Below are 56,940 nucleotides of genomic sequence, written 5' to 3'. Positions count from 1 at the left end.
GCTACCGGATTCACGCCGTGCTCCCGCCCATATCGACAGCCGGCACCCTTCTGTCCGTTCGCATCCGACGCGAGGAAGTCTTCGCTCTGGAGGAACTGCGGGAAGGGGGCATGTTTCCCGAGCACGTGGAGGTAGTCCTTCGCGCCATCATGGCCCGCAAGCTGAGCTTCCTGGTCAGCGGTGCCACAGGCTCGGGAAAGACAACGTTGCTCTCTACTTTGCTCGGGCTCAGCAGTCCGACGGAGCGCCTGGTGTTGATAGAAGACGCGGCGGAGCTCAACCCGGTCCACCCTCACGTGGTGACGCTGGAGTCGCGGCACGGGAACCTGGAGGGTGGAGGTGCGTTGGACCTCGGAGAGCTGGTCCGGCAGGCCCTGCGCATGCGTCCTGACCGATTGATTGTTGGAGAGTGCCGTGGAGCTGAGGTCCGTGAACTACTGACTGCGCTCAACACCGGGCACACAGGCGGTGGGGGAACCATCCACGCCAACACCGCAGAGGCCGTTCCGGCACGTCTGGTCGCCTTGGGCGCGCTCGCAGGGCTGAACGCGGAGGCCGTCCGGTTGCAGGTTTCGAGCGCCTTGGATGTGGTGATCCACGTGGAGCGGACGCAGTGGGGACGCAAGGTGGCATCCATTGGTGTCCTGGCTGACACCCCTGAGGGCCAAAAGGTAGTGGCTGCGCTCCGACGTAGTCCGTCCGGAATGGAACCTGGACCGGCGTGGCCGGGACTCGCCGGCCGGCTCGGGCTGGACCCTGCCGACCCGAAGAGGGCGGCAACGCATCACGCCCTCCAGGTTCCGGCCCCTTCGACGGTGATGGGCCGGAACGGATGATCGCCGTATTCGTCATCGTCACGGGCTTAGCGGCGTGGGTGAATCTCCGAGGCAGCCGTGCTGACAGCCGGAGGGTCAGGCGCAGCTTGGGAAAGCCGGCCGTGCTGGGTGGGGGTTTCCAAGGCTTCAGAGTGGGTTTGCTACGCAGGAAGAAGCGCCCGACGCCCCTGTCCCTGGTGGTTTTGGTCCAGCAACTTGCCGCCTTGCTGCGTGGTGGCCGGGGGAATTCCCGGTTGTGGGAAGAACTCTGGCTGGTTCACGCAGCGCAGCAGGACGAAAACCGCGTCGCATCAACCGAAACGGCCTTGCTTTCTGACAGGTCACAAAGGGTGCTGGCCGGCGCACGTGCAGCGGCCGCCGTCGGAAATTCACCGGCCCATGCCATCCGCAGCTCAGCAGCCAAGTCATACACGGCCCGGGGAAGCAACGAGCGGCGCGTGTGGATGGAGCTCGCCGCGTGCCTGGAAGTAGCAGAAGCCAGCGGCTGCCCGCTGGCGGACCTCCTCTCCCGCTTCGCAGCCCAACTCATCGCCGAAGAGGATGCGGAGGCCGCCCGGCAAACTGCGCTCGCAGGTCCCAAAGCGACAGTGAAGCTGTTGTCGTGGCTCCCGGTTTTCGGACTGCTCCTCGGGATGGCCCTGGGGGTGGACCCGTTGGGAATCCTGCTGGACAACATCCTTGGTGTTGCAACCTTCGGAGCGGGGCTACTGCTGACCGTTGCGGGCCGCGTCTGGTCGTCACGGCTGGTTGCCTCAGCTGCAGGGGGATACTGATGTCCGGAGTCATGCTGATGGTTGCCGTTCTGGCTTTGGCCTCATTCATCTGTTGGGCCAGACCCGGGCATCATAAGGGCCCGTTGGGAACACCGCATGGAATTCCCTGGGCTTTGGCGGGCACGCCCGGCCCGGAGGCCTCCGACGGGCCGGAGCATCCTCGCTCGCCAACCGACGGTCTCCGCGACACAGCGATGATGCTGGAGCTGGTGGCTTCCATGCTCGACGCTGGTGCGGGCATCGGGCGTGCGTTGGAGCTCATCTCTCGCGCGGCTTCCCCGTCGATCCAGCAGTCGCTGAGACCAGTCGTTGCGGCACTGGCAATTGGAGCCGACTGGGAGACCGCCTGGCGGACTCCCACGCAACCCTCACCCGAAGTGGTGCGGTTGAAAAATGCGCTGGCTTTCGCAGCCATCACGGGTGCTCCGTCGGCGTCGATCCTTTATGCCCAAGCGGCCCGGGAACGGCGCGAAGCCTTCCGTGCCGCAGAGAAGCGGGCGGCAGCGTTGGGCGTGAAACTAGTCATTCCATTGGGCCTTTGTTCGTTGCCCGCCTTCATCTGCCTTGGCATCGTGCCCGTGCTGATCGCCATGGTGCCTTCTGGCTGAGCGGGTCACCCCCTACAGCTCCCTGAGCGCCCGCCGCGCCATCGTGACGGGCGCTCAGTTGTGACGCCGTCTGTAGTGCCCACTGTCCGCGGTGCCACTGTCCCTCCACAATCCGTGCGAAGCCGGGGTTATCCACTTGCGGGAATCGTTCCCTACCAGCCCCGATCCAGCCACGGAAGAGTCAGGTTTGTCGGCAGAACCGTCGGCATCTTTGAAAGGAAGCAACCATGAAAACACTTCTTCGTGCTCCGTCCGGACGCCGCTCCCAACTTCGCCGAGCAAGTCAGGCATTCGGTACTGCAGAGGAGGGACATGCAATGGAACCCTTCGGAATCAGGCAGTTCGAACTGGAGCCGTTTATGGATTCCGGATTCGGCGATGTGCCGGCTCCTACCCCTGCAACTGACCTTGATCTCGCTGCGCCCTACGGAGTCGGGACACTCAAACGCCGGAGAGGGCGGAACAGGAGCCTCGGGGCTGATGCCCGGGTTTTCGGGTCGGAAGCGGGCATGGCCACTGCCGAGTACGCCATTGCTACGTTGGCTGCCGTGGGCTTGGCCGGCTTGCTGGTGGTGATTCTTCGCAGCGAAGAGGTACGCGGCTTCCTGCTCAACCTGATCCGCACCGCATTGTCCCTGCCATGACGCCAGTGCTGCCTGCCTGCAGGAGCGAGCTCCGCTGGGGCAAACAACAAGGCGCTGTCACTGCCGAGTTTGCCGTCGCTTTGCCGGCGGTGGTGTTACTCCTTGCCTTCCTGTTGGCAGGTGGCGCCGCAGGCGTTACGCAGGTACGGCTGGAGGAGGCAGTCCGGGCGGGGGCGCGTGCATCAGCAAGGGGTGAGTCGCCCGGGTCGGTGGAAAACATCGTCAAGCGTTTGGCTGGCGAAGCAGCTGTTCCCGGCTTGTCTGAGGAGGGCGGCTGGTGCAGGGTAACGGCCACCTCTCCGGTTGGCGGGGCCTTGGGATACCTGATCCCGTGGAACCTGAAGGCCTCTGCGTCGGCCCGGACCGAGTCGGTTTCCCAATGAAAGCGCTAGTGACGGCTCGCCATCCTGCACCAGGCCGAGTCCAATCCGACCGCGGGGCTGGGACGGTCCTTGCTTTGGCTCTGGGAGCGGTGGTCATGGCCTTGCTGGCAGGGCTGTTGCTTTTGGTCCAGGCAAGCGTTACGGCGTCGCGGGCAGCCACTGCGGCTGACCTCGCGGCGCTGGCAGCTGCTGATGCCGAACGGGGTCTTGCTTCGGGAGAGCCCTGCGCAGTGGCCGGCGATGTTGCTGGGCGTCACGAAGCCCGGCTCACCTCCTGCAAGGTTCTTGGCGGCGACGAGGTAGAGGTCACCACCGAACTGGCGTATGCCTTCGCTTGGGGCGCTGCCACCGGACGGGCCCGTGCCGGGCCGCCGCCCTAGGGCGGTGCTTAGACGGCGTCCTTCAACAAGACGTCCAGAAGTGTAACGGCGGCTGCCTTGTCCAGGGGGCTGTTCTTGTTGCCGCATTTGGGTGACTGAACACAGGACGGGCAGCCAGCCTCACACTCGCACGCCTTGATGGCGTCCCGGGTGGCCGACAACCATATTTTGGCTTTCTCGTAACCGCGTTCCGCGAAACCGGCACCGCCCGGGTGTCCGTCATAGACGAAGATCGTGGGCACTCCGGTGTCGGCATGCAAGGCAGTGGACACGCCGCCGATGTCCCATCGGTCGCTGGACGCCACCAGGGGGAGGAGCCCGATGGCTGCATGTTCAGCAGCATGCAAGGCGCCAGGGAACTGGGCTTCCACCAGCCCTGCGCCATGAAGCGAACGGTTGTCCACCACGAACCAGACGGCCTTCGTGAACAGGTCCCGGGCCCCGAGCTCGAGGGGTTCCTCTCCGAGGATCTCGTTTGAAATCAATGCCTTGCGCTGAAAGGAAACCACTTGCGTCGTAACTTTGACATCGCCGAAGTGCACAGTGATGTCACCCCATTGGACCGTGCGGGATGTTTCGAGCACTTCGATCTGGGTGACGTCACGGGCCGTGGTGTAAAAGTCGGGATTCACCCGACGCACCATCACGCAATGATCTGCCTCGTTGAGGTCTTCCACCAAGTAGCTTTCTCCTTGGTGCACATAGATGGCGCCGGTGTGGGCCTGGTAGTGGGTCTGCGGCGAATCCATTGTTCCCAGCAGGGATCCGGTTCCGGCGTCGACAATACTCACAGGTCCGCCGCCGTCGGCCCGGAGGTTGACCATTCCGGCCGCACTCTCGGGGTGGGTCCAGAACCATCCGGCTGGACGTTTGCGGAGATACCCCTGGGCCACCAAACGATCCAGGAGACCTTCGGCCGTAGCACCAAAGAGCTCCAACTCAGCAGGTCCGATCGGCAACTCGGCAGCGGCCGCACACAGATGCGGACCCAGGACGTACGGGTTTCCCGGATCAAAGACCGTGGCCTCAACGGATACGTCAAAAATGGCTTCCGGGTGGTTGACCAAATACGTATCCAGGGGATCGTCGCTTGCTACGAAAGCCGCGATGGCGTCTTGTCCAGCACGCCCCGCGCGTCCAATCTGCTGGAAAAGGGACGCCCGTGTTCCCGGCCAGCCGGCCACCAGCACGGCGTCCAGACCCGATATGTCGATGCCGAGTTCCAACGCGGATGTGCTGGAGACCCCCAGAAGCTGCCCGGACCTCAATGCTTGTTCCAAGGCCCGCCGTTCTTCTGGCAGGTAGCCGGACCGGTACGCGGCCACCCTTCCCGGGAGGCTGGGGTCGACCTCGTCCAAAAGCCTTTTGGTGATGGAGGAAATGGACTCGGCCCCGCGCCTGGACTTGATGAAGGCAATGGTTCGGACACGGGAGGCGACCAGGTTGGCCAGGATATCCGCGGTTTCGGCCACAGCGGTCCTTCGCTGCTTGGCTCCGTTCTCACCCCTGACGTCGGTCAGTGCGGGTTCCCAGAAAGCCACCGTGGTGGAACCGTGCGGAGAGCAGTCTTCAGATACTTCCCTGACGGGAGCGCCGATCAGCCGGCCGAACGAAACTCCGGGGTCCGACGCGGTGGCAGAAGCCGCGATGAACACGGGCTCCGGAAAAGAGGTACCAGCACCGTAGTAAGCGCAGATCCGCCGGAGACGTCGCATGAGGTTGGCAACGTGAGAGCCAAAGACGCCCCTGTAACTGTGCGCTTCGTCCACAATGACGTACCGGAGCCTTCGGAAGAACCGGGCCCACCAGGTGTGGTTGGGAAGAATTCCGAAATGCAGCATGTCCGGGTTGGCCAGGATGAAGTTGGCGTGGTCCCGGATCCAACGGCGGGCGGACACGTCTGTATCGCCGTCATACGTTTCTGCCCTGACTGTGGGCAGTTTCAGCCCGCGTATGGCCGCGAGTTGGTCTGCCGCCAAGGCTTTGGTGGGGGACAGGTACAAGGTGACGGCGCCGTCATCGTGGATCTTTCCCGGATCGGAGAGGACCCGCAGTTCCGATCGGTGGATGGCGTCGAGGGCGGGCAACTGATATGCGAGAGACTTCCCGGAGGCTGTACCGGTGGCGATGACTACGTGTTGGCCGGAGTGGGCAATGTCGGCAGCCTGGACCTGGTGACGGTACGGCTCCTGGATGCCGAGTGTCCTGTAGGCGTCGACAATGTCTGGATGCACCCACTGGGGCCAGGGCTCGTTGACCGCTTTTCGGGCAGGGATGGTGTGGACATGGCGCAGCTGCTCGGGGTCGGGAGTCCGGCCCAGCAAGGAGATCAGCGAATTTGGTAAAGCCACCGAATCATTCTGTCACTGTTCGTACCGTCGCCCGGCTGAGAGCCGCGAACGGCGGCACGCAGGGGTGCTGCCGTCGTCCATGGCTTCAGGGAGGAGGTGTCAGCTGCCCGAAAGGTCCGATCCTTCGGTTCCGCTGGCCGACATCATCAGCACGTGGCCCACGACGTCCCATCCAAGGTGCGAATACAGTTTCTGTCCGTCCAGGGAAGCCAGGAGAAGCCCGTTCTCCACCTGGTGTGAATAGGCCTGGGCCGCGAGGGCTTTCATGATGAAGGTCCCAAGCCCCCTTCGCTGGAAATCCGGTTCGGTGACGATCTTGTCAAAGACAGCGGTTCCGTCCACCACCAAAACCCGGCCACTGGCTGCGACTTTCTCGCCGCTGTGGACCACCGCGTGGTGGACGCCGTTCGACTCGGACACTGCAAGCTCCAGGTCGTCATCAGGAAGCCAGGGATCCTCGGCGTCCTGTGTTTCCATGTCCACGATCATCATGGTCTGGGAAGCGGACGTCACTGTGAGACCGTGCTGTTCCGCGAGGAACTTATACCTTTGGACGTCATTGGTGAGGACCGTCAGGATGCGGGCCGGTGATTCCGCGGTCTTTGCCGCGAGGCCGGCGAACTCTTCATCGGAGGGATCGTGGGCGAAATACTCCCAGTCACCGGTTTTGTCGGCTCGCAGGGCTGCAGGGAAACGACCCTCCTTGCGTTTCTCATAGCCACGGCAGCCGGACCAGCCGGCTACCCAGACCTCCAAGAGGTGCGCAATGTCTTCAACCAAGGCGTCTGGACTCATGTAGAGAGAGTATGCCAGCACCCGGGGAAGCAACAGAGCGATACCAGCCGGAGGAACGTTGCTTATGCAATTGTGACTTCCCGCTGGTAGACGGGCAGCCGGGCGTCGGGAAGGGCCGATTTTACTGCACCAAGTACCCTTGAATAGTGGCTTTGAACCGAATTGTGCTCTTCTATGGCTTTACCCCGATTGCCGACCCCGACGCCGTGCGTCTGTGGCAGCGTGCCCTGTGCGAAAAGCTCGGGCTGACCGGCCGGATCCTTATCTCCAAGGATGGCATCAATGCCACGGTCGGTGGCGAGCTCAACAACATGAAGCAGTACGTTAAAACGACCCGAGAGTACCGGGGCTTCCACGACATCGACTTCAAATGGTCGGAGGGCAGCGCCGCGGACTTCCCGCGCCTGAGCGTCAAAGTGCGCGACGAAATTGTGTCCTTCGGCGCACCCGGCGAACTCAAGGTGGACGCCGGCGGTGTGGTTGGCGGTGGCAAGCACCTCCAGCCGGAGGAGTTGCACGCTTTGGTCGACGCCAAGAAGGCCAGTGGCGAAGACGTGGTGTTCTTCGATGGGCGGAACGCCTTCGAAGCGCAGATCGGCAAGTTCAAGGATGCGATCGTTCCGGAAGTGGACACCACCCACGACTTCATCAAAGAACTCGATTCGGGTAAGTACGACCACCTCAAGGACAAGCCCGTAGTGACGTATTGCACCGGGGGCATCCGCTGCGAAGTTCTGTCCAGTTTGATGGTTAACCGCGGCTTCGAAGAGGTCTATCAGCTGGATGGCGGAATCGTCCGATACGGCGAGACGTTCAAGGACAAGGGGCTCTGGGAGGGTTCCCTGTATGTGTTCGACAAGCGCATGCACGTTGAGTTCAGCGACGAAGCCAAAACCCTTGGTGAGTGCGTCCGATGCTCAGCACCGACGAACAAGTTCGAGAACTGCTCCAACCCCAGCTGCCGCACCCTGACCCTCTATTGCGCCGACTGTGCTTCCAGCCCCGAAACCCTGCGCTGCCCCGGGGGCTGCGACGCCGCATGACCGGCTGAGCTACAGTTTGCTCACCCGGTAGGCGAAGTTGGCTTCTGACCTGGATCCCACCGTGATGGACAGCACCGCGTCCGTTTCAAGCTGCACCACGTTGACCCGCGCATTTGCGCACCCCAGAGTCAGGTCCACGAGCTCCGCTTCACCCACTTTGACCGCAAACATCACCCGTCGGGTGCCGCGGCATGCCAGCGTCACTGCGTAGGTTCCGCCCGGCAACTGCATCGTCTGCTCCGATTTGGACTCCCCGGCGTTGAGGTAACCACTGCTGGAGAAGAACGACTTCCCTTGGGATTCGGGCAGCGCCGACTTCGCCCATTCTTGAAGCGCATCCCCGGTGACAGTCTCTTCCAGCTCGGGATCGGGCGGCAGAACCACGTTGCCTGCCGTAGCGCTGGGATCTGCCTGCGGGCCGCCGTCGCCGGTGTATTCGCAGCCCGCCAAGCTTCCGCCAAGCGCAATGAGGAGTACGACGGCGGCCCTCGCCGACCGCCGTGCCATCACCGAGCGAGCTGCCTTGCTCCCCATGCACTGACTTTACGCCCGCATGGCTTGCGGCTGAAGGCTTTAGTGCGGGAGGTGGCGGGGCTCGATTAACTGGTTGCGGGAGCCAGGTGATAGGCGAAGATCAGCGGGGCGTCGACACTGCTGGTGGAGATGCTGAGGGGGCCGGTAACGGGCACCTTGATCTTGACGATGTCACGGTTTCCGTTGCATGCGGCGGCCGCGTCGGTGATCTTGTTCCCTCCCGCGGAGACCGCGAAGTAGGCCTTGCCGCTCCCGTCGCACGCCATTGTCAGGGTGTAGGTTCCAGCGGGGACACTTGCCGCTTCCTTCAGCAGCGGGTCCCGGTTCAGTATCTTTCCCGAGTCCTCCAGCACCACACCATTGGCTTCCGGGAGAGCAGTCGCCTTCCACGCTGGGACGTCCGCGTCCGCGATGTTGGCCGGTGCCTGGCAAGCACAGGCTGCCATGAGGACTGCAGCAGTGATGGCAACAAGGCCCGCGCGGCGCCTTGTGGAGGAGAAGTTGAGCATAAACTCAACGCTACCGGCTTCGGACACCGATCTTTGTCCACATAGCGTGGGGCCGGCATCCGCAGCCACCGTTTACCGCACCTACACTTGCAAGGTGACTGAGACAGCTACCTTCTTTACAACCGGCAATATTGACGATGCTCCGCGCAGCGACCGTCCGGAACTGCTCACAGCGCTCGCCGCTGACCTCCGCGCAATGTCCTACACCGTGGACGGGGTGGCTGAGCTGTTGGGTCAATCCGCGTCAGATGCCCTGGGAAGGGATCAACTCATCCCCGCATTGTTGGCCAGCGAACGGCTCGCTGTCTCTGAAGATTCGGCGGTGCGGGCGCTGACCACCGTGGTGCGGCTGTGGCTGCTCGCCGTCCCTCAAACCACCGCCGCAATGGAAGACGCTGTCCCCGGGACCGGCGTGCAAGGACTGGTGGAACTGGGGCTGGTCACGGCGGAATCCGGGATGGTCCACGCCAAAGTCGACTTGCGGCCCTACGGCTGGGATGCCAACCCTGACGGCAGCGGGGGCGCCGACCTCTGGGTGGCAAGCGACCTCGCCGCCCATCAGCAGCCGGGCGTACTGAGGCACGACCATGTGCTGGGAATCGGTCGCGCATCGACGACACTTGTCCAAACCACGGTCAGGCACCACACGGAGCGGGCGCTCGACCTGGGGACCGGGTGCGGCATCCAAACCTTTCACTTGTTGCACCACTGCGACCATGTGACCGCCACGGACATCTCCGAGCGTGCCCTTGCCTTCACCCGGTTCAACCTCCTCCTCAATGCGCGGGAGTTGGACCTGGATCCCTACGATTTGGGGAGCCGGGTAAGCCTGCGGTTGGGATCGCTGCTTGACCCTGTGGAAGGGGAACAGTTCGGCTTGGTGGTGTCCAACCCACCGTTCGTGATCACGCCCCGGACTGGCGGCGAATCGCCGTCGGAGCAGTTCACTTACCGGGACGGTGGCCTGCCCGGCGACGAGATCGTAGCTTCCCTGGTCCAGTCCCTGGCGCGTGTCCTCCAGCCGGGAGGGACCGCCCAAATGCTCGGTAACTGGGAAGTCACCTCAGGGTCTGACTGGAAGGACCGTCCCACAGCATGGCTGAAAGACTCGGGTCTGGATGTCTGGTTCATCCAACGCGAGCAGGTTGGGCCGGAGCAGTACGCGGAAACGTGGCTGCAGGACGCTTCACAAAACCGTGAGGGCGGCCACTATAAGGAGGCATACGCCGCCTATCTGCAGGACTTCGCGTCGCGGAATGTCGAGGGCATTGGCTTTGGCATGATCTGGCTCCGCCGTCCGGTGTCCCCCGAGGGGGTCACCATCAACCGCTTTGAAGAGATCACCTACGCCATCGAGCAGCCGATTGGACCCCACCTCGGCGCCGCCGTGGAACGCGCGGACTGGGTGGCAGCCAATCCGCTGCTGGACGCTCATCTGGTGGTCGCGGAAGACGTCACGGAGGAACGCCACCAGCGTCCGGGAGCTGAGCACCCCGGGGTCATCCTCTTGCGCCAGGGCGCAGGTCTCCGCCGAACCAACTTGCTCAGCACCGAGCTCGCCGGCTTCGTTTCGGCATGCGATGGACAGTTGTCGGTCGGGCAGATCGCCTCGGCGCTGGTAGCCCTCCTGGGCGGCAGCGAAGACTTCGACGAGGATGCTTTCCGGGAAGGCTTGCTCCGGGAGGTCACCAACCTCGTCCTGGATGGCTTCCTGGTCCCCGACTCGTTCCTTCTTTCGCCAGCCGGGCAGGCCACGGCATGAAAAAGGACGATGCGCCGCCCGCCGGCCCGCATGGAAGTGACGCTGACTACACTGATGAAGTGATTGCGAACAACCAGCCATCCCAAGCGTCAGGCGACGTTCCCCGGCGCAAGCGTGCCGAAAAGACGATTGAGATCACCGATCCCAAGGCCATTCGCGCACTTGCACACGCTGCCCGCATCGAGGTCATCTCCGAGCTCTACGCTACCCAGGTCAGCCACACGGCAACCGAACTCGCAGCGAGGACCGGCCTGACCCCCAGCGCAATGAGCTATCACCTCCGTGCGCTCCAAAAGTGGGGGATTGTGGCTCCGGCGGAGAATGCAGGCGACGCCCGTGAACGGCGTTGGAAGGCCGCAGGGACGGACTTCACCATCTCGGGAGGCAGCGTAGCCAGCCCGGAAATCGCAGTGGTTGACCTGGAGCTCGATGCGTTCCGCCGAAGGGCTTCGGCATTTGCCAGGGCCCGTGGCGAACGCCGTCAGCGGGGTGGCTCCGGCGAAGAGCCTGCTGCCGTGGTTTTGGCGAGCAACCTGCTGTACCTCACCAACCCGCAACGCAAGGAGCTTTCGGACCGGATCCGTGAAATTCTGCGTGAGTACGAACTCGAGGACCCTACCCAAATACCCGAAGGTGCCGAACGTATGGCAACCTTGTGGTCAATGATCCCGGATGACCGCGTAGCACCCGGACAGTAGGAGCCCATCCGGGTCCTCGCACCACCGCCCTGGTTTCCCTGCAACAACGCAGGATTCTACAAACTATGGTGAACTAGGCCAGTATGGGCACCAGCCCAATGACACATTTTTTCTGTAGGAGCACCGTGCCCAGCAAGGCAAAACCCGGCAAGAAACTCGTGATTGTGGAGTCTCCAGCCAAAAGCAAGACCATCGCCAAGTACCTTGGCGAGGGCTTCATCGTCGAGGCTTCGATAGGCCATATCCGTGACCTCCCGCAGCCCTCTGACCTGCCTGCAGAACTGAAGAAGACCTCGCTGGGCAAGTTCGCCGTCGACGTCGAAAACGACTTCAAGCCGTACTACGTTGTTTCCCCGGACAAGAAGAAAAAGGTCGCAGAGCTCAAGGCGCAGCTGAAAGACGCTGACGCGCTTTACCTCGCAACCGATGGGGACCGCGAAGGCGAAGCCATCGCGTGGCACCTCCTGGAGGTCCTGAAGCCCAAGGTTCCCGTTTACCGCATGACCTTCGGCGAAATCACCAAGGAAGCCATCCACCGCGCCATGGACAACCTGCGCGACGTCGATACGGCTTTGGTGGATGCCCAGGAGACGCGTCGAATCCTTGACCGCCTCTACGGCTACGAAATCTCCCCGGTCCTGTGGCGCAAGGTGGCCCGCGGGCTTTCGGCCGGACGTGTGCAGTCCGTGGTCACCCGCATGGTGGTTGACCGCGAACGTGAACGCATGGCCTTCCGTGCGGCGTCGTACTGGGACCTCACTGGTCAGTTCGGTGCGGATTCCGGCTCTTTCAAGGCCAAGCTCGCCGCAGTGGATGGCTCAAAGGTAGCCAGTGGCCGTGACTTCAATGACAACGGCCAACTCACCTCCTCCAATGTGGTGCACCTCAACGAGGAACTCGCCACGACACTGGCATCCGGCCTGGAAAACGCGGACTTCCGTGTTCGTTCGGTAGATACCAAGCCGTATACCCGCAGGCCGGCCGCGCCGTTCACCACGTCCACCTTGCAGCAGGAAGCCGGCCGTAAACTGCGCTTCTCGTCCAAGAGCACCATGCAGGTTGCCCAGCGCCTGTATGAAAACGGCTACATCACTTATATGCGTACGGATTCGTCGGCTTTGAGCGACGAAGCCCTGACAGCGTCCCGGCGCCAGGCAGCTGAGCTTTACGGCCCCGAGTACGTGCCGCAGAGCCCCCGCGTCTATGCCAACAAGGCCGCCAACGCCCAGGAAGCGCACGAAGCCATCCGACCTGCCGGTGACTCCTTCCGGACTCCGGCCCAGGTTGCCAAGCAACTCAGTGGTGACGAGTTCCGCCTGTACGAGCTCATCTGGAAGCGCACTGTTGCCTCCCAGATGGCCGATGCGAAGGGCTCCACGGCCACGATCCGCCTCGGTGCGGTTGCAGCTGACGGCAGGGACGCAGAATTCTCCGCCTCCGGCACGGTCATCACCTTCCCCGGCTTCCTGGCCGCCTACGAAGAGGGCAAGGACGAAAGCCGCGGAGACGACGACTCCGATGAGGCCCGGCGCCTGCCGAACGTCGCCAAGGGTGACGCCCTGACCGCCTCGGACATCCTGGCCGTGGGCCACGAAACCTCACCGCCGCCGCGCTACACCGAAGCGTCACTGACTGCGGAGCTGGAAAAGCGGGGCATCGGACGGCCTTCTACCTACGCCTCCACCATCTCCACCATCCAGGACCGCGGCTATGTCCGGAAGCAGGGCTCCGCCTTGGTCCCGAGCTGGATTGCGTTCTCTGTGATCCGCTTGCTGGAGCAGCACTTCACCGATTATGTGGACTATGAGTTCACGGCGGACATGGAAGGCGACCTGGACAAGATCGCCAATGGCCAGGCCGCAGGAACCGCCTGGCTTAAGCACTTCTACTACGGCGAAGACGCTGATCCCGGCCTGTTGAGCATCGTGAACAACCTCGGTGAAATCGATGCCCGCGAGATCAACTCGGTGCCGATCGCAGAGGGCATCACGCTGCGGGTGGGCAAGTTCGGGCCGTACCTGGAAAGCTCCATTCCCACCGTGGATGAGAAGACCGGCGAAGTAGTGGAGTCCGCCAGGGCGAATGTTCCTGAGGAACTGGCTCCGGACGAGCTCACCGCAGCCAAAGCCAAAGAGCTCATGGAAACGGCAGCCCCGGAGGAACGCGTCCTGGGCACGGATCCGCACACCGGCCACACGATTGTGGCAAAGAACGGGCGCTACGGCGCGTACGTCACCGAGATCATCCCCGAGATGACCGAGGAACAACTGGCCAACCAGCCCGTGGAGTACTACAAGAACGGCAAGCCCAAGCCGCCGAAGAAGCCCGTAAAGGCCAAGCCCCGCACAGGTTCGCTGTTCAAGTCCATGACAGTGGACACTGTCACCCTGGACGAGGCCCTGCAGCTCATGAGCCTTCCCCGGGTCCTGGGCGAGGACGCCGACGGCAACCCCATCACCGTTCAGAACGGCCGTTTTGGTCCCTACCTGAAAAAGGGTACCGACTCACGTTCCATTGGATCGGAAGAGGAAATCTTCACGATCACCCTGGAACAGGCACTGGAAATCTACTCGCAGCCCAAACAACGTGGCGCACGGGCAGCCGTGCCGCCTCTTGCCGAGTTCGGTCCTGACCCGGTGTCGGAGAAGAACATCGTGGTGAAGGAAGGCCGTTTCGGGCCCTACATCACCGACGGCGTCACGAACATTACGGTCCCGCGCTCAACGTCCCTTGAGGAACTGACCCGGGAGCGCGCCGTCGAGCTTTTGGCTGAAAAGCGGGCCAAGGGTCCGGTCAAGCGGACCACCACCCGGAAGGCGCCGGCACGTAAGGCCGCAGCCAAGAAGTAACAACTGCGACGGCCGGGACAGTATGAGCGAATTGCGTCCCGGCCGGCATCGTGGTCGAGTAGAACCATGACTGAACAGACCGTTTCCCCGGACAACGAACCCTTGAACGACCTTGAGGCGAAGCTCGCCATGGCCGAACAACCGGACGCTAACCCGGTGGACGTCATCCTCGCCTTCCTGAACAACGAGGTTTACCTCGTCAGCTCGGAAGCCGTGGACGGCCCTGATTCCTCGGTGGAGCCACTGGTGCTGTCCAACGCTGACGGCCAGCCCGTCCTGGCGGTGTTCAGCCACCCCAGCCGCGTCGACGAACGCTTCCTTGAAGCAGCCCCGCACGTCCTGGGCACCATGGGTTCAGCCATTCTCGGCAACATCGGTGATGAGCTGGGCATGGTCATCAACCCTGGCAGCGAGTTTGGCTTCGAAATCGATCCAGAAGGCATCGCGAACATCCGCCGCGACTTCAAGCGCGCTGATGAAGCCGGCGAGCCCACCGAATAGCGGCCAACCAGATCCCCGAATGCGAAACGACGTCCACAAATTGCTTTGCGGCCTTCGAATCGGGGAATAATGGCAGAATGCGTCTTGGCGTTCTCGACATCGGGTCCAACACCGTCCATCTCCTGCTGGTGGATGCTCATCCCGGCGCGCGCCCGGTAGCTTTCGCTTCCCATAAGCGCCCCCTGTCATTGGTGCAATACCTCGACGGCGACGGAAACATCACCGATGCCGGACAGCATGAGCTCATTGAGTTCGTCCTGGAGGCCTGGGAGTTCGCCGCCACGCACAAGGCCGAGGACCTCCTGGCCTTCTGTACCTCCGCCATCCGCGAGGCCACGAACGGTCCGGAGGTCCTGGCAAGGGTCAAACACGAGACCACCGTGACCCTGCAGGAACTCACGGGCAGCGAGGAAGCGTCCATGACGTTCTTCGCTGTTCGCCGCTGGTACGGTTGGGGCGCTGGGCCCATCCTGGACCTGGACATCGGCGGCGGTTCGTTTGAAATGGCATATGGAACAGACGAGCTCCCTGAATTCGCCACGTCCGTCCCGTTGGGCGCCAGCCGCCTGACGCGCGATTGGCTCCATGACGATCCCCCCACTGCCAAGAGCGTCAAGGAGCTGCGGCGCTATATCCGTTCCACGTTGAAACCGGTGGTCCGTCAATTCGACGACCTCGGGCGGGCCAACCTGGTGGCCGGCACGTCCAAGACGTTCCGTTCACTGGCACGGATCGCGGGAGCAGCGCCCAGCGCGGCCGGCCCCTATGTGAAACGCGAACTGCATGCGGCTGATCTGGGGCTGTGGGCGCAACGCATTTCGGCCATGACGGTGGAGGACAGGCTGTACCTTCCCGGAGTATCGGACGCCCGGGCACCCCAGTTGTTGGCCGGCGCCCTGGTTGCAGAGGCGGCCTTGGAGCTCTTTGAGTTCCCCAGCATGGTGATCTGCCCCTGGGCCCTGCGCGAAGGCCTGATCCTTCGCCGCCTGGACCAGCTGGTGTTCGAGGACGCCCTGGATCCTGCGCCGCACGTGGGCAAGCGCAAGAAGGACAAATCCAAGAAGAAGTCCAAAGAAAGTGGCAAGACCACGGACATTGACGAGCCTCACCCGGTCAAGGAATTCCCGGTCCCGGTAAACACACCATCCCCATCACCCATCCCAGCCCCTGTGGCAGGCGGGCTGGCCTCCTGAGATGAGTAACGACGTCGAACCTGAAGTGAATGACCGCCAGATCCCGGTGGCGCTGTCCAGTGCGTCCGTTTATCCGCTGAGCGTCCACGACGCCTTTGCCGTGGCCCAGGACCTGGGGTACGAGGGCGTGGAGGTGATGGTCACCAACAACGCGGTGAGCCAAAACCCCGACGCCCTCATCCAGCTGAGCCACCGTTATCACCAGAAAATCGTTTCCATCCACGCACCCACCCTGTTGTTGACGCAGCAGGTCTGGGGTTCGGCGTGGAGCAAGATCGAGAAATCGTGCCAGATGGCAGCGGAGGTTGATTGCGACACCGTGGTGGTCCACCCGCCTTTCCGCTGGCAGTCCAATTACGCGGAGAACTTCGTGGAGGGCGTCCGGGAAATGGCCGAAACGTACCAGGTGCGGATCGCCGTGGAGAACATGTACCCATGGCGGGTGCGCGGCCGTGAAGCTGTGGCGTACCTGCCGCACTGGGACCCGCTGGGCCAGGATTACGACGACGTCACGTGGGACTTCTCGCATGCTGCCACTGCCGGGGCCAACAGTCTGGAAGCCATCAAGGCACTGGGAAGCAAGCTGCGCCACGTGCACTTGACCGATGGGTCGGGCTCCGGGAAGGACGAACACCTGGTGCCGGGCATGGGCACGCAGCAGTGCGCGGATTCGCTGCAGTATTTGGCGGCTTCCGGATTCGACGGCGTGGTGGTGGCCGAGATTTCCACCCGTAAAGCAAAGGTAGCGGGGGAGCGCGAGGAGATGTTGGCGGAAACCCTGCGCTTCGCCCGGCAGCACCTCAGCGTTCCTCTGGTGCGCAGCTCCGACCAGTAACGGCGTCGGGCTTTCCCGTTCTTGTTCGCCAGCCCCGCCGTACTACGGCCCGGCAGACGGACGAGGGCGGGATTCTGCTGCTTAAAAGCGAAAGCACCGGCGGCCGAATCGGGAAATGGGGGAAAACCCGCCCGGCCACCGGTGCTTGTGGCGGACATCCCCATGCCCGCCTCATCACTCGCACCCTCAATGAGGTAATAACTACGTTAGGCACCGAGCATGAGTGCTGCCTGCAATAACCTTGGGAGCAAGCTGGGAATGTTCAACCCGTTAGACCCCGTCGGATGCCAACTGCAATGATGGAGCAATGAGCAACCGAATCGCATTCCTTGGCTGTGGATCCATGAACGAGGCAATCCTGGGCGGTCTCCTGGCCGCGGGGGCGGACCCGTCCGACATTGTTGCCACTGTCCGCCGGGCGGAGCGCGCGGACGAGTTGGCCCAGCGCCATGGCGTCATGGCCATCGCCGGCGAAGAAGACCCGGATAACAACAAAGTGGCCACCAAAGGCGCCGGAATGGTCATTCTGGGCGTCAAACCGGTTGGCATCCTGGACCTTGCCCGCGAGATCAGCCCGGCACTGGCGAAGGACACCTTGGTGGTCAGCGTCGCTGCGGCTGTCTCCATTGCACAACTCGAAGCCGCTCTGCCTGAGGGGCAGCCGGTCATCCGCACGATGCCCAACACGCCTGCCAGGCTGGGCCGTGGCGTTGTCTCCGTATCGCCCGGGACGCATTGCACCCCGGAGCAACTGGAGCAGGCCAAGAAGGCCCTGGCCGGGGCCGGCACGGTGGTGGAAATCCCCGAAGAGCAGGTTGACGCGCTCTCGGCCATCAGCGGTTCCGGACCCGCCTACGCGTTCTACCTGGCGGAGGCCATGGCTGCAGCCGGCGTCGAGCTGGGCCTGGACCGGGAGCTGTCCGTCATGCTGGCCCGCGAAACAGTGGCCGGCGCCGGCTTCATGTTGGCTGAGCCAGGCGCGGACCCCACGCAGCTGAGGGTTGCTGTGACCAGCCCCAACGGCACCACCGAGCGGGCCATCATGGCTTTTGACGACGGCGGCATCCCCAAGATCATCGCCGACGGTGCCCGCGCCGCAGCAGCCCGGGCGGCAGAGATCACCAAGCAGCTCGGCTGATTCCTAGGGACGCGCGGCGAAGCGCTCCAGCAAGTCCACGTGTCCGGACACGATCAACATGTCGTGGCCGGACACTTTGGTTTCCGGCCGGGCATAGGTAAAGTCTTCGCCCGGGGTTTTGACGCCCACAATGGTCACGCCGTACTTGGAGCGGACCTTGGATTCTTCCAGGGTGAAGCCCACTGTTTCCTTGGGCGGGTACATCTTGACGATCGCGTAGTCGTCGTCGAACTCGATGAAGTCCAGCATGCGGCCGGACACCAGGTGGGCGGCGCGTACTCCGGCGTCGGCTTCGGGGTAGATCACGTGGTTGGCGCCGATCCGGGTCAGGATCTTGCCGTGTGAAGGTGTAATGGCCTTGACCCACAGGTGCTGAATGCCCAGGTCCACCAGGTTCACGGTGATCAACACCGAGGATTCAATGGACGTGCCCACACCCACTACGGCAGAGCTGAACTCCTGTGCGCCGAGTTGGCGCAGGGCATCGATGTTGGTGGCGTCGGCTTCGACCACATGCGTGAGCACGGGTGCCCATTTCTGGACGAGGGTCCTGTCGCGCTCGATCGCCAGGACTTCGCGGCCTTGCTTGACCAGTTGTTCGGCCGTAGCGGAACCGAACCGGCCCAAACCGATGACCAGCACTGGGGCGTTGTGGGCGGGGCGGTTGGCGGCCCCCGTTGTACTAGCCAATGATTGGCCTCTCTTCCGGGTAGTGGAACAACTGGCTGCGCTGGCGCAAGGCCAGCCCGGCGGCAAGGGTAACGGTGCCGACGCGTCCGGCGAACATCAGCGCAGTGAGGACGTAAACGCCCGACGGCGGCAGCTCGGCACTGAGGTTGGTGCTCAGTCCCACGGTGGCAAAGGCTGAGATGGATTCAAAAAGCACCCTGTCCAGCGAGGCACCGCTGATGGAGAGCAGCAGGAAGGCTGCCACGGATACCAGGGTGGCACCTGCGACGATCACGGAGATGGCCACCCGCATGGTTCCTTGGGGAATGGTCCGGCCGTAGACCTTCACGTCGGCGTCGCCGCGGGCTTCGGCCATGATGGCGAGGAACATGACCGCAATCGTGGTCACCTTGATGCCGCCCGCGGTGGAAGCTGAGCCGCCGCCTGCGAACATGAGGGCATCGGTGAGGAGCATGGTGGTGGATTCCATGTGGTTCTGGTCCACCAGGTTGAAGCCACCGGAGCGGGTCATGACGGAGGCAAACAGCGAATGGGTGATCTTGTCGCCGAGGTTCATGTTGGCGATGGTCCGCACGTTGTCCCATTCCATGAGGCCCCAGAGAACTGTCCCGGCCGCCAGCAGGATGAAGGAGACCTGGATGGTCAGCTTGGTGTGGAGGTTCCACTTCTTCCAGTTGAGCCCGTTCTGCTGCAAAACCATCACCACGGGGAAGCCCAGGCTGCCAAGGAACACGCCCAGCATGAGGGGAATGAGGATCCAGAGGTCGGTCTCGTAGGGAACGATGCCGTCGGAGTGTGGCGTGAAACCGGCGTTGTTGAAGGAAGAAATCGAATAGAAGACGCCATGCCAGACGGCCTGCCAGAAATCTTCGCCGAGCATAATGAAGCGCGGGATCAAGGCCAACGCCAGGGCTCCCTCAATGACCACGGACGTCACAATGACGATCCGGAGGAGGGTACCCACTTCACCGAGGCGGCCCGCGTTGTTCATGGCTTCCTGCGCGATGAGTTTGCCGCGTACGCCCAGCCGCTTGCTGACCATCAGGGCCAGGAGCGAGGCGAGGGTCAGGGTGCCCAAGCCACCAACGAAGATTCCAACCAGGATGACCAGCTGCCCAAAGAACGTCCAGTGGGCTGCGGTGGAAACCACGGTCAGCCCGGTGACGCAAACGCTGGACACCGCGGTGAACATGGCTTGGTGCAAGGGTGTGACAGTTCCGCTGGTCGAAGCGGCGGGCAGGGACAGCAAACCCGTGAAGACCAGGATCACCACCGCGAACACGGTCAGCGCCAGTCGGGCCGGTGAGGTGTTGGCAATGTTGTCGATGAAGTCGCGCACTCGGGTGAAGATCCACAGACCTTCCCGCTCCGGCTGGTTGGGTTGCCAGTTGGTCGGGCTGGTGGACCGCGACTGGCTTTGAGACATGGCGCTCTTCCTCGGTTGAAACAAGCTTTCCTGAGTAGTAAACCACTATTCCTGCGGCGTAACCGGGCGTTGGGCCCCGCCAGCCTCAGGTAGCCTGTTCTGGATGAACTCCGGGCTTGGAACAACTGTTTCCAGCATTACGCGCTCCGCACTGCCAACGACGGTGGTGTGGGACCCAGCCATGACCGCCTACAACTTCGGCCCCGGCCATCCCATGGCGCCGCAACGGCTCGAGCTGACGGCGCGGCTGGCGGGTTCCCTGGGGCTCTTCGACCACCAGCACGTGGCCGTCGAGGCACCCGCGGTGGCCACCGACGTCGAGCTTTACAGTGTTCACAGCCGCGAGTATGTGGACGCTGTACGCCGCGTCTCCGCGGACCCCACCCGCCCCGAGGAGAGCCGCGGCCTTGGCACCGAGGATGATCCCGCGTTTGCCGGTATGCATGAAGCCAGCGCGCGCCTTGCCGGCGGTTCCCTGCTGGCGGCGGACACCATCCTGTCCGGTCGCGCCGTTCGGGCCGTGAACTTCAGCGGCGGCATGCACCATGCGGCCCGGGAGCGGGCCAGCGGATTCTGTGTCTATAACGATGTCGCCATGGCTATCCAACGATTGCTCGACGGCGGGGTGCAGCGGATCGTCAGCATCGACGTGGATGCGCATCACGGCGACGGGACGCAGAGCATCTTCTGGAACGACCCCCGGGTCATGACCATCTCGCTCCACGAAACCGGCCTGACACTTTTCCCCGGGACAGGATTCGCCAACGAGACCGGCGGCCCGGAGGCACCCGGAACGGCGGTCAATGTTGCCCTTCCCACATTCACCGGTGACGCTGCCTGGTTGCGGGCCTTCCACGCGGTGGTGCCCCAATTGGTGGGGGCGTTCAAACCCGAAGTGATCGTGAGCCAGCACGGCTGCGATTCGCACCGGGACGACCCCCTGACGCACCTTACCCTCAGCGTCGACGGACAGCGCGAGGCCGCATCCGCCGTCGGGAGCCTCGCTGCCCGCTACTGCGACAACCGCTGGATCGCCACCGGTGGAGGCGGTTACGACGTTACGGGTGTGGTGCCCAGGGCGTGGAGCCACCTGATCGGCATGGTGACCCAACGGCCGGTCCCGCTGAGCGCGCCCGTCCCCGACGCATGGCGCACATACGTGAAGGAAACGTATGGAGTTTGGGCGCCGGAGAAGATGGGCGACGACGTCGACGTGTGGTGGCGCTCGTGGGAGGTCGGCTACGACCCGGCCGATGATGTTGATCGGACGGTCATCGCCACCCGCAAGGAGATTTTCCCGTTGTACGGACTGGACCCCTGGTTCGATTGATCCCCGGCGGGGCAGCGCGCAGCGCCCGCGCGGCAACGCGTTTTGCAGGCCGCATCACAACGACATAGGGATGCCTTTTGGCGTATATGTCGCTAGTGTGGGAGGCATGGTGACTGACGACGTATTTGCCGTCATAGCTGAGGCAACCAGGCGCGACATCCTGGTCTCCCTCCGCTCTGGGGATAAAGCTGTAGGCGAACTGGTGGAAGAACTGGCTGCAAGCCAGCCCACTATCTCCAAGCATTTGAAAGTGCTCCGCGAGGCGGACCTCGTCAGCATGCGCGCCCAGGGCCAGAAGCGGTTTTACGCCCTGAATCCCAAGCCGCTCGCCGGTGTGGTGAGTTGGCTGGAAACGTTCGACGTCGGACCCGCGGCTCCGGCCGCCGTCGCGCCTTCCACCGAGGTGGCCGCCGCTGCGCCGGACGCCGCCCCTGAAGAGGCCCCTACCCGCACGGACGCAGTCGGCCAGGCCGTGAAAGTCCACGCCAGTGCGGCTCCGGTTTCCCTGGACCCGACGTCCGACGACACCGTTCCTCAACAGATTGGCCGTACTGTCGGGCGGGCTGCGACGAAAGCCGCCGACCTCCTCGCCAATCTCCCGAACCTCCCCAACCTGCCCAAATTCGGTCGCAAGCGGTAATAGGACTCACGCCAAAGTGATTCCGCTCACATTGTGAGCCTATGTTCACTTCCGGTTTCCTTGTGTTTTCAACGATTTTCTACAGTTGTGTTAACTCCTCCCTGAGGGTCATATACGCCCCGGATGGAGATCCCGCCTCCTCGGGTGCAACCATGAGCGGGACTGATCGTCCCGCCGCTGGCCGGCGTACTGAGGATAGGAAGACGCATGGATTCAAGGCTCGAGGCTGTCCGGGACACCGTGTTGGCGCGGAACCCGGGGGAGAAGGAATTCCACCAGGCCGTCATTGAGGTCTTTGAAAGCCTCGGTCCTGTGCACGACCGTCACCCTGAGTTCCTTGAGGGCGCTGTCCTGGAGCGGCTGTGCGAGCCTGAACGCCAGATCATCTTCCGCGTTCCGTGGACCGACGATGCCGGCCGCGTGCACGTGAACCGTGGCTTCCGGGTCGAGTTCAACTCCGCGCTGGGTCCCTACAAGGGCGGCCTCCGCTTCCACCCGTCCGTGTACTTGGGAATCGTCAAGTTCCTCGGCTTCGAGCAGATCTTCAAGAACGCACTCACTGGCATGCCGATCGGGGGAGGCAAGGGCGGCTCGGATTTCGATCCCCGTGGGCGTTCCGATGCTGAAATCATGCGCTTCTGCCAGTCCTTCATGACCGAGTTGTACCGCCACATCGGCGAATACACCGACGTTCCCGCCGGCGATATTGGTGTGGGCGGCAGAGAAATCGGCTACCTCTTTGGGCAGTACAAGCGCATCACCAACCGGTACGAATCCGGCGTACTTACGGGCAAGGGCATCTCCTGGGGCGGCTCCCTGGTCCGGCCCGAAGCCACGGGCTACGGCACGGTGATCTTCGCCCAGGAGATGCTCAAGACCCGCGGACTATCCTTCGATGGCCAGCGCGTTGTGGTCTCCGGTTCGGGCAACGTCGCGATCCACGCGATCGCCAAGGCACAATCCCTCGGTGCCACTGTGGTGGCCTGTTCCGACTCCGCCGGTTACATCGTGGACGAAGCCGGGATCGACGTCGCGCTGTTGAGCCAGGTCAAGGAAGTCGAGCGGGGCCGCCTGACCGATTACGCCGCCCGCCGCCCCGGCTCCAACCACGTGGCCGGCGATTCCGTGTGGGATGTTACCGGCACCGTTGCTTTGCCGTGCGCCACGCAGAACGAGCTCGACGGCGATGCTGCCGCCAAGCTGGTCAGCAACGGACTCATCGCGGTGGCTGAAGGCGCCAACATGCCCTCCACCCGCTCGGCCGTGTCGGTCTTCCAGGAGGCCGGGATCCTCTTCGGCCCGGGTAAGGCTGCCAACGCCGGTGGCGTGGCCACCTCTGCACTGGAAATGCAGCAGAACGCCAGCCGCGACTCGTGGTCCTTTGAGCACACTGAACAGCGCCTGACCGAGATTATGGTGGGCATCTACGACCGTTGCGCGGCAACGGCCGACGAATATGGTGCGCCCGGAAACTACGTGGTGGGCGCCAACATCGGCGGCTTCGTCAAGGTAGCCGACGCGATGCTGGCGCAGGGCCTGATCTAGCGCCCCTGGTTGGGTGCGGCTAACGCTGGAGCAGCCGCACGTGGTCCGGGTTCAGGTCGGCCACCTTGCTGACGCCCAGTAGTGCCATGGTGCGGGTCATGTCCTTTTCGAGGATCTGGATGGTCCGGTCCACGCCTTCGCGGCCTCCGGCCATGAGGCCGTAGAGGTAGGCGCGGCCAATCAGGGCGAAGTCCGCGCCCAAGGCCAGGGCTGCCACGATGTCTGCGCCACTCATGATGCCCGTGTCCAGGATGACCGCGGCCTGGCTGTTGTCGGCCTTCAGCGCCGACGTGACCTCCGGCAGCAGGTGGAAGGGGATTGGGGCGCGGTCCAGTTGGCGGCCGCCATGGTTGGACAGGATGATGCCATCGGCGCCATGGTCAACCACGCGGCGGGCGTCTTCGAGCGTCTGGATGCCCTTGACCACCAGCTTGCCCTTCCAGGTTTCCCGCAGCCAGTCGAGGTCCTCATAGGTCAGGGTGGGATCGAACATGGAGTTGATGAGGTCCGCCACCGTGCCCGTGTAGCGGGAGAGCGAGGCAAACGTCAGGGGCTCGTGCGTGAGGAAGTTGAACCACCAGGCCGGACGGTAGGACGCGTCAAGCACGGTCTTCAGGGTCAATGCCGGCGGGATGGTCATGCCGTTGCGGACATCGCGCAGGCGGGCTCCGGCAACTGCCGTGTCCACGGTGACCATGAGGGTATCGTTTCCGGCCTTCGCAGCCCGCTCAATGAGTTCCAGCGAGCGGTCGCGGTCCGTCCACAGGTACAACTGGAACCAGTTTCGGCCGTTCGGCGCGGCAGTGGCGACGTCTTCGATGGACGCGGTACCCATGGTGGACAGGGTGTAGGGAATGCCTGCGGCCTCGGCTGCCTGCGAGCCGGCGTATTCGCCTTCTGACTGCATCATGCGGGTAAAACCGGTGGGCGCGATGCCGAACGGGAGGCGCGATTCCTGGCCCAGGATGTCGGTGCGGAGATCGATCCTCGATACATCGCGCAGGATGCCCGGCCGGAACTCGATGTCCTGGAAGGCTTGGCGGGCCCTGCGCAGGGTGATTTCTTCTTCAGCCGCTCCGTCCGTGTAGTCGAAGGGTGCCTGCGGAGTGCGGCGCTTGGCGATTTCTCGCAGTTCCCAGATGGTGCTGGCGCGCTTGAGGCGTGCGGCTTTGCTGAACTCCGGCTTCTTGAACTGCATCAGCGGCGCCAGGTCGGAGACCTTGGGGATGCGCCGCTTGAGGGCAGGCGGCTGCACGACGGCGGGCCGCGGCTGGGGTGGTCGGGTCACGTTTTCGTCGCTGCCGGCGTTGGCGGGGGCGGCCGTGAGCTTGGGATCCAGTGTCTCGGTCATGAGGTTCTCCCTTGAAAGTCTGTGGTCTAACCACACTGTAATCCATGTGGTTGGACCACATCAACTAGTATTTCGGATATGCGTACCCACGAGTTGGTCCTGCAGTGGATCGAGAAGCAGCTGTCTGACGGAGACCTCACCCTCGGAGGCCGGCTCCCGGGCGAGCGTGCCATGGCCGAGCAGCTCCAGGTTTCGCGGACATCCGTGCGGGAGGCCGTGAGGATCCTAGAGGCAATGGGGGTGGTCCGCGCTGGCGTGGGTTCGGGCAAGGATGCCGGGACGGTGGTGATCGCGGAGCCGGGGTCCGCCCTGGGCTCAACCCTCCGGCTGCATGTGGCTACCCGCCACCTTCCGGTGGCCGACATCGTGGAGACCCGCGTGCTGCTGGAATCCTGGGCGGCCGAACGGGCCCAGGTCGGCGTTCCCGCTTTGGAGGAAGCTGCCGCGCTGCTGGACCAAATGGATGAGGCCTCGGACATCGACACGTTCCTTGCACTCGACGCCCGGTTCCACGTGGCGCTAGCCCAGGCTGCGGGCAACTCGGTGGTCAGCGCCATGATGGCCTCGCTGAGGGGCGCAATCGAGAACTACGCAAGCACTTTGACGGAAAACCTGCCCGACTGGAACGCGACTTCCACCAGGCTTCGCGCCGAACATCGCGCCATCCTGAACGCCGTGAACAACAACGACGGCGGCACGGCAGCCCGGCTTGTGGCGGCCCACATCCAGGGCTTCTACAAAGAGGCCGGAGTGGGCAACAACCCCTCGCCGAAGTGACACTCAATGACAATGTTCGCGTCGAACATTGTCATTTAGTGTCAGCTCGCGGGCTTGAGGGCGGGAGCCGCGGTACTCTTGCGGATCTCCATCCTGGGCGAGAACTCATCCTGCGCCTGGGTGGCAGCCTCCCCGGCTTGTTGGATCTGTTCGCGCATGCGCCGCCAAGCCAGGCTTCCGAGCTCGTTGATGGGCACCGCTGCCGTGGTCAGTGGGGGAGTGGTGTATTTCGCGAACGGGATGTCATCGAAGCCGGTCACGGAGATGTCTTCGGGCACGCGCACTCCGCGTTCGTGGAGGCCGCTGAGCAGCCCCATGGCAACGAGGTCGTTAAAGGCCAAAATTCCCGTGGCACCGCTGGCGATGATGGCTTCGGTGGATTCGTGGCCGGAATCGAAGTTGGAGCCGCCGTCGAGCATTTGCAGTTCTATGTCCGGGTGCCCGGTGCGGAACTGGTCAAGCCCTGCCAGGCGTTGGCGGTTTGAGGCGCTGTGCTCGGGGCCGGAGAGGAACGCCAGGCGTTGGTGGCCCAGGGAGACCAAATGCTGGGCCAATTCCTGGATCCCTTGGCCGTAGTCCACGCTCAAACTGGGCGTATTGGTGGCCACGGTGGTTCGGTTGATGAGTACCAGCGGATGCAGGGTGGGAGCGAGTTCCTCAAGTTCGGCATCCGACATTCGGGGTGCGCAGAGGACCACGCCGTCGCAGCGCCGCCGGGCCTCGCCGGCAAGGATCGCTTCCTCGCTGGTGACTTCGGAGGAGTCGGCGATGAGGACGCGATACCCGTCCTGCGCGGCTGCGATGCTGAGCCCGCGAAGGATGGCCTGGAATGTGGGGTTGGCCAGGTCCGGAACCACAATGCCGATGGTGTCTGTCTTGCCCAGCGCAAGGCTGCGGCCTACCGGGTTTGGTTGGTACTTCAGTTCGGCCGCGGCGGCCCGGACGCGCGCGGCAATTCCAGGGTCCACGGCAGCGTTACCGTTCATGACGCGTGACACGGTGGCGTGCGAGACGCCCGCCTTCTCCGCGACGTCGGCGATCCCGACGCGCCTGTTGGTGTTCCTGCGTGCCATGTGGCCCCTTCCCATTGGCCGCCTCCCGTTTGCTCCGTCGTTGGAGCAATGGTTGACGTGACCACCAGAGTCTTGATACAAAGCTTATAACGCTCTGAGAAAACGCTTTCTCATGATTCTTCCCATACGAAGCCGGGCCGTCAAGCGGTTCACTCCTGCTCTTTGAAAGGGGCATCCACATGGTCAACGTCGACTCAGCCGAGACCCAGACCGCACCTGGCGCAACTACAGTCCAGGACGAAAGCCCCCAGCGAACCCGGATTGCCCTCATCGGCACCGGAGGCCGCTCCGAGATGTACATCCGGGCCATCTACGGGCAGCACGCGGACGTCGCTGAACTTATTGCCCTATCCGACGTCAACCAGGGCCGCGTGCAGTTCTACCAGGACCTCATCAAGGAGCTCGGCGGCACAGAGCCAGTGGCTTCCTTCGAGCCCGGACAGCTCACCAGCTTCATCCAAGCCAACGGCATCGAGCGCGTCATCGTCACTACGCCCGACTACACCCACGCGGACTACATTGTGGAGGCACTCGAGGCGGGCGCCGACGTCGTGGTTGAAAAGCCCCTGACCATCGACGTCGAGGGTTGCCGCCGTATTACTGAGGCCGTGGCCAAGACCGGCCGCAACGTTGTGGTTACCTTCAACTACCGCTACTCGCCGCGCAACAGTGCGCTGAAGGAAGTCATCCAGAACGGCGTGATCGGCAAAGTCACCTCCATTGACTTCAGCTGGGTCCTGGACACGGTGCACGGCGCTGACTACTTCCGCCGCTGGCACCGTGAAAAGAAGAACTCCGGTGGCCTGCTCATCCACAAGGCTTCGCACCACTTTGACCTGGTCAACTGGTGGATCAACGATGTTCCGGAGCGCGTTTTTGCCTCCGGTGGCCTGCGCTTTTACGGCGACAAGAACGCAGCAGAGCGTGGCTTGGGAGCCCGTCCGGAGCGCGGCACCGTTGATGGCCTTGAGCACGATCCCTTCCGGCTGGACATGCGCGAGGACGAGCGCCTGAAGGCTTTGTATTACGACAACGAGAAGTTCGACGGCTACCTCCGCGACCAGGACGTCTTCACCGAAGGAATCACCATTGAGGACAACCTCGCGCTGGTGGTGGACTACCAGGGTGGACCCACGCTGAGCTACTCGCTGAACGCCCACAGCCCGTGGGAAGGCTACCGCGTCACCGTCAACGGCACCGAGGGCCGGGCTGAGCTTGAGGTGGTGGAACGCGCCGCCGTCGAATCCAGCACCGACAAGAAGACCGTGGTGGACCCGAGCGCCACACCGATCGAGGAAGAGGACGCTGTGCGCCGCAACGGCGAACGCCTGGTGGTCCAGCGGCACTGGGAAGCGGCCTACGAAGTCCCGATCATCAACGGCGAAGGGGGCCACGGCGGCGGCGACAACCTCCTGCTCTCCGACCTCTTCAACGGCCCCGGCATTGACCCGCTGGGCCGCCCGTCCGGCTACATCGACGGACTCCGCTCCGTGTCGGTGGGCATCGCCGGCAACCAGTCCCTTGAGACCGACCTTCCCGTCCGCATCAGCGAACTTGGCCTCGGCGCCGACCTCAGCCGTAGCCAGGGCTGACCGGTTCACTACCCACGCAAGGACAAAGAATGAGCAGGATATTCGTCACCGGCGGTTCCGGCCGGCTTGGCCGCAGCGTTGTGGCCGGCCTCGTCGAAGCCGGCCACACGGTGATCTCAGTTGACCGGGACGCCGTCCGGGCGGAGCATCTACCGGCTGGCGCTGAGCAATACACCGCAGACTTGCTGGCGCCGGGGGAGGCGGAACGCCTCATCCGCGAAACAGCGCCCGACGCCGTGATCCACCTCGCTGCTATTGCCGTACCTTTCAGCGCACCAGAGGACGTCATCTTCAGCACCAACACCCGGCTCGCGTACGCGGTCATCAGCGCAGCCACCGACGCAGGTGTTCCGAAGATCGTCACGGCAAGCAGTCCCACCGCCCTGGGCTACGGCTCACCGGCCGGATGGCTGCCGCCGTCGTTCCCTTTGGACGAGCAGACGCCGCCCAAGCCATGGAACGCCTATGCGCTGTCCAAGCTGATCGCCGAACAAACCGTACAGATGTTTGCGGCCGCCCAGGGCGAGAAGGTCAGGTATGCGGCCTTCCGTCCGTGCTATGTGATTTCCCCCGAAGAGTGGGAAGGTGCCCTGACGCAGCAGGGGCACACTGTCCGCGAACGCCTGGACAATCCCGCCCTCTCGGCGCCCGCGCAGTTCAACTACGTGGATGCCCGGGACGTGGCCGACTTCCTGGACGTGCTTCTGGACAAGATGGACTCGATCCCCAACGGCGAGGTGTTCTTTGTTGGCGCGAAGGATGCGTTGGCCACCGCGCCCCTCGCAGAGCTCTTCCCACGCTTCCTCCCCGGCAGCGGCCCGTTGACCGAAGACCTTACCGGGACCAGCCCGGCGTTCTCGATCGACAAGGCCCGCGAACTCCTCGGCTGGGAGCCCAAGCGCACGTGGCGGACCGAACTCACTCCGCCCTACGAGGGGCCGGACACCGCAGCATCCGAACAAGCAGCACTCAATGACGAGATCCACGCCGGCCTGGTCCCGGCGGGAGCAACCAAGGAGACACCATGAACTTCGACGGCGTACTGTTCTTCCCCGTCACTCCCTTCGCTGAAGACGGCACCGTAGACGTGGCCTTGCTGAAAGAGCACATTACCTCCCGTCTTCCCTTCGGCCCGGGCGGCGTTTTCCCGGCCTGCGGCACCGGCGAATTCCATGCGCTCTCCCTTGACGAGATCGGCACGGTGGTCACTGCCGCCGTCGAGGCCGTTGCAGGTGCCGTGCCGGTAGTTTCCGGTGCCGGTGGTCCGCTGGGCCACGCCATCGCCGCCGCGAAGGTGGCCGAGGAAGCCGGTGCGGATGCGCTCCTGGTGCTCCCGCCGTACCTGGTCACCGGGCCCACCGATGGCGTGGTGGCGTACGTCGAAGCCATCGCCGCCGCGAGTAGCCTTCCGGTGATCGTGTACCACCGCGGCACCGCCAAATTCACTGCCGAAGCCATCACCCGCCTGACCGCCAACCCGAAGGTGGTTGGCTTCAAGGACGGAATCGGCGACGTCGGCTTGGCCCAGGAAATCGTCTCGGCCATCAACGCGAGCGGACGCAAGGACTTCGCACTCTTCAACGGCCTGCTGACGGCCGAACTTACCCAGGGCGCCTACCGGGGTCTCGGCATTCCCCTGTACTCCTCGGCCGCTTTCGCCATGGCACCGGAGATCGCCAAGGCCTATTACGACGCCTACGTTTCCGGTGACGAAGAACGACGCCACGCGTTGCTCGAGGGCTTCTATGCGCCGCTGGTCCGTCTCCGTGACCAGACTCCGGGCTTCGGCGTCTCCCTCATCAAGGCCGGACTTCGCCTTGCCGGATTGCCGGTCGGCCCCGTCCGCCCGCCGCTGGTTGACCCCTCCGAGGAACAGCTCCTGGAGCTCAAGTCCATCCTGGCCAAGGGCCACGAGCTGGCCGGCAGCTGATGGCGGCCCGCATCACGGGCCTGGCCACCCGGCTGATCACGGTCCCGCTGCTGCGCAGCTGGGGTGCAGAGGCGCCAGAGAACCACGTGATCGTCACCGAACTGACTACGGACGACGGCGGCACGGGCCATGGTTTCTCGTGGACACCTACCATCGGTCCCCAGGCGGTCAAGGCCCTCCTGGACCACGACATCGCACCGTTCATCGTTGCTTTGGAAGCGAACGCGGACATGGTCTGGGATCAGCTGTGGAAGCGGCTGCACGAAGCCGGCGGTGGCGGCCTGACCACCATCGCCATGGCCGGTGTGGACCTGGCCCTGTGGGACCTGAAAGCGCGGCAGACAGGGACCTCTGTCACCGGTCTCCTGGGCCAACGCCGGGAATCGGTGGAGGTTTATGGCTCCGGAGTGAACCTGCACTACACCGTGGAGCAACTCGTGGAGCAAGCGCACCGCTGGGTTGCCGCCGGGCACAACGCGGTGAAGATCAAGGTGGGCAAACCCGAACTGAGGGAAGACGCTGAGCGCGTCGCCGCCGTTCGGAAGGTCATTGGCCCGGACCGCTTGCTCATGATTGACGCCAACCAGCGTTGGGACCTGGCCCATACCTTCCGTGCCTTGGATGTGTTGGGGGAGTACGGACTGGAATGGCTGGAAGAACCGATCCGCGCCGACGACCTCTGGGCCTACCGCCGCCTGCGCAAGCAGTCACCGGTGCCCATCGCCCTGGGCGAGAACGTCCACACCATCTACCGCTTCCGCGACTTCATCGAAGCCGAAGCGGTAGACATCATCCAGCCCAACATTGTCCGGGTGGGTGGCATTACCCCGTTCCGCAGGATTGTCGAACTGGCCAGGGCCAACAGCATCAGGGTGGCCCCACACCTGCTCCCGGAGCTTTCCGGACAGCTGGCCCTCACCCTGGCCGAAGCCGTGAGCGTGGAGGACGTGGAGGACGCCTCGTTCGGTCAACTCGGGATCCTCGCCGGGCCCTCCCCGGTACGTCTCCACAACAGCAGGCTCAGCAGTGCCGGCCGCATCGGGCTCGGCTTCGACTTCGCCGGGCAGCATTCGCAGCACCTAAAAGTGCCAGCCACTGAAAGCAAAGGAAACCGCATTGAGTACAGCAACTCTTGACCTGACCGCCATCACGGACGCCGCAACCGCAGCGTTCAAGGTGACCTCAACGGCAAGTGACGCCGAACGCGCGGCCTGGCTGACCGCCGTCGCCGACGCTTTGGACGCCAACGTCACCGAGCTGGTGGCCATCGCAGATTCCGAGACGAGCCTGGGCACCGTCCGGCTCACCGGCGAGGTAGCGAGGACCAGTGGACAGCTCAGGTTGTTCGCCACAGTGATCACCGAGGGCTCCTACCTTGAGGCCGTCATCGATCACGCAGACCCGACGGCCACCCCGCCCAAGCCCGACCTTCGCCGCATCCTGCGTCCGATCGGACCGGTGGCGGTGTTCTCGGCGTCGAACTTTCCGTTCGCCTTCTCCGTGGCGGGAGGCGACACCGCGTCCGCACTGGCCGTCGGCTGCCCGGTGATCGTCAAGGCCCACTCAGGTCACTTGCGCCTGAGCGAGCGTACCGCGGAGATCGTCACGGAAGCCCTGGCCAAGGCCGGGGCCCCGGACGGCATCTTCGCACTGGTCAGTGGCCGCGAGGCCGGAACAGCCCTCGTCCAGGATCCGGCCATCAAAGCGGTGGGATTCACCGGCTCCATTCCCGGTGGCCGGGCACTGTTCGACCTCGCCACGTCCCGCCCGGAACCCATCCCGTTCTACGGTGAGCTGGGCAGCCTGAACCCGGTGGTCATCACCGCGGATGCCTTGGCCGAGCGTGGCCAGCAGCTCGCTGCGGGCTTGGCCGGTTCCTTCACCATGGGCGCGGGCCAGTTCTGCACCAAGCCCGGACTGGTCTTTATCCCTGCAGGGACCGATTTTGCGTCACAACTGGCCGAGGCGAGCAAGGACAAGCCCACGGCTGCCATGCTTACCGAGCGCATCGCCGAGGCTTACCCGGATGGGCTGCGCAGCGTCGCAGACCAACCGGGTGTCGCCGTCGTCAGTGGCACGGTCCAGCAGGACAGCCTGGCCGACGGTGCCGCGCCCGTGGTGTTCTCCACCAGTGCCGCCAATGTACTGGAACGACCGGATGAACTGCTGGAAGAGTGCTTCGGCCCCACCACCCTGCTCATCGAATATGCGAACCAAGAGGAGCTGTCGGCAGCCCTCGCGAAGGTGCCGGGGAGCCTCACCGGCACGGTGCATGCCCAGCCCGGCGAGGATGTCTCCGGCTTGGTAGAGCAGCTCAGCACCCTGGCCGGCCGGGTCCTGTTCGATGGCTGGCCTACCGGTGTCACCGTGAACTGGGCACAACAGCACGGTGGCCCGTACCCGGCCACGACGTCGTTGTTCACCTCAGTGGGTGCCACCGCTGTGCGCCGTTTCCAGCGCCCGGTGGCCTACCAGGATGCGCCTGAGAGCGTGCTGCACCCAGCCCTGCACGACGCCAACCCGCTTGGTATCCCGCGTCGCGTGGACGGTGTGCTCACCCTGGTTGGCTAGGCACACGCAGAAGGGGCGGGTCACCGTGATGGTGACCCGCCCCTTTCGTATGGGCCCTGCAGGGCTTACGGACGCAACAGGGCTTAGGGACGCAACGTCAGCGGACGACGACGGCCGTCAACTTCCGCGGTCGGCCAACGGTCGTCAACGGTCAGGACACGCAGGCCGGAATCCGTGAGCAACACAGTGTCCTCGATCTTCACGCCGGGCCCCGTAGGGTTCCACGTGAAAGGTTGGTTGAGCACGATGGTGTCCGTTACGTCTGCGGTGACCCGGGGATCGCGGCCCGCATAACCGGCGGGCCCACCCTGGTGGTGGAGGGTCCATTGATCGCCGCCGAAGCCGTGCCGCGCGTAGGCAGTCTTGATCTCGGCGAAGACCTCGTTGAGCTGTGCCCCGGGGACTGTGGCCCGGAATATGTCGGCCTCAACGGCCGCGATGCGGGCCTCGGCGTCGAGCTCCTCCGCAGTCCCGGCGTCGAACGCTACCCAACGGGTGACGTTGGCAACCAAACCGTTCCGGCGTGCGCACACCACCGCCATGGCGCGCCTGCCGATGGGCGAGTGGGTGGCCAGGGGGTGGCGGAAATCGCTCCGATCGGCACCGTTGCAGAGCAGGACCAAGGGCTCGGCCCCAGCCGCGACGATCCTGGCGGCAAGCGCCGAGACCAGCTGGAATTCGGTGGTTTGGGGGGTTGCTGCGGTGAGGACCTCGGTCATGGCAGCCGCAGCATCCGCCGATAGTGCAGCGTAGCGGGCGGACTCGGCTGGCAAGAGCTGCTGGCGGGCCGCCCGCAGTTCGGTGGTCACGGCCGCTTCCACCAACGGGTTCCCGTCGATGGCCAGTCCCGCGGCCGCGGCATGCAGTTGGCCGTACCACGGAACGGTGGACAGGCTAACCCCTTCCGGCAATTCCTCACAGGCGATCCGCCCGGCCTCATTGTTGAATGTCACCAGGTGGTCGCCGGAGCGGTCCACCAGGAGGGCAGCAATGGGATCGCCGGCGAGGCTGATGTGCATCCGGCTGCCGTCCAGGTACCAGGTGAGCGCGGTGTTGGTGGTGAGCAGGAGCGAGTCCCGGCCCGCGGCGTCCAGGATGTCCAGCACGCGGCGGCGTTTCACTGCGCGGTCGGCTACGTTGCCGGGAGCGGTAAGTGCTGTGGTGGGCGTTGTGGACTGTATTGGCGTGGTCATGCCGATTCCCCCAAGGTAGTGATGAGCTGTTCAATGTCTTGTGTTGCCAGGAAGCCGTCCGTGATGAGCACTGTGACGGTCCTGTGGACAGGGTTCCCGGGTTCGGTGGGCACCGGGGCATCCCAGGCCAACGACAATCCGACTCCGGGATAGCCCGAATGCCGCACGAACCATGGGTCCGGCGCCTGAGGTGAGGCAAGGAAGACGAGTGTTGCCGGGTGGCCCAAACCGGGGTCTCCGGTGACGTGCGCGACGCCGGAGGTTCCGGCGTCGAACGTTCCCGACCACGCCAACCACGGCGCCACGCTGCCGTGCACGGCGTCCTCGCCGCGGACGTCCGGAGTCCAGATGGTCGCGTCGCTGACCTTGGGCAAGCGCCAAAAGAAGCCGCCGTAACCGCCCTGCGGCCGCCCGTTGGAACCGGGGCTGCCCAGGAGGACCGGATGACCGGTGGCTGACTCAAGCGTGAAGTCGAGCGTCAGCTTCCACGTTGAATTCCCGACGGCGGCCCAGCGCCACTCGCGCTGTTCGCGGAGCAGCCGGGTGCCGTCGGGCCCTATCCAGCCCAGCTGTTCGCGCCGCTGCCCGTTACTGTGCTCCGCGGATTCGGTGACGATGCGGCCGTGGTCCTTGCGCCAGACGTACGCGCCGGCGTCGCGGGTGTAGGTCCGGCCGCCCCAGAAGTTGACGCCATCCACGTCCTGGAGGGCAACACCTGCGCCAAGGTGCCACACGTGGTCTTCCGGGATGTGGTCGGTGACTACAGTACCGGCAAGGGTCCGCACCGGGTGCAGGTAGGGGCGGGGGGACGAGGTCGGCCGGATGCGGGTCCCGTCCTGGACGGTAGCGACGGGAGCGCCGTCGATCTCCAACGCCGGACCACCTGCTGCAGTCCACGGCGCTCCGAGCTCGGCGAAGGTGGCATGCCCCAAGGCAGCGCGACGGATCAGGGACTCGATGCCGTGCACCACGGGGTGGGCATCGTCGCCGTTGCCGTCCCACGTGATGAAGTCGGGGTGGATCGCTTGGGGCGAATCCGCTGTCCGGATGGCTTCGAGCACTGACACGTAGGCACCAACCCCACCGAGAGGGCTGAGCAGGTCCTCGTGGGTGCGTGCGGCAAGTAGGTTCTCCAGGAGATCCTTCCGCCCAAACGTCTCAGTCCGGACACCCCCAGGCGTGGTGATCTCCAACCGATCCTCCGTGTAGAAGAGGGTCAGCTGGCCCTCGGTGCCGTACACGGTGACCGACGGTGCGGACTGCTCCGGCGCGCACAACGTCAGTGCACACGTCAGTACCGTGCCGTGGGTGGTGCGTACCCGCACCACGGAGGTGTCGTCACTCTGGGTGTCGTTGGCACGGTAAAGATCGGTGTCCACGGATTCGATATCCGCCACGGTCCTTGCCCCGGCCAGCCACAACCCGGTGGCCACTGCGTGCGCCAAGGCGTTGGTGGCCACTCCGTCCACCACGTCCGTACCGTTCAGGCTGCGCTTGCCGGCCCACCGGGACCGTTTGAAATAAGCCTTGGTCCGGAGCCACAAGCCTGTGGCGCTGATGCCTCGCACCTCTCCGATGGCGCCGGCCCCCACCAGTGCTTCGATCGCGGGGAGGGCGTCCGAACCCAGGCTCTGGAACCCAACCTGGACCAGGCGGCCGGCGCTCGCGGCCGCCGCCATGACTTCCCGGTACTGCACCATGGAGGCCACCGGCGGTTTCTCGAGGTACACGTTGGCTCCGGCGTTGAGTGCAGCAATGGCCAACGGCGCGTGGGTCTGGATGGGTGTGGAGATAATGACGACGTCGGGGGCCACTCCGCCGGCCAGGAGTTCGTGGAGCGAGGCGTAGATATCCACTCCCGGTTCGAGTGTGTCCTTGGCCGGTGGGTTCGGATCGGCGACTGCCACCAGCTCCAAGGCACCTGCAGCACTCAGCCGATCCAGGTTCTCCAGGTGCCGTTCGCCGAAGCCGTGCACACCCACCAGTGCGACGCGGGGAAGTCGTGTTGGGCCCTCCGCTGTTGTGGTGGCCAATTGTTGCGTCATGATGCTGTCCTAGCGGGGTCAAGTTCGTGGGTTGTTTTGGTGGCCGATAACTGCAGGGTCTCGGTGAGGAAAGCTGCTGCCTCGTCTTGCATGGCTCTGCTGAAGACGTGTGGTTCCTGCCAGAAAGTACCGGTGTACAGCTCCGGTAGTGCGCTGGAGAGATGGGCGTGGGCGTCGCCCATTCCTTGTTCCGGGAAGAGCTGGTCATCGAGGGCGTACTGGACCAGCGCGCGTGCACTGGACCGGGCGGCAAGGTGCGGCCAGTCGCCCAGCTGGGCGAGGCCGGGGGAGTGCAGCAACCAGGAGTGCGCATCCAGGTACGATGGCAACAGCGAGGCGAACGTGGTCATCATGCACGTCACCACGTAGCTGCGAATTCTGGAATCGAGGGCCGCGAGCAGCATCGCCCGCCCGCCGCCGCCGGAAAAGCCGAGGCACCCGATCCTGTGTTGGTCCACTCCCGGGAGCGAGGAGAGGATGTCCAGCGCCGCGAGGTCGTCATGGGCCACCGTCCCGGCGACGCTGCTGCCCAGCAGCGTCGCAGCTTTCGCCACGGTTTCCTCGTGGGCTGCGGCCGCGGCGTCGTAGAGCGCCGACGGGGAAGGTTCGACGCCGGCCTCCCGCCAGAGCGACTGCTGGCCGCTTACCGCTGTGGCAGAGCGGAAGGGCAGGGGGTCGAGCCCGAAACGACGACTGCCCCACATGAAGGCGTCGTGGGCAAGGACCGCGAAGCCCTGTAGGGCCAACCAGGTGGCAAGGGCCCGGCCGCCGTAGAGCTTCGCCTGCAACCCTGGCGGCACGGGGCCGAAGCCACCCGGGAAAGGGCTATCGGCGTCGTGGTCTTCGACCCCGGCAGGAAGCTTCACGAGCCGTTCGGCGCCATACGACTTGATGCCGGCGTGGCAGTGCATCGCGAGGAGTCCCGGCAGCGGGCCGGTGCTGTGGGCTGGGCGCACGAGCCACGCGGACGTCCTCGGCCCGAAGCCCAACTGCCAGGAGAGGCGGGTGGTGATGACGTCGTCGTGCGCTGTTTCGGAGTGGATCGTGTATCCAAGGTCCGGGACGACAGCCGGTATGCCAAGCACGTCGCTGAGTTCCTGGGCGGTGGCCGACCCGGCCCGGTGAAAGTGTGGCGCGTAGCCTGGCCAGTCCTCATACCCGGCCAGCGCACTCGGACGAAAAGCAGTTCCGGCCATGTCAGCGGGAGTCATGGCAGGCGCTGGGGTTGGTTGACAATGGTGTCCTGCCTTATCGATGCGGGAGGGTGTGCGGAGGCGCACGCCGGGCTTCTTCAGCGTGGGAAATCGATGCTGGCGGCTTCGTAAGAAAACGCTTTCTCAAAAATTAGCAAAAGGCTGTACATGGGTCAAGAAAACGTTTACTTTGGTACGGAGCCGCTGAACATCGGGAGCCAATCCCGGTAACTCAGGGGAGTGCCGGAAGATCGACGGCATCCCGGAAGGCAAGCATCAACAGACTCGAACTCCGTGGATGGCCACGATGACCAAAGGAGACCACATGGCCGCGGTAGTACACACGGGGACGCCGCAGGGCGTTCGCGGTCCGGAGAGGGGGAATCCATGAGTGCCATTGGGGAACTCTCAACGATGACCCGCCGCAAGGGCCCCATGACCAAGGAAGAGAAGAAGGCCAACGGCCGCGACAACAAAGCGGCCTACATCTTCCTTCTTCCTTGGCTCGTTGGCTTGGTTGCCATCACGGTGGGCCCCATGCTGATGTCGTTGTACCTGTCCTTTACGGACTACAACCTCCTGCAGCCTCCGGAATGGGTGGGCCTGGACAACTTCGTCCGGATGTTCGGCGACGCCCGCCTCCACAACTCATTGCGGGTCACCTTCACCTATGTACTGGTGGGTGTTCCCCTGCAGTTGGCAGTGGCCCTGCTGATCGCGCTGGTCCTGGACAAGGGTCTTCGCGGCCTGCCGTTCTACCGCTCCATCTTCTACTTGCCGTCCCTCCTTGGTGGTTCCGTCGCCGTTGCCATCCTCTGGAAGCAGATCTTCGGCACCACGGGCCTGGTTAACCAGGTCCTGGCCATGGTGGGCATCGAAGGACCCGGCTGGATTTCGGATCCCAGCACAGCTCTTGGCTCGATCATCCTCCTGCATGTGTGGACGTTTGGCGCTCCGATGATCATCTTCCTGGCCGGCCTGCGCCAGATCCCCAACATGTACTACGAAGCCGCGGAAGTTGACGGCGCCACCACCCTCCAGAGGTTCTGGCGGATCACCCTCCCGTTGCTGAGCCCCATCATCTTCTTCAACCTGGTGCTCCAGATCATTGGTTCGTTCCAGTCGTTCACGCAGGCGTTCATCGTCTCCGGCGGCAACGGCGGACCGTCCGACTCCACCATGTTCTTCACGCTGTACCTGTATCAAAAGGGCTTCGGCCAGTTCGACATGGGTTACGCCTCAGCGATGGCCTGGGTCCTGCTGGTCATCATCGGCGTCTTCACCGCCATCAACTTCATCGCTTCAAAGTATTGGGTGTTCTACGATGACTAAACTCCAGAGCCTTCCCGCAGCAAAAACCACCGAGCCGGGCAAGGCTCCGCGCCGCCGCGAATCGCCGGGAAACCTGGCCTTCAGCCGTAGTGCCCGCGTCAAAGGGTTGGTCAAGCACGCCATCCTGATCGTGGTGGGCCTGGTGATGATCTACCCGCTCCTGTGGATGGTGGTTTCTTCCCTGCGGCCCAATGACCTGATCTTCCGCGAACCGGGCCTCTGGCTGAACAGCCTGGACATGACAAATTACACCGACGGCTGGTCGGCCCTGACCCACCCGTTCGGTCACTACATGATCAACTCGGCGATTGTGGTTTTGGGCTCGATCGTGGGCAACCTGGTCTCGTGCTCCATGGCCGCCTATGCGTTCGCCCGTTTGCAGTTCACCGGCAAGAAGCTGTTCTTCGGCATCATGCTGCTGACCATCATGCTGCCCTTCCACGTGGTGATCGTGCCCCAGTACATCCTGTTCTCCCAGATCGGCTGGGTGAACACCTTCTGGCCCCTCATCGTTCCCAAGCTCCTGGCCACCGATGCGTTCTTCGTGTTCCTCATGGTCCAGTTCATCCGCGGCATTCCAAAGGAGCTTGACGAGGCGGCCCGCATCGACGGCGCCGGACACCCGCGGATCTTCCTCCGCGTGATCCTGCCCCTGATGGTCCCGGCCTTGGCCACCACCACCATCTTCACGTTCATCTGGACGTGGAACGACTTCTTCGGAGCCCTGATCTACCTGACGGATCCGGACATGTTCACAGTCCCCGTTGCACTGCGCGCCTTCGTTGATTCGCAGTCCGCAACCAGCTGGGGATCACTCTTCGCCATGTCCATCGTGTCGTTGTTCCCGGTGTTCCTGGTGTTCCTGTTCGGCCAGCGGTTCCTCATCAAGGGCATCGCCACCACCGGTATCAAGTAGGCCGGCGGTCGTAATTTCCAGCAACTAATACAAGTCGCTATCTTGTAATACAAGAATGTGACTCGTATCATAATCACAACCAAGAAAACGCTTTCCCACATCGCATCAGGATCAATGAAGATCGGAGACAACAGTGCCCGCACAACCCAAGGGTGAAGCAGTCGCCCTCGCAACAACAGGAGCCCCCCGCCGAACCAAGCGCAGGCTCCGCGCCTCGGCCCTCGTCGCGGCAACGGCCGCCGCGGTCCTGGCGCTCACCGCCTGCGGTGGCGGCTCGGAAGCCAAGAGCGCCGACGGAAAAGTGGAGCTTCGCTTCGCCTGGTGGGGCGGCGACAAGCGAGCCCAGGTAACCCAGGCAGCCATCGCGGCCTTCGAAGCCGAAAACCCCAACATCAAGATCAAGCCCGAGTATGGAGACTGGAGCGGCTACTGGGACAAGCTGGCCACCCAGGTTGCCGCAAATGACGCCCCGGACATCATCCAGATGGACGAGAAGTACATCACCGAGTACTCCACTCGTGGCGCACTGCTGGACCTCTCCAAGTACAAGATTGATACATCCAAGCTGGACGCGGCGGCCTTGGATGCGGGTAAGAGCGAGAAGGGCCTGACCGGTATCGCGGCAGGCATCAACGCTGCGACCATCCTGGCCAATCCCGCCGTCTTCAAGGCAGCAGGCGTGGCACTGCCCGATGACAAAACCTGGACCTGGGAAGACTTCGAGCGGATCTCGGCCGAGGTCACCGCCAAGTCGCCCAAGGGCACCTATGGAGCCGCGGCGTATGGAACCGATGAGGCTTCCCTTGGAGTATGGCTCCGGCAAAACGGCAAGTCCCTCTACACCGATGACGGCAAACTGGGCTTCGAACCCTCCGATATTGCCCAGTGGTGGAGCTTCCTGAAGGAACTCAGCGAGAAGAAGGCGGTCCCGTCCGCCTCGGAGGTAGTTGAAGCCGAAGCTGCGCCCCTGGACCAGAGTGGCCTCGCAACCGGCAAGAACGGTCTCGCCTTCTGGTGGTCCAACCAGCTTCCGGCCCTCGAAAAGGCTGCCGGCGGTGAGCTGCAGATCCTGCGCTTCCCGTCCAAGACCGGTAAGGCTGCCGACGCCAAGCTTTGGTACAAGGCCTCCCAGTTCTGGTCCGCTTCATCGCGCACCAAGCACCCTGAAGAGACGGCAAAGTTCATCGACTTCCTGACCAACAACGTCAAGGCCGGCGAGGCTCTCCTGGCAGACCGCGGCGTCTACCCGAACTCCGAGGTCCGCGAGGCCATCGCACCCAAGCTCGCCAAGGCGGACGTCAAGGTTGTCGACTTCATCGCCCAGATCAAGGAAGAGCTCGGCGACGCCCCGGCCGCACCGCCGAAGGGTGCAGGTGCCATCCAGGAAATCGTCAAGCGCTACACCTCGGAAGTGCTGTTCGACAGGCTCTCCACCGAGGAAGCAGGCAAGAAAGCAGTGGACGAGATGAAGTCCGCCATCAGCTAGCTCCACTGCAACGGGAACCGCGCCCCTGGCTAATCATTCGTGATCGCCCGGGGCGCGGTTTTTAGTTTGTGGGCCCTCAAGTAGCTGGCAGTAGTGGTTGTTCCCAGCGCTGGGAACAACCACTGCTGGCAGTCAGTTGTGTCAGTCCTCCGCGATGACGGCCACCGCCCCGGCGGGAACCACGCCAGTGAAGCGGGCCCCGCTGAGCTGCTCGTCGCCGTCGGCCTTGACGGCCTGGTCCTCGCGGCTGTGATTGATGGCGAACAGGAAGCTGCGGCCGTTTTCGGCACGCCGCCTCGTCAGTTCGACGCCGGGTGAAGCCTTGGTCACGGCCGTCACCCCAGCTTCCTCGATGAGTCGGGCGGCCAGTGCGTCGATGCCATCGGCGTCCGGAAGCGTTGCGAGGTACCAGGCCGAACCGCTGCCCACGGTGCGTCGGGTCAGCGCGGGCACACCGTCGAGCGGGTAGTCGGTGAACGTTGCCAGGACGTCCGTGGAGGCGCCTGCAGAGACGTGTTCGCTCCAGACCGTGCCAACAGTTCCATCGCTCAGCGTGACCGAAGCGCCCGGGAAAAGTGGATGGAATTCCTCGCTCCGGACGCCCAGCAGTTCCCGAAAAGCACCCGGGTAACCGCCCAGCCGGACATGGTCCCGTTCGTCGACGATGCCACTGAAGTAGCTGATCAGGACCGTAGCGCCACCTTCGGCTGCCGCGGCGATCGAAGCTGCCGCGGTGTCCGTCACGCAGTAGAGCGTGCAGACCAGGATGAGGTCGTATCCGGACAGGTCGGCGGAGGGGTGGACGAAGTCCGCAGTCACTCCACGGAGGTACAAAGAGCGGTGGAAAGCGCGCATCGTGTCGAGGTACTTCAGCGAGTTGTTCGGGTGGGAGTCCAGTTCGGAAGCCCACCAGGCCTCGTAGTCGAAAACGATCGCGACGCGCGACTCCACCCGCGATCCCTTGACCTGTTCGAGCTTGTCCAGGGCATCGCCAAGTTCCACGACGTTCCGCCACACCTGCGTGTCGCGGCCACCGTGGGGAACCATGGCGGAGTGGAACTTCTCCGAGCCGGCCTTGCTTTGCCGCCACTGGAAAAACATCACGGCGTCCGCGCCACGGGCCACATGCGCCAGCGAGTTCCGGAGCATTTCGCCGGGCATTTTGGGCTGGTTGTGGGGCTGCCAGTTGACCGCCGACGTCGAGTGTTCCATGAGTATCCACGGATCTCCGCCCGCCACGCCACGGGTGAGGTCGGCGCTGAAGGCGAGTTCGATGGCGCGCTCAGGATCTGCCGCCACCAGGTAGTGGTCGTTGGCGATGACGTCCATGTCCTTGGACCAGTCGAAGTAGTCCAGGGTTTTCGTGGCGCTGGAGACCATGAAATTGGTGGTTGCCGGCACGTTGGGAGTGACTTCGCGGATCACGGCCAATAGTTCCCTGTAGAAGTCGATGAAGGCCCACGAATTGAATCGGACGAAGTCCAGTTGCTGGCCCGGATTGAGCGTAGTGGGGGCCGCTCCGGGTGGGATGATCTCGTCGAATGAGGCGTAGTGCTGGGACCAGAATGCCGTTCCCCAAGCCTCGTTCAGGTCTTCGATGGTGCCATAACGGCGTTCCAGCCAAGCGCGGAAAGCGGCGGCGTCTTCTTCGCCGTGGAACTCTCCAACGTGGCAGCCGAGTTCGTTGTCCACGTGCCAGAGCGCCAGCGCGGGGTGGTCCTTATAGCGCTCGGCGATCACGCGCGTTATGCCGGTGGCATACCGGCGGTAAACAGCTGACGACGGCGTGTAGTGACGTCGCGATCCGCGCTCCAGTCGGATGCCTTCCGCCGTGACGGGAAGGATTTCCGGGTACTTGCGGACCAGCCAGGCCGGCGGTGAAGCGGTGGCCGTGGCGAGGGCTACCTTGATGCCGGCTCCGTGGAGGTTGTCCATGACCTCGTCCAACCACCCGAAGTCGTAATTGCCTTCGCTGGGTTCCAGGAGGCCCCACGAGAAGATGCCCAGGCTGAGGAAGTTGACGCCGGCTTCCTTCATGAGCTCAATGTCCTCGAGCCTGACGTCCCGGGGCCACTGTTCGGGGTTGTAGTCGCCCCCGTAAGCGAGGCCGCCAATGCTGTTCCAGACCGAGGGGCTGCGGGGAATAGAGGGGGAGGTCAAGGGGACTCCTTCGTCAGGTTGGCCGAACTGGTGCGGGTGCTGCTGAACGTATGAATGCAGAATATCGGGCAAAACGCGTTCTCTGGAAAACGCTTGCCCAGTTTCCGTATTGCGGCTATTGTATCGATTCAGAACGAGTGTAAGCGAGATCACTGCCACGTTGTAGAGAACTCCCCAAGCTTGCACCAACTGAGCAAGGAGGCTCTCATGATCGACAGAAGGAAATTCCTCACCACGGTGGCACTCGGCACCGCATCTGCCGCGTTCCTCTCGGCCTGTGGCCAGTCCTCGTCCTCGGGCCAGACCGGTTCCGCGGACAAACCCGTCACCATCACCTACACCTGGTGGGGCAATGACGACCGTGCAGAACGGACCCGCAAGGCCATTGCGCTCTTCGAGACCAAGAACCCGGACATCAAAGTCAACGGCAACTTCTCCGACTTCGCAGGCTACTGGCAAAAGCGCGCCACCGAAGCCGCCGGCGGTGGCCTGCCGGACGTCATGCAGTGGGACCTGTCCTACCTCCGCGACTACGGTCAGCGGAACCAGCTCCTGGACCTCGGCACCGTCAAGATCAACACCGACGGATTCGACAAGTCCCTCCTTCCGTCCGGCCAGATCAAGGGCAAGACGTTCGGCATCCCCACCAGCACCAACGCCTTCGCTGTCTACTACGATCCCGCGAAGCTCGCTTCGCTGGGTATTGCCGAGCCGGACGGTTCCTGGAACTACAAGGAGTTCAACGCCTTCCTCGCCGAGGTTGGGCAGAAGGGCAATGGCACGCTCTTCGGCGGCACCGACTACACAAGTGTTTGGTGGAACTTCAACATCTGGCTGCGGCAGAACAACATCAAGGCCTTCACCGATGAGGGGAAGCTTGGTTTCTCCAAGGACGACCTGAAGAAGTGGTGGAACCTCAGCGCGGACCTGCGCGGCACCGGCGCAATCGTCGGCGAAGACAAGACCACCCAGTTGCTGCCAAAGTCCCCGTTCGGTTCCAACGTCACCGCAACGGAAGTCACCTGGGACAACTTCATGGCCGGTTACCTCGCGGACAGCGGTGCCAAGGAACTGAAGCTTGTTCCCGTGCCCTCCGACGATCCCGACAACCTGGGCCTCTTCCTGAAGCCCTCCATGCTCATGGTGGCCAGCGCCAAGACCAAGTACAAGGATGCTGCGGCCCGCTTCATCGACTTCATGGTCAACGATCCCGAGGTTGGCCAGATCTTCAAGACCTCCCGCGGCGTCCCGGCGTCGAAGACCCAGCGCGACGGCACCACGTTCGAAGGAACCGACAAGTTGGTGGTGGATTACGAGAAGTCCATTGAGAAGTACCTGAAGGACGCTCCCGAGCCGCCCATCGTGGGATTCGGCACCTTGGAGTCCACGTTCAAGCGGGTCAGTTCGGACCTGAACTACGGCAAGCTGACCATCGACGGCGCAGCTGATGCGTGGTTCAAGGAAGCCGAAGACCTCATCAAGCAGAACGCCTGATCCAGGCTTTCCCAACTGACGGACTGATCTTGTGACTCAAAGCCCAACCCTGAGCAGGCGTGCCTCGTCCGCAGCCCCGCAACCGCGTACGTCGCGGCGGCGGGGAGCGGACGCCCGCGCCGGATACACCTTCCTGTTGCCGTGGCTCCTGGGATTCATCGCCCTGACCGTGGGCCCGATGATTTCCTCGTTGTACCTCTCCTTCACCAACTACAACCTGTTCGATGCCCCCAAATGGATCGGGCTGGACAACTACACCACCCTCTTGCAGGACGAGCGCTTCCTCCAATCAGTGGGAGTCACCCTGCAGTACGTGGTGTTCGGAACGCCATTGAAGCTCGCCGCAGCCTTGGCGATCGCGATGCTCCTCAACAGCAAGCGCAAAGGCCAGGGCTTCTACAGGTCAGCGTTCTACGCGCCGTCCCTTATCGGGGCCAGCGTGTCCATCGCGATCGTGTGGAAAGCAATGTTTGGTGACTCCGGTCCCGTCGACCAAGGGTTGTCGTTCTTCGGCATCAACCTCGGGGGCTGGGTGGGCAACCCCAACATGACCATGGGCATGATGATCCTGCTGACCGTGTGGCAGTTCGGTGCCCCGATGGTGATCTTCCTGGCCGGGCTCAAGCAGATTCCCGCAGACCTTTACGAGGCCGCGTCCATGGACGGTGCCGGGCCTGTCAGGAAGTTCATCAACATCACCTGGCCCATGCTCTCCCCGGTGATCTTTTTCAACCTGCTCATGGAAACCATCCACGCGTTCCAGATCTTCGCCTCGGCCTACATCATCTCCAACGGTGAAGGGGGTCCCGCAGGCTCCACCCTTTTCTATACCCTCTACCTGTACTTGCGCGGGTTCAGCGATTTCCGGATGGGTTACGCCTCGGCAATGGCCTGGCTCCTAGTGATCGTGGTCGGCATCATCACGCTGATCTTCTTCAAGACCTCCAAGTCCTGGGTCCACTACAGCGGTGATTCAAAGTGACAACAATGGCAACCCCCACACAGTCCACTCCGCCGGCCACGCAGGCTCCGGTGTACAACCCGAAGTCCGAGTCCGTCACGGCCAAGCGGATCAAGAGCGCCATCTTCCACATCGTGGCACTGGCCCTTGTGGCCATGGTGCTCTACCCGGCTATCTGGATGATCGCTTCGTCCTTCAAGCCGAACTCCGAGATCGGCGGGGCCAACAACGCCCTCTGGTCAGCCAACTTCAGCTTCGACAACTTCGCCACCGCCATGGACGGCATCGGTGGTGTCTCCACGCTGACGTTCTTCACCAACTCCCTGATCCTGGCTGTTGGCGCTGTAGTGGGCACCGTACTGTCCGCCTCCGTTTCCGCCTACGCCTTCGCCCGGATCAACTTCCCGGGCCGCGGCTTGTTCTTCGGCATGATGATCGCTACCTTGCTTCTGCCGTTCCACGTGGTGATCATCCCGCAGTACATCGTGTTCCAACAGCTCGGCCTTGTGGACACCTACGTGCCGCTGCTGATCGGTAAGTTCCTTGCCGCGGATGCATTCTTTGTGTTCCTCATGGTCCAGTTCATGCGAGGCCTCCCGGCCGAACTGGACGAAGCGGCGCGCATTGATGGTGCCGGGCACGCCCGGATCTTCGGGTCCATCATGCTGCCGCTGATGAAGCCCGCGCTGATCTCCACCTCGATCTTCTCCTTCATCTGGAGCTGGAACGACTTCCTGGGTCCCTTGCTGTACCTGAACACTCCCGAGAAGTACCCATTGCCCCTGGCTCTGCGGCTCTTCGTGGACCAGACCCAGAGCTCCGACTATGGCGCCATGATCGCCATGTCCGTGCTGGCGCTCCTTCCCGTGCTGGTGTTCTTCCTGGTGTTCCAGCGCTACATCGTCGAGGGTGTTTCCACCCAAGGACTCAAGGGCTAGGGGAACGGACAATGAGCACCATTGGCACGTCAACCGGAACACCAGGCATCCCGGTCAACCGTTTTGCGCTGTTCTCCGAAACCATCCTGGCCGGAGTCATTGTTCTCCTCCTCTCCGTTCCTCTGGTGACGGCGCCGGCTGCCTATGCGGCCGGCGTCGCCCATCTGGAAAGGCACCTCAGCGGCAGGGACGATTCCCTGCGCAGCTTATGGGGGAACTTCCGTAAGGCGCTTCCCGGCAGTTGGAAGCTGGGAATCACGACGGCGGCAGCCGCCGTCGTGATTGTCCTGAACCTGCTGCTCGCGCTGGTGGGGCAACTGCCGGGACGGGCTGCGATCCTGCCCGCCACAGTCATTCTGGCGGCCGCCGGTGCGGTGCTCCTGCTGCGCATCACGGCCAATTGGAGTGGCCAGGTGGCATGGAACGAGGACGAGGGCGATGTGCCCGCAGACGTTCCGGGTACCCAGCGCTGGGCGGCGGCGTATGCCGGCGCGAAGAGCGATTCGCTGCGTGACTGGAGTGGTTCGCTGCTCCTTCTCGCCGCCTTGTTGATGGCCGTTGTTTTTGTCTGGATGCTGCAGGCGCTGTTCGTGATCGTGCCCGGAACCCTGGTGCTCGCGGCAGCCGCCATCAAGATCCGATCCCACCGCTAGGCCAACCCGCTGAATCGAGCAGACCTCCCCGTGTCGCCGCGCCCGTTCCCACCCCGCCCGTTCCCACCGCGCCCCCAATCCACCAGGACCCGCACCGCGCGTGCCCGCTCCACGGAGTCCTGGCACTACCCGCTGCGGCACCACAATTACCGGATTTTCGTCACCCTCTCCTTGGTGGGAAGCGGTGGCGTCTGGATGCAGCGGCTCGCTCAGGACTGGTTGGTCCTCCAGCTCACTGGCAGCCCGGCTGCCGTAGGCGTGGCCGTTGCGCTTCAGTTCCTTCCCATGCTGGTGGTGGGCCCCGTCAGCGGGGTGCTGGTGGACATCTTCCCCAAACGTCGAATCCTGCTGCTATGCCAGTCCGTCGCCGTGGTGCTTGCTGCCGGCCTTGCGGTGTGGAATGCAGCGGGCGGCACGGACGTGTGGGTGGTCTACGCTTCCTGCGTCGCTCTGGGAATCACCAGTGCGATCGACGGGCCGGCCAGGCAGGTCTTCGTCAATGAAGTGGTAGGCGACGCCGGACTGCCGGCGGCCATCGGGCTGAACAGTGCCATCGGGCAACTGGGCGCCATGGCAGGTCCGGCGCTGGCGGGTGTGGTGATTGCCCATGCAGGACCGGCCGCTGCCTTCGCTGCCAACGCGGGACTTGGCGCAGTGGTCCTGGTGCTGATCGGATCCATCCGTCCGGGGGAGCTCCACCACTCCCCGGAACCGCACGGCCACAGGAAAGGCCGCGGCCAGGTCCTGGCCGGATTCCGCTTCGTCCGTGCCCGTCCACCACTTCTCCTCACCATGCTCTTGGCCGGTTTGCTGGGTGCCTTCGGCATGAACGGGCCCGTTGTCCTGGCTGCCTTCGCTGACCGGGTGTGGCACAGCGGTCCGGCCGGGTTTGGCCTCTTCAACACCGTCAGCGCGCTCGGAGCGCTGGCTGGTGCCTTGATCGCCACCAGGATCAAACGATTCGGACGCAAGGGGATCGTTGCCAGCGCCGGGCTCTTTGGCCTGAGCCAGTTTGTGGCCGCCCTCATGCCGAGCCAAGAGTCCTTTGTGGTGATGCTGGTGGTGGTGGGCTTCATGACCCTGGTATTCCTCACCAGCGCAGCGACTGCCGTCCAGCTCGAAGCCGGGGCCAGTGTGCGCGGCCGGGTCCTGGCCCTCTACTTCCCCTTGCTCCTGGGTGGTCACGCCTTGGGTGGGTTGTTGGCCGGCTGGCTGACCGAGGATTTCGGTGTCCGTACGGGGCTGGTCATCACCGGTGCGCTGGGCATGGCGTCTGCCACGGTGATCGGGCTGCTGCTGTGGCGCTATTCCCGTCGAGATGGCATTTGATGGCAGTTACAAGGGCCGGGACTGTCATCAAATGCCAGCTCGCGGGGACGTGGTGCGTGTAATCAGCGGTCGGCTACCAGCTCTTCGATCTGGTGCACGTCCAAAGACCCATCGCTGATCCACACCGTGTTGGTGCGCGCCAGGGAGGTGCCCTGGGCCAGTTCCACCGCCGTGTCCCAGGCCAAGGCGGTACCCACTGCCGGGTAACCGTTGCACCGCACGAACCACGGGTCGGGGGACTCCAGGGGCGCGCCGAACACCAAGGTGGCCGGGCCGCCGTCGAACTCTCCCGACCAAGCCAGCCACGGCGAAACGGAACCATGCACGGCCGGCTCACCCTCGGCTGTGGAGGAGAAGACGCGCGGCGAAGCGTTGACAGGCAGCCGCCAAAAGAAGCCACCGTAGCCGCTGCCGGCGGCACCATGCGAACCCGGGCTCCCCAGCGTGACATCGACGACGGCGGTCAGCTGGGTCTGGATGTCCAGCCGCCACGTGGTGGGGCTGATGAGGCTGCGACTGAAGGTGCGATGCTCCTTGAGGAGCGGGCTGCCGTCGGCCCCGAACCACTCAAGCTCCAGTTCCGTGTAGTCGCGTCCGCGGGTGATGCCAGCGATGTCCACCCGGCCGTGATCGTCCAGGTCAACATACTTTCCGGCGGTCCTCCGATAGCTGCGACCACCCCAGAAGTTGCTGCCGTTCACATCCTGCAGCGCGAATCCGGCACCCAGATGCCAGGCGTGGTCCGACGCCAGGTGGTCGGTCACCACAATTCCGGCCCGGGTAGACACCGGGTGCAGGTAAGGCCGGGGGGAGAGGCTTTGCTGGAGTCCGCTTCCGCTGCGCAGGACGGCAGCCGGGATGGCGGGCTGGGCGGTTGGCTCGCCGCTTAGCTGGTCGGCGGGGTCGGCGAACAGGGCCTCGGCCCCTGACGTGACCGGCCGCGCCCAGGACAGGCCCAGCTCGGAGAAGGTGGCGTGCGCACGGGTGGCGCGGTCCAGGATGTCCTCGATGCCAGGGATCACGGCGTGTGCTTGATCGCCCGATCCCACCCAGACCACGTTTTCCGTGGGGATGAGGGCCGGCTGATCGGCCGTGCGGATGGCTTCCAGGACGCGCATGAACGCGCCACTGTGATCGAGCGGACTGAGCAGCGGCGTGCCTTCGGACAGGTGCTGCAAGAGGTTCTCGGTGAGGTCATCGCGACCAAAGGTATGCGAGGTTTCACCGTCTTCCGTGCGAACCGTCACGCGGTCCTCCGTGTAATGGAACACCGCCGTTCCTTCCGTGCCGTGAAGCGTCACGTACGGTTCCACAGACTCCGTGGCGCACAGCGTGAGGGCACACGTGATGGGCAATCCAGCGGTGGTACGCATCCGGATCACCGAGGTGTCGTCCGCCTCGATGTCGTTCGCGCGATAGAGATCGGTGTCCACGGAGGCAAGATCCTCAGCGTGCCGTGCACCGGCAATTCGCAGCGCCGTAGCGATGGCGTGGGCCAACGGATTCGTCGCTACGCCGTCCACCACATCAACGCCGTCCAGACTCCGCTTGCCCGCCCAACGGGAGCGCTTGTAATAGGCGCGATCCCGAACCCATCGGCCGGTGGCGGAGATGCCTTTGAGGGTCCCTATTCGGGGAAGTTCGGGTGAGGATTGGCCATTCGCCAGCTTGTCCAGTGCGGCCAGGGCGTGCGAGCCCAGGCTCTGAAAACCGATCTGAACACTTCGACCGGCCGCGCTCGCAGCTTCCTGGAGATGGAGGAAGTCCTTCATGGAGGCGACCGGGGGCTTCTCCAGGTAGAGGTCGGCCTGGGCGGCCAGCACGGACAGGGCCAAGGGTGCGTGGGTCTGGATGGGGGTGGCCACGATGACGACGTCCGGGGAGTGGTTGCCGGCCAGCAGGTCTCCCAGATTCGAATGCACGGCCGTTGTCGCGGGCAGCGTTCCCGGGGCCGGAGGGTTGGGATCGGCCACAGCGACCACGTCCACCAGGCCCTCCGCCCGTAGCCTTTCGAGATTGTGCAGGTGATGGACGCCGAAGCCATGCACCCCTACCAAGGCGATCCGCGCCAGTGTCGTCCGCGGCGTCGGTGCTGACGGTGGCGTTGCTCCATGCGTTGCTCCATGCGCTGCTCCTTCGCTGCGCAACTGCGGAGCGTCACCGTGGTGTTGGCTGCTGGCGGACTCGACGGAGCGGGCTTCCATGGCTCTCCTCTGCTGGCGATGCGGCGAAGGCGAGTGACGCCGTCGTCCGGGTTGCATTTCATGTGGTCCGGCGGGTTCAGGCTATACCCAGCAAGCGCTTTCCCACTTTCGGTTCAGCCCAGTGTAACCCGCTCCAGGTAGAAATGTAACGATTCAAGAAGTCCCTTGACGCGGTCCATGTGCAGCGTCTAAGTTTTCGGGAAAGCGTTTACTCTGTGATGTGGCCCACCCGGGCCGCGCCCACTCAGCCGGCCCACGCCGCCTTCCGGTGCCACTCGAAAGAACCAATGCCGCCGGAACCCTGGGCCTGTTCTGCAACGATGGAGAAAGGGGGAGCCATGGCGTCTGGTGGATTTAGTTTCAAGGCCTACTCACTGTTCGACACGCTCGTCTGGATAGCCTGCCTGAACGTTTTGTGGATCATCTTCACGGTCTTGGGTGGCGTTGTTTTCGGATTCGGTCCCAGTACTGCTGCAGCGCAGCTGCTGGTACGGGACAAGGTACGGGGGGTGCCGCATCACTGGTGTGGCGCTTCGCCAGGGAGTACGCCAGGAATTTCGGTAAGGGTAATGCCTTGGGGTTGCCCTTGGTGGCAGTCGGGGTGGCCCTAACGCTCAACTGGGACTACTTTTCGGCAGGATGGGACTTTGGCTCGCAGATCGCCTCGGCGGGGCTGTTCATGATGGCGCTGTTCGGGGCGGGGGTAGCTTGCTACCTCTTCCCGATGTTTGCCCGCTACAACCTTTCCGTGCCCCAGTACTTCCTGATGTCGTCCCGCTTCGCCATGCGCCACCTGGCCGGAACCGTAATCCTCGTATTCGTCACGGCAGTCGCCCTGTTCGTATGCCGTTCCGTTCCAGGGCTGATTCCGTTCTTCGGGATCGGAGCGTGGCTGTATGTCACTGGTTGGCTATGCGACCGCTTCTTCACCGCCAACGATGAAGCAATGGCGGGTGCCCTGTCAGCAGATGCGGCCGCGGGGACACCAGCGGCCGGGGCAACGGCAGCTGTTGTGACGAGGGGAGCCGGCATTGCCTGACATCAACCCGGCGCGGCCCGGACCAGGCGGGAATCAGGTCCTCCACCGCCCCCTGGATGTCCAGGGGCATGCGGAGCTTGTTCGGAACGCCTCTGGCGAGAGCGCTAATGAAACGTATCAAGGCATGAACGGCGAGCACCTGTGGACCATCAAAAGGTTTCCGGGAACGTCGTCGGACCATAACAACCCCGAAGAAGTGAGCAGTAGGAAAATGATCCGTAGAAAACACACGCTGGCCGCCGCCGTCGTCGTATCCGCTGCCTTGGCGCTGACCGCCTGCGGTGGCGAAGCGCCGGCGTCGGACCTTTCATCCGTCAAGATCATGGCACCGTTCCTGGAGGCGCAACCGCCAACAGCCGACGGCGCCGTCCAGAAAAAGCTCGAGGAGCTGACGGGCAAAGACGTCAACATCACGTGGACGCCCAACGCATCCTACGAAGACAAGATGAACATCACGCTGGCGTCCTCCGACATCCCGCATGTGCTGGTGGTCCAAGGCAAGACGCCCGGCTTCGTGAAGAACGCCGAAGCCGGAGCATTCTGGGACCTGACAGACAAACTCAAGGACTACCCGAACCTCAAAACCACCTTCCCGGAGGTCCAGCAAAACGCCAGCGTCAACGGCAAGGTCTACGGCGTCTACCGCGGCCGCAACCCGATCCGTGCTGCCGTGATGTTCCGCCAGGACTGGCTGGACAAACTCGGCCTCAAGGCACCAGAAACCACAGAGGACCTCTACAAAGTAGCCAAGGCGTTCACCGAGCAGGACCCGGACGGCAACGGCCAGAACGACACCTACGGAATCACCATCCCCAAGTGGGGCGGGCTGGGCACCAACAGCCCCTACGACCTCGTCGAAACCTGGTATGGAGCAGGAAACCGCTGGGCCGAACGCGACGGAAAGCTCGTTCCCAGCTTTGAAACCGACGAATTCCTCGAGGCCAACCGTTTCATCAAGAAAATGGTGGACGAGAAGTTGATCAACCCCGATTTCGCCACCTTCGACAGCACCAAGTGGAACGAGCCGTTCTTCAACGGCAAGGGTGGAATCATCATCGACGTCGATTCCCGGGCGAGCGTGCTGATCAACCTGTTCAAGCAGGCCAACCCCAACGACTTCCAAAACAAGGTGGGCTTCGTGGGCAGCCTTAAGGGCCCCGACGGCGAACTGCACGCCCACCCCACCGATGGCTACTCCGGTTTCCTGGCCATCCCCAAGTCCAGCGTCAAAACCGAGGCAGACCTGAAGAACGTCCTGACCTTCCTGGACAAGCTGAACAGCAAAGAAGCAGCCGTCCTGATCAACAACGGGATCGAGGGCGTGAACTTCAACGTCGTGGACGGCCTGGCCGCCACCATCAAGCCTGAAACTCCTGAGGGCAAGGCCGTCAATACCGACATCAAGAGCTTCGCCCAGCTCGGAACCAACGTCACCGGCAACAACTTCTACCCCGTCAAGCAGGCCTCCGAGTACGAGCAGAAGGTGTTCGATGACCGTGTTGCCGTCATGGCCAAGGACCTCAAGAGCGCCGTCTACAACCCGGCAGCGGCGTTCGTGTCGCCCACCTATGTTGCCAAGGGTGCCCAACTGGACAACATCGTGGCCGATGCCCGAATCAAGTACTTGGCCGGCCAGACCGACGAACAGGGCCTGAAGGACGCCATCAAGCTGTGGAACACCAGCGGCGGTGACAAGGTCAAGGAAGAAATCAACAAGCTGTGGCAGGACAACAAGAAGTGACCGCGCCGGTTGTTGAAGCCAAGGCCCCGGAGCGGGTGGCCGCCAAGCCGCCCGCCCCGCGGCGGCGGCGTGGGTTCGCCGTCCACTTTGCGCACTACAAGTGGCTCTACCTGCTCCTGCTTCCGGGTGTCCTGTACTTTGCGGTATTCCGGTACGGACCCATGTATGGCGTGTCCATTGCCTTCAAGGACTACGTGCCGTTCCTGGGCGTCAATGGCAGCCCGTGGGTGGGTGTCACGAACTTCACGGATTTCTTCGCGAACCCCGATTTCCCGCGGCTGCTCGGAAACACCCTGATCCTTGCGTTCCTGAACCTGGGGATCGCGTTTCCCCTGACCATCATCCTGGCACTGCTGCTCAACGAGGTCCGACTGTCAGTGCTCAAGCGCACTGTCCAGACACTCGTGTACATCCCGCACTTCCTGTCGTGGACCATCGTGGCGTCCTTGAGCTTCCTGCTCTTTGCCCTGGACATCGGCCCGCTGTTCCAGTTCGTGAACGGGCTCTTCGGGACCAATGTGGATATCCTGTCCGATCCCAACTGGTTCCGGCCACTGATCGTGCTCCAGGAGATCTGGAAGAACACCGGCTGGGGAACCATCATCTTCCTGGCGGCGCTGGCCACGGTGGACCAGGACCAGTACGAGGCGGCCATCATCGACGGCGCAGGCAGGTTCCGGCGCGTCTGGCACATCACCCTGCCTGGCATCCGGTCCACCATCATCGTGATGCTGATCCTGGCCATCGGGCAGATGCTCAATACCGGCTTTGAGCAGATCTACCTCATGACCAACGCCCTCAACCGCAGCGTGGCCGACGTCTTCGATACCTACGTCTACTTCGTGGGCATCACCCAGGGCGCCTACAGCTACAGCACCGCCGTCGGACTCTTCAAATCCCTGGTGGGCATCGTGCTGATCTTCGGCACCAACTGGCTGTCCAAGCGGTTCAACCAGAGCGGACTGTTCTAATGAAGATTCACAACACCCGAGGCGGCCGGGTTTTCGACGCCGCCAACTACGTTTTCCTCAGCCTGGTCGGCATCATCACGCTGCTGCCGTTCATCTACGTGTTGGCCGGCTCCTTCGCCAACGAAGCCGAAATCACCCGGCGTGCGTTCTTCGTCTGGCCCGAACAGTTCACCCTCTCGGCTTACGAGTACATCTTCTCCACCCCGGCGTTCACCAAGGCACTGGTCACCACAGTGCTGGTAACCCTTGTGGGTACCTTGATCCAGTTGATCCTGACCGTCACCATGGCCTACCCGCTGGCGAAGAAGAACCTGCGCGGCCGGAAGCTGATCATGTCCCTGGTGGTCTTCGCCATGGTGTTCTCCGGCGGCATGATTCCCACGTTCCTGCTGGTCAAGGACCTGGGCCTGCTGAACACCTACTGGGCCCTGATCCTGCCAGCGGCCATCAACCCGTTCAGCCTGATCATCATCAAGAACTTCTTCCAGGAACTCCCGGATGAGTTGGAAGAGTCGGCAAAGATGGACGGCGCCACGGAAATCGGGATCCTCTGGCGGATTCTGTTGCCGCTGTCCAAACCGGTGCTGGCCACGTTCGCCCTCTTCTACGCGGTGGGAATCTGGAACGACTTCATGTCCCCACTGCTCTACCTGAGCGACAACAACATGTGGACGCTGCAGATGTACCTCCGCCAGGTCACCGCAGCGTCCGACCTTCTTGGCACCGGCAACGTGGACCCGAGCTACATACCGCCCGAGCAAGGCATAAAGTTCGCCGTGATCGTAGTGGCTACCCTTCCCATCCTGATCTTCTACCCCTTCCTGCAAAAGCACTTCGCCAAGGGCATGCTGATCGGCTCGGTCAAGGGCTGAGGCGCATTGAAAGGTACAACCATGAAAATCCTCCTCGCGGGTGACTCCACCGTGGCCGCCTGCCCCAGTTACGAATACCCGATGAGCGGCTGGGGCGCCCACCTCGCCCCCGAAACCTACTGGTGGGGTGCCGTCCACAATTTCGCCAAGGGCGGCGCCACCACGGAGTCGTTCCGTGAGGAGGGGCTCTGGACCCAGCTGCTTCACCAGACGGTGGCAGGCGACGTGGTGCTCATCCAGTTCGGGCACAACGACCAGAAGCGTGAACACCTCGCGGCGCGGACGGGCTACTCCGACAACCTTCGCCGCATGGTGGCCGAGGTCCGCGCCAAGGGTGGCGTGCCCATCCTGTGCACGTCGGTGGAGCGTCGGCACTTCCTCGCCGGCGCCCTGCAGGCCACCCTCGGTGAGTATCCCGCCGTCGTGCGTGAACTCGGAAGCGAGCTTGGGCTCGATGTCATCGACCTCAATCAGTGGACCCGGACACTGTACGAAGAGCTTGGGGAGGAGAAGTCCAAGGAGCTGTTCTTCCACTTTGCCCCCGGCGCGCATGCGCACTGGGCCGGCGGCCTGGAGGACAACACGCACTTCCACCAGAAGGGGGCCACAATGATTGCCGGATACGTGGCGGAACAGCTGGAAACCCTCGGCTTTGTTGGGGCGCGCGCTTGATCTACTCCAACCCCTTGCGGGGACCTGCTGACGTTCGGACCTGGATCGCGGAGGGGCCGGTCCAGTTCCAAGCGTACGACGACGGCGGGCCGGCTTCCCGCGGCGACGGCACCAGCGCGCTGGTCCTCTCGGGCGCCCTTGACGCTGAAGTACACGGCGACCACGCCCATTGGACCCTGTGGTGCCCGGAAGAAATCCCGGATTCCGTCCGGATCGCGTGGGAGTTCCGGCCGCTGGAGGAACCCGGCCTGGCCATGGTGTTTTTCGCGGCCAGGGGGCACGGCGGCGAGGACCTGTTCTCCACGGCCCTTGCTCCACGGACCGGCTATTACCCGCAATACCACTCGGGGGATATCGACGCCCTCCACGTTTCCTACTTCCGGCACAAGCACGCCTCGGAGCGAGCTTTCCGCACCTGCAATCTCCGCAAAAGTGCGGGGTTTGAACTCGTGGCCCAAGGCGCCGACCCGCTTCCTCCGGCCGAGGATGCCGACGGTTTCTACCAGCTGGAAGTGCTCAAGGACGGGCCACGTGTGGCCTTTTCGATCAATGGCCTGCCGTTGTTCGACTGGGTTGACCCCGGCCCGGAGCCGCTGGGCGGCGGCTACTTTGGGATCCGCCAGATGGCTCCGCTCAAAGCCGCGTACCGCAACCTCACCATCAGCCCGCTCCAGCCGCTACGCCCTGTGACGGCGCACACTAACCTATGACGTAGGATCTCCTCATGCCTCTTTTTGACCTGCCCCTCGAACAGCTTCGCGACTACACCTCCACAGCTGTGGCGCCGGCTGACCTTGACGCTTTCTGGGACCGCACTATCACCGAAGCGAGGACCCTGCCGCTGGACGCGGTGTTCGAGCCTGTGGACAACTACCTCACGGTGATCGACACCTTCGATGTCACCTTCTCCGGCTTCGGGGGAGACCGCATCAAGGGCTGGCTCCACGTGCCGGCGGATCGTGAACACGGTGCTCAACTCCCGGT

General features: G+C 63.6%; 52 protein-coding genes (2 of these 52 running past the window's edge). 39 read left to right on the top strand and 13 right to left on the bottom strand.

Annotation, left to right across the window (positions count from 1 at the left end; genetic code table 11):
- The 6 genes from ABHM97_RS17440 to ABHM97_RS17415 form a co-directional block, all read left to right on the top strand.
- Positions 1-836, top strand: the 3' portion of a protein-coding gene (locus tag ABHM97_RS17440) for a TadA family conjugal transfer-associated ATPase (RefSeq protein WP_349471668.1). Its footprint begins 427 nt before the window's first position; the window shows 836 of its 1,263 coding nt (coding positions 428-1,263); its start codon lies beyond the left edge, outside the window; its stop codon occupies positions 834-836.
- A gap of 131 nt (positions 837-967) precedes the next feature.
- Positions 968-1,609, top strand: a complete 642-nt coding sequence (locus ABHM97_RS17435) for a type II secretion system F family protein (RefSeq protein ID WP_349471667.1) — start codon at positions 968-970, stop codon at positions 1,607-1,609.
- 113 nt (positions 1,610-1,722) lie between these two features.
- A complete protein-coding gene (locus ABHM97_RS17430) occupies positions 1,723-2,217 on the top strand; it encodes a type II secretion system F family protein (protein ID WP_502921305.1) in 495 nt (164 codons plus the stop codon).
- A gap of 317 nt (positions 2,218-2,534) precedes the next feature.
- Positions 2,535-2,861, top strand: coding sequence for a DUF4244 domain-containing protein (locus ABHM97_RS17425; protein WP_349471665.1), 327 nt, complete (start codon positions 2,535-2,537; stop codon positions 2,859-2,861).
- A complete protein-coding gene (locus tag ABHM97_RS17420; protein WP_257370923.1) occupies positions 2,858-3,244 on the top strand; it encodes a TadE family type IV pilus minor pilin in 387 nt (128 codons plus the stop codon). The genes ABHM97_RS17425 and ABHM97_RS17420 overlap by 4 nt, the downstream gene beginning before the upstream one ends.
- Positions 3,241-3,624, top strand: a complete 384-nt coding sequence (locus tag ABHM97_RS17415) for an Rv3654c family TadE-like protein (RefSeq protein ID WP_235517405.1) — start codon at positions 3,241-3,243, stop codon at positions 3,622-3,624. The genes ABHM97_RS17420 and ABHM97_RS17415 overlap by 4 nt, the downstream gene beginning before the upstream one ends.
- 8 nt (positions 3,625-3,632) lie before the next feature.
- On the opposite strand, the gene ABHM97_RS17410 is transcribed toward ABHM97_RS17415, so the two are convergent.
- Both ABHM97_RS17410 and ABHM97_RS17405 read right to left on the bottom strand, forming a co-directional pair.
- Positions 3,633-5,975 carry a DEAD/DEAH box helicase gene (locus ABHM97_RS17410; protein ID WP_349471664.1) on the bottom strand — a complete coding sequence of 781 codons (2,343 nt, stop codon included), beginning with the start codon at positions 5,973-5,975 and terminating at the stop codon, positions 3,633-3,635.
- 99 nt (positions 5,976-6,074) lie between these two features.
- Positions 6,075-6,770, bottom strand: coding sequence for a GNAT family N-acetyltransferase (locus ABHM97_RS17405; RefSeq protein ID WP_349471663.1), 696 nt, complete (start codon positions 6,768-6,770; stop codon positions 6,075-6,077).
- Between the two features lie 146 nt (positions 6,771-6,916).
- Here ABHM97_RS17405 and trhO point away from each other — a divergent pair, with 146 nt between their 5' ends.
- Positions 6,917-7,813 carry an oxygen-dependent tRNA uridine(34) hydroxylase TrhO gene (trhO, locus tag ABHM97_RS17400; protein WP_235517402.1) on the top strand — a complete coding sequence of 299 codons (897 nt, stop codon included), beginning with the start codon at positions 6,917-6,919 and terminating at the stop codon, positions 7,811-7,813.
- Positions 7,814-7,822: 9 nt separating this feature from the next.
- Here the strand turns inward: trhO and ABHM97_RS17395 are convergent, their stop codons facing one another.
- Together ABHM97_RS17395 and ABHM97_RS17390 are read right to left on the bottom strand one after the other, a co-directional pair.
- Positions 7,823-8,347, bottom strand: coding sequence for a DUF6023 family protein (locus tag ABHM97_RS17395; RefSeq protein WP_284986269.1), 525 nt, complete (start codon positions 8,345-8,347; stop codon positions 7,823-7,825).
- 65 nt (positions 8,348-8,412) lie between these two features.
- Positions 8,413-8,856, bottom strand: a complete 444-nt coding sequence (locus ABHM97_RS17390) for a DUF6023 family protein (protein WP_235517400.1) — start codon at positions 8,854-8,856, stop codon at positions 8,413-8,415.
- Between the two features lie 94 nt (positions 8,857-8,950).
- Here ABHM97_RS17390 and ABHM97_RS17385 point away from each other — a divergent pair, with 94 nt between their 5' ends.
- The 7 genes from ABHM97_RS17385 (at position 8,951) to proC (ending at position 17,832) form a co-directional block, all read left to right on the top strand.
- Positions 8,951-10,618 carry a DUF7059 domain-containing protein gene (locus ABHM97_RS17385; protein ID WP_349471662.1) on the top strand — a complete coding sequence of 556 codons (1,668 nt, stop codon included), beginning with the start codon at positions 8,951-8,953 and terminating at the stop codon, positions 10,616-10,618.
- Positions 10,615-11,316, top strand: coding sequence for an ArsR/SmtB family transcription factor (locus tag ABHM97_RS17380; RefSeq protein WP_349471661.1), 702 nt, complete (start codon positions 10,615-10,617; stop codon positions 11,314-11,316). Before ABHM97_RS17385 ends, ABHM97_RS17380 begins: the two co-directional genes overlap by 4 nt.
- 125 nt (positions 11,317-11,441) lie before the next feature.
- Positions 11,442-14,165 (top strand): type I DNA topoisomerase, encoded by a 2,724-nt coding sequence (gene topA / locus ABHM97_RS17375; protein WP_349471660.1) that lies wholly within the window; start codon positions 11,442-11,444, stop codon positions 14,163-14,165.
- Positions 14,166-14,231: 66 nt separating this feature from the next.
- On the top strand, positions 14,232-14,666 hold the full coding sequence (locus ABHM97_RS17370) for an SseB family protein (protein ID WP_235517396.1): 435 nt from the start codon (positions 14,232-14,234) through the stop codon (positions 14,664-14,666).
- Positions 14,667-14,743: 77 nt separating this feature from the next.
- A complete protein-coding gene (locus tag ABHM97_RS17365; RefSeq protein WP_235517395.1) occupies positions 14,744-15,859 on the top strand; it encodes a Ppx/GppA phosphatase family protein in 1,116 nt (371 codons plus the stop codon).
- A gap of 1 nt (position 15,860) precedes the next feature.
- Positions 15,861-16,694 carry a sugar phosphate isomerase/epimerase family protein gene (locus ABHM97_RS17360; RefSeq protein WP_235517394.1) on the top strand — a complete coding sequence of 278 codons (834 nt, stop codon included), beginning with the start codon at positions 15,861-15,863 and terminating at the stop codon, positions 16,692-16,694.
- Positions 16,695-17,001: 307 nt separating this feature from the next.
- Complete coding sequence (proC, locus tag ABHM97_RS17355; RefSeq protein ID WP_235517393.1) at positions 17,002-17,832, top strand: pyrroline-5-carboxylate reductase; 831 nt, start codon at positions 17,002-17,004, stop codon at positions 17,830-17,832.
- Positions 17,833-17,835: 3 nt separating this feature from the next.
- On the opposite strand, the gene ABHM97_RS17350 is transcribed toward proC, so the two are convergent.
- The gene (locus ABHM97_RS17350) at positions 17,836-18,474 is read right to left on the bottom strand and encodes a potassium channel family protein (RefSeq protein WP_011775951.1); all 639 of its coding nucleotides are present in this window, start codon (positions 18,472-18,474) and stop codon (positions 17,836-17,838) included.
- Between the two features lie 40 nt (positions 18,475-18,514).
- Positions 18,515-19,948, bottom strand: a complete 1,434-nt coding sequence (locus ABHM97_RS17345) for a TrkH family potassium uptake protein (RefSeq protein ID WP_235517392.1) — start codon at positions 19,946-19,948, stop codon at positions 18,515-18,517.
- 103 nt (positions 19,949-20,051) lie between these two features.
- Between ABHM97_RS17345 and ABHM97_RS17340 the strand changes: the two genes are divergently transcribed.
- The 3 genes from ABHM97_RS17340 to gdhA all read left to right on the top strand — a co-directional run bounded on the left by ABHM97_RS17340 (position 20,052) and on the right by gdhA (position 23,463).
- Positions 20,052-21,278, top strand: coding sequence for an acetoin utilization protein AcuC (locus ABHM97_RS17340; RefSeq protein ID WP_349471659.1), 1,227 nt, complete (start codon positions 20,052-20,054; stop codon positions 21,276-21,278).
- A gap of 106 nt (positions 21,279-21,384) precedes the next feature.
- Positions 21,385-21,918 (top strand): ArsR/SmtB family transcription factor, encoded by a 534-nt coding sequence (locus ABHM97_RS17335; protein WP_349471658.1) that lies wholly within the window; start codon positions 21,385-21,387, stop codon positions 21,916-21,918.
- 207 nt (positions 21,919-22,125) lie between these two features.
- Complete coding sequence (gdhA, locus tag ABHM97_RS17330) at positions 22,126-23,463, top strand: NADP-specific glutamate dehydrogenase (protein ID WP_349471657.1); 1,338 nt, start codon at positions 22,126-22,128, stop codon at positions 23,461-23,463.
- 19 nt (positions 23,464-23,482) lie between these two features.
- Here the strand turns inward: gdhA and ABHM97_RS17325 are convergent, their stop codons facing one another.
- Complete coding sequence (locus ABHM97_RS17325; protein WP_349471656.1) at positions 23,483-24,814, bottom strand: alpha-hydroxy acid oxidase; 1,332 nt, start codon at positions 24,812-24,814, stop codon at positions 23,483-23,485.
- A 78-nt stretch (positions 24,815-24,892) separates the two neighbouring features.
- Between ABHM97_RS17325 and ABHM97_RS17320 the strand changes: the two genes are divergently transcribed.
- The gene (locus tag ABHM97_RS17320) at positions 24,893-25,591 is read left to right on the top strand and encodes a FadR/GntR family transcriptional regulator (RefSeq protein WP_235517388.1); all 699 of its coding nucleotides are present in this window, start codon (positions 24,893-24,895) and stop codon (positions 25,589-25,591) included.
- Positions 25,592-25,632: 41 nt separating this feature from the next.
- On the opposite strand, the gene ABHM97_RS17315 is transcribed toward ABHM97_RS17320, so the two are convergent.
- On the bottom strand, positions 25,633-26,664 hold the full coding sequence (locus tag ABHM97_RS17315) for a LacI family DNA-binding transcriptional regulator (protein ID WP_257370909.1): 1,032 nt from the start codon (positions 26,662-26,664) through the stop codon (positions 25,633-25,635).
- A 179-nt stretch (positions 26,665-26,843) separates the two neighbouring features.
- Here ABHM97_RS17315 and ABHM97_RS17310 point away from each other — a divergent pair, with 179 nt between their 5' ends.
- The 5 genes from ABHM97_RS17310 to ABHM97_RS17290 are packed head-to-tail and all read left to right on the top strand — an operon-like array spanning position 26,844 to position 32,757.
- Positions 26,844-28,256, top strand: a complete 1,413-nt coding sequence (locus tag ABHM97_RS17310) for a Gfo/Idh/MocA family protein (RefSeq protein ID WP_257370908.1) — start codon at positions 26,844-26,846, stop codon at positions 28,254-28,256.
- 29 nt (positions 28,257-28,285) lie between these two features.
- Complete coding sequence (locus ABHM97_RS17305) at positions 28,286-29,284, top strand: NAD-dependent epimerase/dehydratase family protein (RefSeq protein WP_349471655.1); 999 nt, start codon at positions 28,286-28,288, stop codon at positions 29,282-29,284.
- Positions 29,281-30,186, top strand: a complete 906-nt coding sequence (locus ABHM97_RS17300) for a 5-dehydro-4-deoxyglucarate dehydratase (protein ID WP_349471654.1) — start codon at positions 29,281-29,283, stop codon at positions 30,184-30,186. The genes ABHM97_RS17305 and ABHM97_RS17300 overlap by 4 nt, the downstream gene beginning before the upstream one ends.
- Complete coding sequence (locus ABHM97_RS17295; protein WP_349471653.1) at positions 30,186-31,322, top strand: mandelate racemase/muconate lactonizing enzyme family protein; 1,137 nt, start codon at positions 30,186-30,188, stop codon at positions 31,320-31,322. The genes ABHM97_RS17300 and ABHM97_RS17295 overlap by 1 nt, the downstream gene beginning before the upstream one ends.
- Positions 31,303-32,757 carry an aldehyde dehydrogenase (NADP(+)) gene (locus ABHM97_RS17290; RefSeq protein WP_349471652.1) on the top strand — a complete coding sequence of 485 codons (1,455 nt, stop codon included), beginning with the start codon at positions 31,303-31,305 and terminating at the stop codon, positions 32,755-32,757. The genes ABHM97_RS17295 and ABHM97_RS17290 overlap by 20 nt, the downstream gene beginning before the upstream one ends.
- An 83-nt stretch (positions 32,758-32,840) precedes the next feature.
- Here the strand turns inward: ABHM97_RS17290 and ABHM97_RS17285 are convergent, their stop codons facing one another.
- Genes ABHM97_RS17285 through ABHM97_RS17275 form a run of 3 tightly spaced genes read right to left on the bottom strand, consistent with a single transcriptional unit; the run spans position 32,841 to position 37,206 of the window.
- On the bottom strand, positions 32,841-33,950 hold the full coding sequence (locus ABHM97_RS17285) for a M24 family metallopeptidase (RefSeq protein ID WP_349471651.1): 1,110 nt from the start codon (positions 33,948-33,950) through the stop codon (positions 32,841-32,843).
- A complete protein-coding gene (locus tag ABHM97_RS17280; RefSeq protein WP_349471650.1) occupies positions 33,947-35,995 on the bottom strand; it encodes a DUF6807 family protein in 2,049 nt (682 codons plus the stop codon). The genes ABHM97_RS17285 and ABHM97_RS17280 overlap by 4 nt, the downstream gene beginning before the upstream one ends.
- Positions 35,992-37,206, bottom strand: a complete 1,215-nt coding sequence (locus ABHM97_RS17275) for an acetylxylan esterase (protein ID WP_349471649.1) — start codon at positions 37,204-37,206, stop codon at positions 35,992-35,994. Before ABHM97_RS17275 ends, ABHM97_RS17280 begins: the two co-directional genes overlap by 4 nt.
- A 369-nt stretch (positions 37,207-37,575) precedes the next feature.
- Here ABHM97_RS17275 and ABHM97_RS17270 point away from each other — a divergent pair, with 369 nt between their 5' ends.
- The 3 genes from ABHM97_RS17270 to ABHM97_RS17260 all read left to right on the top strand — a co-directional run bounded on the left by ABHM97_RS17270 (position 37,576) and on the right by ABHM97_RS17260 (position 40,922).
- Positions 37,576-38,520, top strand: a complete 945-nt coding sequence (locus ABHM97_RS17270) for a carbohydrate ABC transporter permease (RefSeq protein WP_211713445.1) — start codon at positions 37,576-37,578, stop codon at positions 38,518-38,520.
- Positions 38,513-39,436 carry a carbohydrate ABC transporter permease gene (locus ABHM97_RS17265; RefSeq protein WP_235517377.1) on the top strand — a complete coding sequence of 308 codons (924 nt, stop codon included), beginning with the start codon at positions 38,513-38,515 and terminating at the stop codon, positions 39,434-39,436. Before ABHM97_RS17270 ends, ABHM97_RS17265 begins: the two co-directional genes overlap by 8 nt.
- Positions 39,437-39,569: 133 nt before the next feature.
- Complete coding sequence (locus ABHM97_RS17260; protein ID WP_349471648.1) at positions 39,570-40,922, top strand: ABC transporter substrate-binding protein; 1,353 nt, start codon at positions 39,570-39,572, stop codon at positions 40,920-40,922.
- Between the two features lie 141 nt (positions 40,923-41,063).
- Here the strand turns inward: ABHM97_RS17260 and ABHM97_RS17255 are convergent, their stop codons facing one another.
- Positions 41,064-43,082, bottom strand: coding sequence for a beta-galactosidase (locus ABHM97_RS17255; RefSeq protein ID WP_349471647.1), 2,019 nt, complete (start codon positions 43,080-43,082; stop codon positions 41,064-41,066).
- A gap of 207 nt (positions 43,083-43,289) precedes the next feature.
- Here ABHM97_RS17255 and ABHM97_RS17250 point away from each other — a divergent pair, with 207 nt between their 5' ends.
- From ABHM97_RS17250 to ABHM97_RS17230, 5 genes are read left to right on the top strand one after another with little or no spacing between them, the layout of a single operon-like run.
- A complete protein-coding gene (locus ABHM97_RS17250) occupies positions 43,290-44,576 on the top strand; it encodes an ABC transporter substrate-binding protein (RefSeq protein WP_235517374.1) in 1,287 nt (428 codons plus the stop codon).
- A 31-nt stretch (positions 44,577-44,607) separates the two neighbouring features.
- Positions 44,608-45,558: a carbohydrate ABC transporter permease gene (locus tag ABHM97_RS17245; RefSeq protein ID WP_257370900.1), complete on the top strand. Its 951-nt coding sequence runs from the start codon at positions 44,608-44,610 to the stop codon at positions 45,556-45,558.
- On the top strand, positions 45,555-46,475 hold the full coding sequence (locus ABHM97_RS17240) for a carbohydrate ABC transporter permease (RefSeq protein ID WP_349471646.1): 921 nt from the start codon (positions 45,555-45,557) through the stop codon (positions 46,473-46,475). Before ABHM97_RS17245 ends, ABHM97_RS17240 begins: the two co-directional genes overlap by 4 nt.
- An 11-nt stretch (positions 46,476-46,486) precedes the next feature.
- On the top strand, positions 46,487-47,128 hold the full coding sequence (locus tag ABHM97_RS17235; RefSeq protein WP_349471645.1) for a Poxvirus protein I5: 642 nt from the start codon (positions 46,487-46,489) through the stop codon (positions 47,126-47,128).
- Between the two features lie 30 nt (positions 47,129-47,158).
- Complete coding sequence (locus tag ABHM97_RS17230) at positions 47,159-48,457, top strand: MFS transporter (RefSeq protein ID WP_349471644.1); 1,299 nt, start codon at positions 47,159-47,161, stop codon at positions 48,455-48,457.
- Between the two features lie 62 nt (positions 48,458-48,519).
- On the opposite strand, the gene ABHM97_RS17225 is transcribed toward ABHM97_RS17230, so the two are convergent.
- Positions 48,520-50,661: a DUF6807 family protein gene (locus ABHM97_RS17225; RefSeq protein WP_349471643.1), complete on the bottom strand. Its 2,142-nt coding sequence runs from the start codon at positions 50,659-50,661 to the stop codon at positions 48,520-48,522.
- A 218-nt stretch (positions 50,662-50,879) separates the two neighbouring features.
- Here ABHM97_RS17225 and ABHM97_RS17220 point away from each other — a divergent pair, with 218 nt between their 5' ends.
- The 8 genes from ABHM97_RS17220 to ABHM97_RS17185 all read left to right on the top strand — a co-directional run.
- Complete coding sequence (locus ABHM97_RS17220; protein ID WP_349471688.1) at positions 50,880-51,272, top strand: DUF624 domain-containing protein; 393 nt, start codon at positions 50,880-50,882, stop codon at positions 51,270-51,272.
- Positions 51,236-51,700, top strand: coding sequence for a YesL family protein (locus tag ABHM97_RS17215; protein ID WP_349471642.1), 465 nt, complete (start codon positions 51,236-51,238; stop codon positions 51,698-51,700). Before ABHM97_RS17220 ends, ABHM97_RS17215 begins: the two co-directional genes overlap by 37 nt.
- A 211-nt stretch (positions 51,701-51,911) precedes the next feature.
- Positions 51,912-53,441 (top strand): extracellular solute-binding protein, encoded by a 1,530-nt coding sequence (locus ABHM97_RS17210; protein WP_235517366.1) that lies wholly within the window; start codon positions 51,912-51,914, stop codon positions 53,439-53,441.
- A complete protein-coding gene (locus tag ABHM97_RS17205; protein ID WP_349471641.1) occupies positions 53,420-54,412 on the top strand; it encodes an ABC transporter permease in 993 nt (330 codons plus the stop codon). The genes ABHM97_RS17210 and ABHM97_RS17205 overlap by 22 nt, the downstream gene beginning before the upstream one ends.
- Positions 54,412-55,284 (top strand): carbohydrate ABC transporter permease, encoded by an 873-nt coding sequence (locus ABHM97_RS17200; protein WP_349471640.1) that lies wholly within the window; start codon positions 54,412-54,414, stop codon positions 55,282-55,284. The genes ABHM97_RS17205 and ABHM97_RS17200 overlap by 1 nt, the downstream gene beginning before the upstream one ends.
- Before the next feature lie 21 nt (positions 55,285-55,305).
- On the top strand, positions 55,306-55,956 hold the full coding sequence (locus ABHM97_RS17195; protein WP_349471639.1) for a rhamnogalacturonan acetylesterase: 651 nt from the start codon (positions 55,306-55,308) through the stop codon (positions 55,954-55,956).
- Complete coding sequence (locus ABHM97_RS17190; RefSeq protein ID WP_235517362.1) at positions 55,953-56,666, top strand: DUF1961 family protein; 714 nt, start codon at positions 55,953-55,955, stop codon at positions 56,664-56,666. Before ABHM97_RS17195 ends, ABHM97_RS17190 begins: the two co-directional genes overlap by 4 nt.
- Before the next feature lie 14 nt (positions 56,667-56,680).
- On the top strand, positions 56,681-56,940 hold the start of the coding sequence (locus ABHM97_RS17185; protein ID WP_349471638.1) for an acetylxylan esterase. Its footprint extends 748 nt past the window's final position; only the first 260 of its 1,008 coding nucleotides appear in the window; it begins with the start codon at positions 56,681-56,683; its stop codon lies beyond the right edge, outside the window.

It is taken from the genome of Paenarthrobacter sp. CAP02 (genome assembly GCF_040137855.1).
GTDB lineage: Bacteria > Actinomycetota > Actinomycetes > Actinomycetales > Micrococcaceae > Arthrobacter.
The sequence above is the reverse complement of the archived record's forward strand: the minus strand, read 5'-3'. Positions and strand labels throughout refer to the sequence as shown.

What these genes read in the sequence shown, in the direction of transcription:
- ABHM97_RS17380 (WP_349471661.1), top strand. Translation starts at nt 10,615, where the DNA reads ATGAAAAAGGACGATGCGCCGCCCGCCGGCCCGCATGGAAGTGACGCT.
- ABHM97_RS17305 (WP_349471655.1), top strand. Translation starts at nt 28,286, where the DNA reads ATGAGCAGGATATTCGTCACCGGCGGTTCCGGCCGGCTTGGCCGCAGC.
- ABHM97_RS17225 (WP_349471643.1), bottom strand. Translation starts at nt 50,661, where the DNA reads ATGGAAGCCCGCTCCGTCGAGTCCGCCAGCAGCCAACACCACGGTGAC.
- ABHM97_RS17235 (WP_349471645.1), top strand. Translation starts at nt 46,487, where the DNA reads ATGAGCACCATTGGCACGTCAACCGGAACACCAGGCATCCCGGTCAAC.
- ABHM97_RS17210 (WP_235517366.1), top strand. Translation starts at nt 51,912, where the DNA reads ATGATCCGTAGAAAACACACGCTGGCCGCCGCCGTCGTCGTATCCGCT.
- ABHM97_RS17360 (WP_235517394.1), top strand. Translation starts at nt 15,861, where the DNA reads ATGAGTAACGACGTCGAACCTGAAGTGAATGACCGCCAGATCCCGGTG.
- ABHM97_RS17200 (WP_349471640.1), top strand. Translation starts at nt 54,412, where the DNA reads ATGAAGATTCACAACACCCGAGGCGGCCGGGTTTTCGACGCCGCCAAC.
- ABHM97_RS17315 (WP_257370909.1), bottom strand. Translation starts at nt 26,664, where the DNA reads ATGGCACGCAGGAACACCAACAGGCGCGTCGGGATCGCCGACGTCGCG.
- ABHM97_RS17340 (WP_349471659.1), top strand. Translation starts at nt 20,052, where the DNA reads ATGAACTCCGGGCTTGGAACAACTGTTTCCAGCATTACGCGCTCCGCA.
- ABHM97_RS17285 (WP_349471651.1), bottom strand. Translation starts at nt 33,950, where the DNA reads ATGACCACGCCAATACAGTCCACAACGCCCACCACAGCACTTACCGCT.
- ABHM97_RS17220 (WP_349471688.1), top strand. Translation starts at nt 50,880, where the DNA reads ATGTGGCCCACCCGGGCCGCGCCCACTCAGCCGGCCCACGCCGCCTTC.
- ABHM97_RS17295 (WP_349471653.1), top strand. Translation starts at nt 30,186, where the DNA reads ATGGCGGCCCGCATCACGGGCCTGGCCACCCGGCTGATCACGGTCCCG.
- ABHM97_RS17365 (WP_235517395.1), top strand. Translation starts at nt 14,744, where the DNA reads ATGCGTCTTGGCGTTCTCGACATCGGGTCCAACACCGTCCATCTCCTG.
- ABHM97_RS17195 (WP_349471639.1), top strand. Translation starts at nt 55,306, where the DNA reads ATGAAAATCCTCCTCGCGGGTGACTCCACCGTGGCCGCCTGCCCCAGT.
- ABHM97_RS17420 (WP_257370923.1), top strand. Translation starts at nt 2,858, where the DNA reads ATGACGCCAGTGCTGCCTGCCTGCAGGAGCGAGCTCCGCTGGGGCAAA.
- gdhA (WP_349471657.1), top strand. Translation starts at nt 22,126, where the DNA reads ATGGATTCAAGGCTCGAGGCTGTCCGGGACACCGTGTTGGCGCGGAAC.
- ABHM97_RS17345 (WP_235517392.1), bottom strand. Translation starts at nt 19,948, where the DNA reads ATGTCTCAAAGCCAGTCGCGGTCCACCAGCCCGACCAACTGGCAACCC.
- ABHM97_RS17335 (WP_349471658.1), top strand. Translation starts at nt 21,385, where the DNA reads ATGGTGACTGACGACGTATTTGCCGTCATAGCTGAGGCAACCAGGCGC.
- ABHM97_RS17325 (WP_349471656.1), bottom strand. Translation starts at nt 24,814, where the DNA reads ATGACCGAGACACTGGATCCCAAGCTCACGGCCGCCCCCGCCAACGCC.
- ABHM97_RS17300 (WP_349471654.1), top strand. Translation starts at nt 29,281, where the DNA reads ATGAACTTCGACGGCGTACTGTTCTTCCCCGTCACTCCCTTCGCTGAA.
- ABHM97_RS17250 (WP_235517374.1), top strand. Translation starts at nt 43,290, where the DNA reads ATGATCGACAGAAGGAAATTCCTCACCACGGTGGCACTCGGCACCGCA.
- proC (WP_235517393.1), top strand. Translation starts at nt 17,002, where the DNA reads ATGAGCAACCGAATCGCATTCCTTGGCTGTGGATCCATGAACGAGGCA.
- ABHM97_RS17370 (WP_235517396.1), top strand. Translation starts at nt 14,232, where the DNA reads ATGACTGAACAGACCGTTTCCCCGGACAACGAACCCTTGAACGACCTT.
- ABHM97_RS17390 (WP_235517400.1), bottom strand. Translation starts at nt 8,856, where the DNA reads ATGCTCAACTTCTCCTCCACAAGGCGCCGCGCGGGCCTTGTTGCCATC.
- ABHM97_RS17265 (WP_235517377.1), top strand. Translation starts at nt 38,513, where the DNA reads ATGACTAAACTCCAGAGCCTTCCCGCAGCAAAAACCACCGAGCCGGGC.
- ABHM97_RS17395 (WP_284986269.1), bottom strand. Translation starts at nt 8,347, where the DNA reads ATGGGGAGCAAGGCAGCTCGCTCGGTGATGGCACGGCGGTCGGCGAGG.
- ABHM97_RS17280 (WP_349471650.1), bottom strand. Translation starts at nt 35,995, where the DNA reads ATGACGCAACAATTGGCCACCACAACAGCGGAGGGCCCAACACGACTT.
- ABHM97_RS17310 (WP_257370908.1), top strand. Translation starts at nt 26,844, where the DNA reads ATGGTCAACGTCGACTCAGCCGAGACCCAGACCGCACCTGGCGCAACT.
- ABHM97_RS17320 (WP_235517388.1), top strand. Translation starts at nt 24,893, where the DNA reads ATGCGTACCCACGAGTTGGTCCTGCAGTGGATCGAGAAGCAGCTGTCT.
- ABHM97_RS17405 (WP_349471663.1), bottom strand. Translation starts at nt 6,770, where the DNA reads ATGAGTCCAGACGCCTTGGTTGAAGACATTGCGCACCTCTTGGAGGTC.
- ABHM97_RS17275 (WP_349471649.1), bottom strand. Translation starts at nt 37,206, where the DNA reads ATGACTCCCGCTGACATGGCCGGAACTGCTTTTCGTCCGAGTGCGCTG.
- ABHM97_RS17415 (WP_235517405.1), top strand. Translation starts at nt 3,241, where the DNA reads ATGAAAGCGCTAGTGACGGCTCGCCATCCTGCACCAGGCCGAGTCCAA.
- ABHM97_RS17270 (WP_211713445.1), top strand. Translation starts at nt 37,576, where the DNA reads ATGAGTGCCATTGGGGAACTCTCAACGATGACCCGCCGCAAGGGCCCC.
- ABHM97_RS17425 (WP_349471665.1), top strand. Translation starts at nt 2,535, where the DNA reads ATGGAACCCTTCGGAATCAGGCAGTTCGAACTGGAGCCGTTTATGGAT.